Origin of the sequence: Acinetobacter sp. ANC 4805 (genome assembly GCF_022549495.1) — a bacterium.
GTDB lineage: Bacteria > Pseudomonadota > Gammaproteobacteria > Pseudomonadales > Moraxellaceae > Acinetobacter.
In genome coordinates this window covers 173014-230684 of sequence record NZ_JAKZGD010000005.1, presented here as the reverse complement: position 1 = coordinate 230684, position 57671 = coordinate 173014, and the positions used below count along the sequence as shown (strand labels likewise).

Genomic DNA, 57671 nt, shown 5'->3' with positions numbered 1-57671 from the left:
GAATCAATGACCATAGACTCAACCAAATAACCAATACTGCACAAAATTCAATCCATATCATGTTAATTGTACTCTTAGGATTATTTGAGATTTCTTAATAAAGTTATAGCGTTATCAATTTTCTATCTAATACAAACAAGTTATTCCACTCAATAAAATTATCGTTTTATTTACGTAAAGCTTGCAGTTGTGGTCGCTTTTGATACACTCTAACCCCTTTAAAGTTTTTTACATACCGAGGCAAAATGACATGAAAGTAGGTCTGGTCGGTTGGCGTGGGATGGTTGGTTCTGTCCTGATGCAACGTATGGTTGAAGAGAATGATTTTGCTCATATTGAGCCATTCTATTTTTCTACCAGTAATGCAGGTGGCGAAGCGCCTTCATTTGGTGGTAAGACTGCCCCAGCACTTATGGATGCATCAGACATTAATAGTCTGAAGCAAATGGATGTCATTTTAACCTGTCAAGGTGGTGATTATACCTCTGAAGTTTTCCCTAAGCTGAAAGCTGAAGGTTGGGATGGTTACTGGATTGATGCTGCGTCTACACTACGTATGGCTGATGATGCAATCATCGTACTTGATCCAGTTAACTTAAATGTTATCAAAGATGGTTTAGTCAATGGTACTAAAACATTTGTAGGTGGTAACTGCACAGTTTCTTTAATGTTGATGGGCTTGGGTTCTCTATTCCAAAATAATTTAGTGGAATGGGCAACCTCAATGACTTATCAAGCCGCTTCTGGTGCTGGCGCGCAAAACATGCGTGAACTGATCACTGGCATGGGCTATTTGTACAACAATACCAAAACCTTATTAGATGATCCAAAATCTGCAATTCTTGACATTGACCGTCAAATTGCTGAATTACAACGTGGCGAAAGTTTTCCGAAATCTAACTTTGGTGTGCCATTAGCAGGTTCATTGATCCCTTATATCGACAAACAACTCGAAAGCGGTCAATCGAAAGAAGAATGGAAAGGTCAAGTTGAAACCAACAAGATTTTAGGTAATCAACAAATCGTCCCTATTGATGGACACTGCGTTCGTATCGGTGCAATGCGTTGTCACTCTCAAGCCATCACTTTGAAATTGAAAAAAGATGTTGCGCTTGATGAAATCGAAGACATGATTCGTCAATCAAGCCAATGGGCGAAAGTTGTTCCGAATACACGTGAAGCCTCAATGACTGATCTTACCCCTGTTGCGGTGACTGGTACTTTAACTGTTCCGGTCGGTCGTTTACGCAAACTCAATATGGGTAAAGAGTATCTAGGCGCATTCACAGTAGGCGATCAGCTACTTTGGGGCGCTGCTGAGCCGTTACGTCGTATGCTTCGCATTTTAGTTGAATACAAGAACGCTTAAGCAAAAACATTTAAAAAACAAAAGCCGATCACATTTGATCGGCTTTTGTTTTTTATGAAAGATGAATATTTTACAATTCATTTACATCACAGTAATGTATACTTTTGAATTGACTAAAACATCACTTTTTCATGGATCGAGATGACTGTTTATAACAAATTAAAAGTTGCCATTTTAGCCATCATTTCTTCGCAACACCTTTATGCGATTACACTCGATCCATTGCAAATTCAGTCTGCGCCTGGTGAATTACTCTATGCTGAAATGAGCTTTCATCAAGCTAACCCAAATGCCAAGTTAGAGGTAAGCTTAGCGACGCCAGAAGATCTACTCATGATTGGTGCAGCACATCAACCTCCTAGCGGTCTCAATTTTTATACGCGTCGTAATGCACAAGGCGAAGGCGTGATTGTAATGACCTCTACACGACCAATGACCGATGCCGAACTGAATATTATTTTAAAAATTCAAGAGAGTGGTGCAACGCATTTAAAACACATTAAGCAATCTATGGGGAGAAGTACAAAAACACTATCAACCAAAACGGCTGCTAATGAAAAATCACTTTCACCTAAATATATTGTCAGTGAAAAAGATATCGCGCTAAACTTACCTGAAAGTACTCGATTCAGTTCACCGACAACTACAAAGATAACAGATACAAAAGAACCTAATTTAAAACAAGAAAATTTATTAAATATATCATCGGCTATTCCACCGGCATTGAACAACTCGCAACAAAAACCATCGGTTACAACAGCTATATCTGTTACGACAACACCAATCCCAACTCAAGCAACAGTGACAGCCCAAACAAGCAGCAAAATTGAGCTAAACAGCAATACCATTACCCCAGCCCCAATAAAAGTTGAACCCAAACCAACCACAATTATTAACAAACAACCGCCAATTCAAGCAATGGCTACAGCGACAGATACCCCTGATACTTCACCAGTGAAGAAAGAGTTAAAAGCACTTGATCCAAAGCCTGTGGAGCAACCAGAAAAAAGTAAAAAGCAACAACAGCCCCCAAATACAGCACAACAAGCTAAGAAAAAGACACCAGTCTCAAGCAATAATTCAACGGCTCCAGTGAATAATCAAGCCCAACAACATGTTGTGCAACGTAATGAATCGTTGTGGAGTATCGCTCAGCAAATCGCAGCACAAACTCAGCAGCCTGTTGCTAAAGTTATGACTCAAATCAAAGCACAAAATGAACATGCCTTTATCGGCGGTAATGCAAATCGCTTGAGACAAGGATCTCGTTTAAATTTCAATCTCAATACAAATCTAACTCGTCGAAATACAACAACAAATCAAACTGTTGCACAAACAACCCATCCAACATCAAACAAGGCCAAATATCGCTTACAACAAGCTGAAATGTCACTTGTCGCTGAAAGCAATCAAGATTCAAGTACTGTAAGTGCGAAAAAAGACACACTACAGCAGAAAACCAGTGCAGATTTATCATTAAAAGTTATGACAGCACGAGAAAAAACCGTTACATTACAAAGAAACGTAACACAGTTAGAATTGGCATTACGTACCAAGGAACAACGTATTCAGCTCTTAAATACTCGGCTTGCTGAGTTACAAAATCAGCTGAAAGCACAGCAGGAAACTAAAAAGCCAACACGCTAAGTTACGAGAAGATTCTCATAAATTTGCACCAAAGCGGCTCTATCTTTAAGGGGTATAGATCATGTCAACTATAATAATTGTACTGCTAATCGTTGCATTAGTTGTTGCAATCGTTTTAAAAAAACGCAGTGGCAACCAAAATACTGCAACACCTAAAAAAGGTGCTACAGGAAAATCAACGAAAAAAGCAGCTACAACTAAGACTTCACGTACAACATTAGCACGTGAAGAGCAGGAATCTGCCCCGCCAACCACCACTGCGATTTCAGATGCTTTACGCCAAAAAATCGAACAACAAATTCAAAATGGTCAATACCAAAGTGTTGAGGCTCAGATCAATCAGATCTTAAAGCAAGATAATTCTCAGCATGAATTATATTTGTTCTTACTTGACATTCATTTGGCACAGAAAGATGATTTTGCGATTGATCAATTGATCAAACATATTCATGCCTTAAAGCTAGAAGATATTGCTTATGCGGCTGAAGCAAAACAACGTGAATATGAAAAGAATAAACAACCCGATTCGATTGAATTTAGTTCTTCTTCAAATCATTTTCACCAACCAAGTGCGCCTGACACCCCTGTTGCGCCACAAAATACCGCAGACTTTGATGCATTAACGCCTTCTGCAGCATCGCAATCTTTTGATGATTTACAATCTGAATATGTTGCTCCAGCAGAAGAAGTGAAAGCAGCTGAACCTGTGACAGAAGTTCAGCCATTAGACTTTAATTTCTCATTTGAGAAAAAAGAATCTGTTGAAGCTGCACCTACGACAATTGAACCACAAGAAAGCAAAGAACCTGCTCCTTTAGAATTTTCATTTAATTTAGAGTCTGCGCCTACTGTTGAAGAAGCAAAACCTGAATTAGATTTTAATTTATCAAATCTAGAGCTTACAGAACAAAAAACTGAAGCAGCACCTACTTTAGATTTCAATTTTGAACCAAAAGCAGATAAGCAAGTTGAAGTTACTGAAACTGCTGTTCAAGTCGAGCCTATCGAAGCAAGCGCTGAAAGCGCGTCAGTTGCCGTTCATGATCCTTTAGTACAATCATTTCCTGACCTACAGCAACTAGATGAAGCAGAACTTAATTTAGACCTCGCTGAACAATATATCGAGCTAGGTGCCTATGAGTCTGCACGCGAATTATTAAAAAGCAGCCAAACGCTTTTAAATGCGGAGCAACAACAACGCTCACAAATGTTACTGAATCAAATAGCTTCCTGAATTTGATCAGTCTAATATAAGCAGTCTCTCAGACTGCTTTTTTTATGATGAAAAAAATTGCTTTAATTTATATGGGTGGGACATTTGGTTGTATTGGTGAACCACTCATGCCAATGCCTCAACAGGAATTTTTACCTTTATTAACCAAGGTAATTCCCTCTCATTTATCAGTCGAATGTTTTGCTGCACCAAGTATTAAAGACAGTAGTGCTTGCACTGCAACAGACTGGTTAAAATTAGTACAACAGATCCAGCAATTACAACTCAGTGGTTTCCAACACTTTGTCATTATTCATGGGACAGATACGCTGAGCTATGCTGCGGCAACACTTGCCCGTTTCTTGGGGCACTCCTGTCATACCATTATTACAGGCAGCCAATATCCTTTACTCAATATTGAAGGTAACAATACCCGCGAATTCACCGATGCGATTGGAAATCTATATTTCGCTCTCGAACAGGTGCTTAATTTACCTAGCGGTGTTTATCTTGCCTTCCACCAACAAATTTTTCATGCACAAACCACATTAAAAGCACATACTACAGAGCTCGATGCTTTTGTTGGTATCAAAGCAGAACAATTTTGTAAAACCACATCTGATCATTTTATTGTAAAAGATGAACAAATTGAGCAAGCAGATCAACTCAGCCTGCTCAATTTGATGTTGCAGCCAATTGCAAAAGAGCAATTGATTTTACAGTTAAAAAATATACTGATTGCCCCACCTCACTTCCTAGTTTTGCAAGGTTTTGGTACAGGCAATATAGCCATCAATGATGAAATTCTTAGCTTATTTGAACAATTGTATCAACGACAATGCCTGCCGATTGTGAGCACCCAAGTCACCTTTGGGCAACTAGATCAACGTTATGCGGTAAGCTCATGGATTCAAACTGCCAAAGTTTTGCTCAATGATTGTCATAGCCATGCCGATTTATATGCAAAAACACTGCAAATGTATTTAAAATACCCAACCCACGAACAATGGTTCGAACATTGGCATCAACACTAATATTGAGGTTAGAACATGCAACGTTATGCAATTGGTATTGAATTTTGCGGTACTCAATACCGTGGTTGGCAAACCCAACAGGCTGGCGTTATCACTATTCAAGAAAGCATAGAAAAAGTTCTAAGTAACATTGCCAATGAACCGATTGTATTGCATGGTGCTGGCCGTACGGATGCCGGTGTGCATGCAACCAACATGGTGGCGCATTTCGACACTGAAGCAATCCGTCCTGAACTCGGCTGGATTCGTGGGGCTAACAGTCAACTTCCCAAAGATATTTCAATCCAGTGGATTAAATGCATGGATGAAAACTTCCATGCTCGTTTTAAAGCCGTGGCACGACGTTATCGTTATGTGGTGTATAACGCACCCACTCGCCCAGCCTTATTGTATAAGCAAGTGACTCATCTCTATCAAACATTAGACATACAGAAGATGATTGCCGCTGCAACAAAATTCGAAGGAACTCATAATTTTGAGACGTTTCGCGCAGCAGCATGCCAGTCCAATCAACCTATACGCCATATCAAACATTGTCGTTTATTTGAACATGGTCGCTATCTGGTCTTAGATATTCAAGCCGATGGCTTCTTGCACCACATGGTGCGGAATATCATGGGATGTTTGTTGGAAATCGGACAAGGTCTATATGAGATTGATCATATTGATACCATGTTCGCCGCAGAAGACCGTACCGCTGCGGGTATTACCGCTCCTTCCGATGGTCTGTACTTTATCCAAGCCTATTATCCAGATGAGTTTAATCTGCCGCAGTTGCCTTTAGGGCCACAATGGCTGAATTTACCTGAATAAAAAAAGCCTTATCGTCAGATAAGGCTTTTTCTTTTATAACAATCAACGCTGTTTACGCTTACGATATTCGACAGGCGTTTCATTCGTCCAACGCTTAAATGCTCGATAGAAGGTACTTGGTTCAGAAAAACCAGTGAGGTACACAATCCGTTCTACACTTTCATTGGTATTCGCCAATAGTTTCTTCGCTAAACGACAACGATAATCTGAAAGAATCTGCTGGAAGCTGGTATTCGCCTCACTAAGTTGTGTTCTTAAGCGACGTGGTGTGATGCTCAATTGAGCTGCAACCGTTTCTAAGGTTGTTTCACCACTTTCTAAAGTTGAACCAATGGCACGGCGAACCTCACCAACTAAATCATAACGTGCTAATTCTTGTAACTTCTCAATTGCGAGTTGTTCATGCAGTTGCAGTAATTCTGGTTCAGCTTGCCACAATGGATAATCAAGTACAGCCGCATCAAAATATAAGCGTGTTGCTTTTTGTCCTAAACTCACAGGACAACCATATACTCTGAAATATTCATCATCATTTGCGCCATCATTAAAATTGAAATCAATATAAATCGGCTGAAATTGACCTTCAGTAATAAATTTAAAGAAACGCAAAATACCTGACATCGCACATTCAGAAAAATGGCGATTGACCAAACTATCTGACCAAAATTGTTCGCCATTGGTTAAGTAACAACGACCATCTTCTACAATTAACTTTGCATCAAAAGCATCACTAATGAGGCGTTGATAAGCTAAAGCGCGCTTTAGCCCCTCACCAAAAGTTTCGCTACTGATAAATAAATGTTCAATCACTTGACCACGATAGAGTGGTAAATGTTCGCCTAAATGCAAACCAATATCTGGATCATGACTCACTTCCTGTGCAGCAATCCAAAATGCATTTTGTGCACTCAATGGTGTTCTTGCATTGGTATCAATTTGATTAAGTGCCACTCCTGCTTTTGTTAGAATCTCTTCAGTTGGCAATCCTGCTTTACGAATTGCCTGATAACCAAAGCGCAATACAACTGATGCATCTGTTAACTGACCCACGCAGTGCCCTTCCCTGTAGATACGTTCTTGTGACAATAACAATAATTTTTAGATTAACGTTGATTGACCAAACTGACAACAATATTCTGCTTCTTTTGTTAAAAAAAATTGTCGATTGTCTGACAGTTTTTACTAATAAACATCTAAAAGGTTTGCTGTGACTTAACCTTGTAAAATTCAAATAAATTGACTATAATTTGCCCCTTTCCAATTTGATCATCAGGTAGGCTATGGCCAATAAAGAGGAACTCATTGAGTTCGAAGGCGTTGTCACCGAAACGCTTCCTAATACGATGTTCCGTGTACGTTTAGAAAACGGTCACGAAGTTATTGCTCACATTTCTGGTAAAATGCGTAAACACTATATCCGTATTTTGACGGGCGACAGTGTAAAAGTTGAAATGACACCTTATGACTTAACAAAGGGTCGTATCACTTACCGCGCGCGCTAAGAGATTCGTGAATGCAAAAAAGCCACATTTCGTGGCTTTTTTTCTATGCTTAATTTTTGTTATTTATTCACTTAAACGAGTTGTCTTACATCCAATTGTTTGACATTCACGCAACCGCTCTACTAACCAATGATTACGTTCTTGTGTCGTACTCAATCGGCATTGCACATTTACACTATTTTGCTGATCATCGGTACACTGAGCATCTCGATGACGAATCCATGCGAGCTGTGACTTTTTAAGAATTTTTTGTTGTGTCTCATTAAGTTGATGTCTTAATTGCTGATAATTTTTATTTAAATCTGCATCAGCACTGGCATAAATTTTATTGGTACAATAAATATCATCATAGGTATTACGAGCCTTATCACAATTATCCGCATAGCTTAATGGCGCTAAAGCTCCACATATAAGTCCAAGTATTATCTTGCGCATCAAGTTTTCCCAATCGCCTCATTATGCAACATATCTAAGCATATTTTATTTGAATTGAATATTGCCAAAAAATAGACAAGTTTGTATATTTTTGTCTTTATTTGATTTAAGCAATAGAATACATAAAATTTCAATATTTCATATCAATATAAGGAAATTATCAGGATGAATTCTAAATATTTTATATTTGCTTTTTTTCTCATTCTACAAGGTTGTACAACACCCGGATGGCAATCTGTTAAACTCCAAGACTACTTACAACCTTATATTGGTCAATCAGCCGATAATATTCAACAAAATCTTAATCTGAGAAGCCTAGGCTATCAAACATTAAAACAACCTCAAAAGACCAATCAAAATTTAGTTTTTACAGTACTTCGACCTATGAATATCCCTATACCTATGAATATGGGAATTTCAGATGGCTCTCATCTTTCCACGAGCACAACTTATAGTCAATCTTATGACATCAATTTTTACTGTCATATTATCTTTGAACTCGATCAACAACAAATCGCTCGCTCGATTCGTTATGAAGGCAAAGCTTGCTAGCTTTCTAGAACTAGAGTAAAAAAAACGCAGCTTGAGCTGCGTTTCTTATTTACTTAAATACTTAGTTCAGTGCTGAAACGACAGCTTCACCCATCGCATCTGTACCAACTTTGGTCATGCCTTCAGACATAATGTCAGCTGTACGCAAACCTTGATCCAAAACTTGACCTACTGCATCTTCAATCGCTTTCGCAGCGGCTTCTTCACGGAAAGTGTAACGTAGCATCATTGCGACAGAAAGAATCGTTGCAAGTGGATTAGCAACATTTTGACCTGCGATATCGGGTGCAGAACCATGACATGGCTCATACATACCTTTACCATTCTCATCTAAAGATGCAGAAGGCAACATGCCGATAGAACCTGTTAACATTGCAGCTTCATCCGATAAAATATCGCCAAATAAGTTACCAGTCACAATCACATCAAATTGTTTTGGCGCACGTACTAACTGCATTGCTGCGTTATCAACATACATATGTGACAATTGGATATTTGAATACTGAGCTTGCTGCAAATCAGTGACCGTTTGCTTCCATAACTCGGTGACTTCTAATACGTTAGCTTTATCGACAGAGCAAACTTTACCACCACGTAAACCAGCAAGTTCAAAAGCAACTTTAGCAATACGTTTGATTTCACTTTCAGAATAAACGTCGGTGTTATAGCCCTGCTTCTCACCATTTTCTAATTCACGAATACCACGTGGTTGACCAAAATAGATCCCACCCGTCAGCTCACGAACAATCAAAATATCTAAACCTGCAACAATTTCAGGTTTCAAACTTGAAGCATCTGCCAATTGCGGATAAAGAATCGCAGGACGTAAATTAGCGAACAAATTCAATTCACTACGAATTTTCAATAGACCACGTTCTGGACGAATCGAACGTTCAATCGTATCCCACTTCGGACCACCGACTGCACCCAATAAAATAGCATCTGCATTTTTTGCTTGTTCGCTCGTCACAGCAGGATACGGTTCACCATGTGCATCAATCGCTGCACCACCCAGTAAACCTTGTTCCCATGTCAAACCTAAATTAAATTTTTGATTGACTGTTGTTAGCACTTTTTCAGCAGCACCAACAATCTCAGGACCAATACCATCACCCGCTAAAATTAAAATATGTTTAGACATTTATTTTCCAATTTCCTATGTACAGCAGTTACGACTGCAAACCAATTAAATCTTTTTCTCAATAAACTCGCCTAAACCGGTACTCACATCAAATGGGCGACAGAATCGACGAATCGTATGTTGCTCTTGCTGTAAATCAACACATAATGGCTCAGGTACAGAAACATTGAGTAAACTACCTGAACGATATGCGCGGTCTCGGTACATTTTAAAGGTATAGCTTTGGTGGGGCTTGAACGCATGAATGACATGGAAGGTTTCAGCTCGATCAGGCGAAATCGGATAGAATCGAATAACGACCTCATATTGCTTGGCAGGTACATTTAAGTAGACTTGTTGTTTTCTACTAAAAACTGAACCTTGTAATCTGACGATTCCTCGCTCCATTGCCTGTTGGCTAATACGGTGCGACTTTGCATCAATTACAGCAAGATCACCTATTCTTTCAAACTCGCAATTTTCGACACCTGAACAATATAAAGTTACATTATCCACTTTATTTTCTAATGTCGTTTGTGCGATACGAACTTGATCGACCACATTCGGAGTATTCTGACATGCGGTTAACAACGTACCAACACTTAAACACAGTAAAATACTGCGAGCGAGTCTTGTTTTCATTATTCAGGCCCAGTCCTCATATCATGTAACATGCAAGCAAATAGATTTACTCGCATGTTAACAAGAGTTCAATGTCTGTGCTATGACTATGTTTAAAATGCTCCAAGACATTAAGCCATGTTTATATTGATAAAATATAAATAAAACCTAAGCTTGTATATCTTGAAATACCCAAGGGCGTACTTGTTTGGCTTTTTCTTCAAAAGCACGAATATCATCCGCAACTTGTAAAGTTAAACCAATATCATCCAAACCATTCAATAAACAATGTTTGCGGAATGGATCAATCTCAAATTTAAATGCATCACCTTTTGGTGTACGTACTTCTTGTGCTTCTAAATCAATCGTAAGCTGATAGCCTTCTTCAGCACATTCTTTGAATAACTGATCCACGATCTCTTCAGAGAGGATCACAGGCAACATGCCATTTTTAAAGCAGTTATTAAAGAAAATATCAGCAAAACTTGGCGCAATCACGGTACGGAAACCATACTCATTTAAAGCCCAAGGTGCATGTTCACGGCTTGAACCACAACCAAAATTAGTCCGTGCCAACAAAATGGTTGCACCTTGATAACGTGGCTGATTCAATACAAATTCAGGATTAATTGGGCGCTTACTAATGTCTTGACCCAAATAACCTTCATCTAAATAGCGCAATTCATCAAATAAGTTATCACCAAAACCTGTGCGCTTGATCGACTTCAAAAACTGCTTCGGAATAATCAAATCGGTATCGACATTGGCACGGTCTAATGGTGCAACGACACCTTGTTCTACAGTGTATTTTTTCATTTTAAAACTTCCAATTAACTGATTAATCCCCCTAAGTCCTCCTTTATGAAAGGGGGACTTTTCTCCTCTTTGGACAAGAGGGGTTAGAGGAGACTTTTAAAATGTTCGAACGTCAACAAAATGACCTGCGATTGCTGCTGCTGCTGCCATTGCTGGACTCACCAAATGGGTACGACCACCGTTCCCTTGACGACCTTCAAAGTTACGATTTGAAGTCGAAGCACAATGCTCACCCGGTTGTAACTTATCAGCATTCATGGCTAAGCACATTGAACAACCTGGTTCACGCCATTCAAAACCAGCTTCCAAGAAAATTTGATCCAAGCCCTCTTGTTCAGCTTGCTGCTTCACTAAACCAGAACCAGGCACAATCATCGCCTGTTTAATACTCGAAGCAACTTTACGCCCTTTAACCACATCTGCTGCGGCACGAATATCTTCGATACGAGAATTGGTACATGAACCAATGAACACGCGATCTAACTGAATATCAGACAATGCCTGACCTGCTATTAAGCCCATATATTGATAAGCGCGTGTCCAGTCATTACGTTGCACATCATCTTTGGCTTGTTCTAAAGTTGGTACAGCTTGTGAAACTGGAATCACCATTTCTGGAGAAGTTCCCCAAGACACTTGTGGTTCAATCTCTGCACCATTTAAGACGACAACCGCATCAAATACAGCATCTTCATCCGAATGCAAGGTATCCCAATAAGCGATTGCTTGATCCCACTGTTCGCCTTTCGGTGCATAGTTACGATCTTTTACATAAGCAATGGTTTTATCGTCTACAGCAACCATACCCACGCGCGCGCCAGCCTCGATTGCCATATTACATACGGTCATACGACCTTCAATCGACATATCACGGAACACTTGACCACCAAACTCGATGGCATAACCTGTACCACCAGCTGTTCCAATCTTGCCAATGATCGCCAACACTACATCTTTCGATGTCACGCCATTGCCTAATACGCCATCAACACGAACCAACATGTTTTTTGATTTTTTCTGTACTAAACACTGAGTTGCCAACACATGCTCAACTTCAGAAGTTCCAATACCATGCGCTAAACAACCAAAAGCGCCATGTGTCGCAGTGTGTGAATCGCCACATACCACCGTCATACCCGGCAAAGTTAAACCTTGCTCTGGGCCAACCACATGTGCAATCCCTTGACGAATATCATTAATACCAAATTCAGTGATATTAAAGGTCTTACAGTTATCATCTAAAGTTTGAACTTGGATACGAGAAGTATCATCTTCGATCCCCGCAATGCCTTGTTCACGCTCTTTTTTAGAGGTTGGAACGTTATGGTCAGGTGTTGCGACATTGGCACTTAAACGCCAAGGCTGACGATTAGCAAGTTGTAAGCCTTCAAATGCTTGAGGACTAGTCACTTCATGTAATAAATGACGATCAATATAAATCAAGCTTGAACCATCATCACGTTGCTTAACTAAATGGTCATCCCATAATTTGTCATATAATGTCTTGCCTGCCATGTCGTCGCTCTCCAACGTGCTTGTCATAGGACTGGGTAACTAAATCTTAAATTCATTATAGCAATGGTTTCACATAAATCTAATTTATCATTTTTATTGGTTATCAAACTTTTTGGAATAATAAGTTTGAGTTTTAAGATGATCCGAGAACGTTCTCATCAAGAGGCATAAATTCAGCTTATTCACTCTCCCACTTCAAATGAAAGATCTAATCTTTCACCATAAGTATTTAGTAATTCATTCATTATTTATAAATCCAATCATCATCAATCAAAATTTCCTTTTTACTTTTCAAATGATAATGATTATTATTTATATAAATAAAATTTATTTGGTGAGCATCATGTCAAACATCCAGCAATTTGTACTCAACAATCAACGAACGTTAAAGAAAACCTTGAGTTACTATATTCTCCATATTAGTGTTGCCATGTTGGTTGCCTATGCCATTACAGGAAACTTGCTCATGTCTGCAACCTTGAGCTTACTTGAACCGACCGTACAAGCATTTGCTTTTTTCTTCCATGAAAAGATTTGGAATCGTTTTTAGTTGAATCTCACTCAATAACGACTTACCTTAAATTTTAGAATGCTCTTGGATAAATCAATATGAATCTCGCTGCTTTTGAAGCATTTGTCAAAGTCATGGAAACCAGTTCAATTTCTTTAGCAGCTGAACAACTTTTTATTACTCAACCTGCGGTAACCAAACGAATCCACAGCCTTGAAGATTATTTTGGGGTAAAACTGTTTGAATCCGCAGGACGAGGTATCCAACCTACCCATGCTGCACACTCTTTATTACCCAAGGTGAGAACATGGCTCAATGAACTGGGCGAAATTCACCATACACTCAGCCATGAGCAAACTCAGGTTCAAGGTCGTTTAAAAATTGGCACCAGTCACCATATTGGACTACATCATTTGGCAGAACCATTGAAGAACTTTGTGCAATGTTTTCCACAAGTCAGGTTAGATGTGCATTTCGTTGATTCAGAGCAAGCCCATGAACAAGTTTTAGCAGGTGAACTCGAATTGGCATTTTTAACTTTGCCGCCAGTTGGAGATGATCGCCTCAACTATTTGACAATGTGGAATGACCCTTTGGTTTTTGTCGCATCACCCTTTCATCCATTGGCTCAACAAACACAACTCACATTAGAAGATTTAATCGCTTATCCAAGCCTATTACCTGCTGCACATACCTATACCAGTCAGATCACATTGGCTGAATTTGAAAAGAAAGGCTTAAAACCTAAAATCAGCATGAGCAACAATCCTTTAGAATCAATCAGGATGTTAGTTTCTATTGGCTTAGGTTGGTCAGTGTTACCTAAAACGTTGGTGAATCAAGATTTAAAACAACTTGATCTCAATCTCGATATGCAACGTCAACTGGGTATGGTGTGGCATCCTGCACGGATTCAGTCTAAAGCGGCGGAAGAATTAATTAATATGATGCAACTTGGCTAGGCTAGCTAAAACTAAGTTAGTCACCGCCTCCGCCACAACTGCTACAGCTACTGCCACAACTGGATGAAGATGATTGAGATTGCATATATTTTGCAAAATCTTTAGTCATTTGCGCCAGTTCAAACGATTGCCCATATTCCCAACCCAACACCTGATCAACCGCAAATAATCGTGGCAATTGCATCGTATTGCTTGGATTATATCCATGTAACATACAGCTATATTTCCAAGCTTCAAATAATTGCTTTGCTTGTTCTTCTGGTCTCGTTGTTCCGTCATAAGGGCTATGATTCAACGTTCGACCTATGGTTTGCTCACATAATTGCTGATATTGGATCGGATATTGCAACATCACATGCCATAAAGCATCGACTGCATGTGATGGCATGGCATAGGCTTGTTTTTGCATCACATGTAATGCTAAGTAATCTTTAAATCCAAGTTCAATCAGTCGACGTTGTTTTAAGCTCAGTTCGGGATATTGTTGTTTTAATTTATTCCAAAACATCGGATCAATTTTGAGTTGCTCAATCCTCTCTAATTTGTCTCGTCTCGTTCGAGCAATCAGCGCTTGATTCACAACAATCACTGTCCAAATGAATGGAAGTAACACCCAAGCCGTAAAAAATTGCTGTTGCCAGCTATACATGACCAATAAGACTAAGATGGGTAACATGATCCAGCGTGTTTTGATCGTAGGTTGCTGGCGTTTTAATTTGAGTAATGCATCAAGCATATTGGAAGTCTGTTCTTCCTGATTTGTTTTTATTTTCATACTGTCATCTTAAGAAAAAAAGATGACAGTTATATGACAGAAAACCTCCCAATATGGGAGGCATTGATGATATAGATTATCCTATTTTTAACAAACGGCGAATTTGTTGCGTCACTTGATCCACATCTAATTGCTGATTTGGAAGTGTCATCGTCAATAGCTGATCTGAACGCAAGGTTCGATCCACTTCTAACATCACATGCGTTTGATGTGCTTCTGCAACAAATGACACTTCAACCTCATTAAAGCCACTGAACAGATGTGAAGAAACAAACTCTAATTCTTGGTAGCAACCAATGGTTGATCGAAAATTACGTGCCGTGAGTTGTCCTTTTTCTACATCGACACTCGATAAGACAAAACCACATTGTTGCATTGCTTGTAAAAACACTTGCATGGTTGGTGTTGGTAACACGCTTAAATAATCACGATCAGTTGCATCTAGTCCCCAATCAACATCCATATGTGTATTGATCCAAACGCGAGTCCCATTACGGCGACAAGATACCTCTGTTATCGGCGTCTCCTCAGGTAACTGCATCGTAAATGGAATATGATGGGATTGATGTGCAGCTAATAAAAAACTTGAACTGATTAACCACTGATCCAAGATCAAAGGCTGATTAAATTCATGATCCCCTGACTCAACTTCGGCGATGGTCATCAATTGTAAATACAAACTATTGATTTCTTTATCAGATGAGCCGCCTTTAAAACTAATTTCCCCTTCTAATGTTCCACCCGCTTGTAAAGTTGGATTATGCAAACGTGTTTCCACAGTCACACCTTGCACACCCAAACCTGACATAATTTTATTAAACATCTTTCTTAAACCTTTTGAATTATTTCATTAAATCTGTAGTAACGTACTTATTGATTAAAGTGCTTCATCTCCAGCAATTTGGATCTTAGCATCTGCCACCGCATCCATAAATTGCTGATAGTCCTTTAAATTACGCTCTGCATATTGTGTTGCATACTGTTGTAAGACTTCTACAATGGTGCTTCCCTCACCGAGATAACCCATCAAAACATCGGCGTTTCCTGCTTTTGCATGTGCATGCGCTAAAGCTAAGCCACAGCTTTCGGCATATTCATAAAAATAATTATCATCCATATCCGCTAAATCAACTGAGATTTTCATATCACGGAGCTGACGCACATGGAAATGTTTTTCTAAGGTAGAAAAACCGAGGAAAATGTCGCTTGCCGCTTGCATCAACTGCTGACCATGTATGACACGCTCACCTTCATGTTTCACTTTTTCAAGGAATAAAGGACTCAAAATTGAAGGATTAGCTTCTTTCATTTGCAAGATCAAAGGTTCACGATCTGCATCCTGAAATAAAGCAATCGCCGATCGTGTTCCAACACTCCCCACCCCAACCACTTTTAAAGCAACATCGCTACGTTGATAGCGGTCAAATAAAACTTGGCGATCGTATTTCAATGAATCACGATATTGCTGAAAGAAAGTCTCAACACTTTGGCTAAAAGGTTCATCTGTATTGGGATGCCAAAGCAATGGTGCATCATCAACGAAATAGCGAAATCCTGTTTCTTGATCTTGTTGTGTGAGTTTTGGTAAAACAGAATGTGCATTTCTTTTTTGTGCTGAATCAAGATGCTTCTCTCGCTTCTTTCTCAGTTTTCGACATTCCGTATTTTCTAACAACGTACTAGCATCAACTTTGTCATACCAAACTTGTAGCGGTGATAATTCAGTATTTTGCAGTAGATGTTGGCGATAACTATTCAGCATGGTTTTAATGGCTTTTAAACCGACTTTATCAGCAAGATCAATATCACGTGCTGCAATCACAAAACTGGTCGCTAAACGTTTTAAATCCCACTCAAATGGCGCAACTAAAGTTTCGTCAAAATCATTGATTCCAAATAACAGATTACGTTCAGGACTAGCAAAACCACCAAAATTGCTTAAATGACAATCCCCACAGATCTGTTGAAATAATCCTGAGTTATGTTGTTCCCAAGCTTGATCAAACAACATTAATGACGGCATACCACGATAGAACGTAAAGGGTGAAACACTCATACGCTTGGCACGAATTGGTTTAAGTTGCTCTAAACGACCTTGATTGCTCCAATCATAAATCGTTAAAGCCGTTGTATCTTTTGGTCGTTCTGACAATTGTGATAATTGCTCACGCGGAATTTTTTTGCGTTGTGTTTTGCCTAATTTAAAACCTTCACTTTTGGTGAGTAGCTTACCTTGATAGCTGTGTCTGGTAAGATCAATGCTCTCTTCTGTCCATAGTTGTTTTGGCAGTTTAAGTTGTTGTTTTTTCATAACACCCCCGACATAAATTCAGTAGTGTTATAACAATAAATTGAATGGATCAGATAAATAATTTTTATATTTCATTCAACTCATGATGTTGATCATTCATTTTTATTTTTTCACAAATTTCCTAACAACATAATAAAGCAGCATCACAAAAGGTAAAACCAAAAATAATGCGCCAAATCCAAACGTTATGCAGGCAAAAATAATGCCGCCTATTGCACTCCCAAATAACAGGATAATCAAATAGAATAACAATTCACTAATCAAGACATCAAAACTTTGATTAGTGAATTGTTCACCCCAATCTGAGCGGCGATATCGTCTACGTTCTGAATTCTTATTATTCACAATATTTCCTATTCACATAACACCTATTCTTCTAACATAATGAGTGCTATGTGAGCAAAACAAAGATTATACGGATATGATCGACCAGTCTTGAATATCCCAACTCTGTTCTTGCGCTAATTTTTCTAAACGATCGTCTGGATTTACCGCAATCGCATGGGTTGCATACTCAAGCAAGAAACGATCATTGATTGAATCTGAATACGCCCAAGACTCATCGACTTCTCGTCCTTGTAACCACTGATCCAAACGAGCCAGCTTTCCTTTCTGATAACAAGGTAAACCTGTCACCTTACCCGTATACTTTCCATCCAGCACTTCAGCATTCGTAGCAATAATTTCGGTAATACCAAATTCACGAAAAATCGGAGCAGTAATAAAATCACTGGTTGCAGTAATCCCAACAATCGCATGTCCCATATCCTGATGCTTCTTGATTGCATCAAATCCTTTTGGACGCATTTGTGGGCGAATCACTTTTTGCATAAACAACTGATGTAGTTCAGTTAAATAAGTATTGTCATGCTTGGTCAAAAATTCAAAGACAAATTCATTATAGGCAATCGGGTCTAGCTGCCCTGCCTTATAGTCCTCATAGAATTTGTCATTCATTTGACGATGATGAACTGGATCAACCAAACCTTCATTCACTAAAAACTCACCCCATGAGTGGTCAGAATCGGTATTTAACAGGGTGTGATCTAAATCAAACAAAGCCAATTTCATATAAATGCTCATTTAAATGCAAATTAAAGAAAAAAAACGTAAATCTATTTCCGTAAGTGACTAAAAATTCGTTAAGATCATAGCAATTTTAAACATTTTACTTTGACCTTTTTCGAGTTGGACGTGAAGAGTGACTGTCCCCGAGATCAAAGTCAACGATATAGAGAAAATTTAGGTAGCCAAATGATCGACTCAGAAGGTTTCCGACCCAACGTCGGGATCATTTTGGCAAACGATGACGGACAAGTTTTATGGGCAAAACGCATTGGTCACAATGCTTGGCAATTTCCACAAGGAGGGATCCAGTTTGGAGAAACCCCTGAACAGGCACTTTATCGTGAACTGAGAGAAGAAGTCGGTTTATTGCCCGAACACGTCCAAATAGTAGCGCAGACTAAAAGTTGGCTGCGTTATCGTTTGCCACATCGATACATTCGGTCAGATTCTGATCCCGTATGTATTGGACAAAAGCAAAAATGGTTTTTACTGAAGTTAACGGCATCGCCCCATCATATTCAGTTAAATCTATCAGATCCACCCGAGTTTGATGAATGGCAATGGGTGAGTTACTGGTATCCGTTAGGTCAAGTGGTCAACTTCAAACGAGATGTTTACCGCAAAGCCATGATGGAATTATGTTTACAATTACCGCAGCGTTAATCATCAACAAATCATCACTTTAAGCAATGATTTTTGATAAAAGAGCTGTTATAACTAGACCGATAACGATTTATAAATTGGAGTAAACATCCATGTCAAACATGCAACTCGACACGCTTAGACGCATTGTGCAAGAAATTAATGCGTCCGTCAGTTTGCATGACTCTTTGGACATTATGGTCAATCATGTGGCTGAAGCGATGCATGTGGATGTGTGCTCAATTTATTTATTAGACGAACGAAATAAACGCTATGTGCTGATGGCTTCAAAAGGTTTGAAACCTGAAGCCGTCGGGCATGTTTCTTTAAATGTCGGTGAAGGTCTTGTCGGTTTAGTCGGTAAACGCGAAGAAATCGTCAACCTTGACAACGCACCAAAACACGAACGCTTTGCTTATTTACCTGAAACAGGTGAAGAACTGTTTAATTCATTTCTCGGCGTACCCGTCATGTACCGCCGTAAAGTGATGGGGGTTTTGGTCGTTCAAAACCAAGAACCTCAAGACTTTAGTGAAGCGGCTGAATCATTTCTTGTCACCTTATGTGCACAACTCTCTGGGGTTATCGCACATGCGCATGCCGTCGGAAATATTGATGTTTTCCGCAAGCCCACCAGTGGCTCATCTTACAAAACGTTCCAAGGTGTTTCGGGTGCTGGAGGTATCGCCTTAGGTCGTGCCATCGTACTCTATCCACCAGCCGATCTGGCTGCAATTCCCGATCGTGAAGCCGAAGATATTAGTGATGAACTTGAATTATTAGATCAAGCGATTGCTGCGGTACGTCTGGAGATTCAATCTTTAGATGAAAAAATGAAAGATTCATTGATGTCAGAAGAACGCGCATTATTTAGCGTGTTCTTACGGATGTTAGATGAAAATGCCTTGCCAAGTGAAATCAAAGATCATATTCGTACAGGAAGTTGGGCGCAAGGTGCTGTTCGTAAAGTCATTGATAAGCATGTGGCGCTTTTTGCACAAATGGAAGATGATTACTTACGTGAACGTGTCTCTGATCTCAAAGACCTCGGTCGCCGTATTTTAGCCTGCTTACAAGAAAATGATTCGAGTCACCGTGAACTTAGCCCAGACAGTATTTTAATTGGTGAAGAAATCAGTACGGCTGCCTTGGTGGAACTGCCCGTAGATAAGATTGCTGCGATTGTAACCTCTGAGGGTGCAGCCAATTCACATATGGTGATTGTGGCACGTGCTTTAGGTATTCCAACTGTAGTGGGTGTGACTGAATTACCGATTACCACCCTCGATGACATTGAAATGATTGTCGACGCTTATCAAGGGCGTATCTTTGTTAATCCACCACGTCGTTTGCGTCAACGTTATAAAGAAGTTCAAAAAGAAGAAGAACAAATCGCAAAAGATTTGAAGCAATACGAAACCAAGGATGCAATTACCCCTGATGGTGTCTCTATTCCGTTATTCGTCAATACAGGTTTGATGATTGATGTGGTTCGTGGGGTGCAACGAGGTGCGAAAGGCGTTGGTTTATATCGTAGTGAAATTCCATTTATGCTACGTGAACGCTTCCCTGGTGAAGAAGAACAACGTGCTATTTATCGTCAGCAATTAAGCCATTTTGCCAACAAGCCTGTGATTATGCGTACCCTCGATATTGGTGCGGATAAAGATCTGCCTTATTTCAGCATTGAAGAAGAAAATTCGGCATTGGGCTGGCGTGGTCTACGCTTTACCCTCGATCATCCTGAGATTTTCTCAGCACAAATTCGTGCGATGCTGAAAGCTAGTATTGGTTTAAATAATTTACATATCTTATTACCCATGGTCACCAGCGTCAGTGAAGTTGAGGAAGTTCTTTATTTATTAGAACGTGACTGGCTCGCGGTTCAAGAAGAAGAGCAAGTTAAAATCACCAAACCAAAACTCGGCATTATGGTCGAAGTACCGAGCGTACTGTTTCAAATTGGTGAGTTTGCTGAATTAGTTGACTTCTTTTCTGTTGGTTCGAATGACCTCACCCAATATTTACTGGCCGTTGACCGTAATAACCCACATGTCGCCAACGTCTATTCTCACTTTCATCCATCGATCTTACGTGCCTTAAAACGCTTAGTCGAAGACTGTCATGAGCATCAAAAACCAGTCAGTATTTGCGGTGAAATGGCAGGCGACCCGTTATCAGCAGTTTTATTGATGGCTATGGGCTTCAATACCCTTTCAATGAGTTCGAGTAATATTCTGCGCGTAAGAAAAGCGATTTGCCATGTGCCGATGACAGACGCGCAAAAACTACTGGATGATGTTCTACACATGAATAACCCATTAGTAATCAAAAGTTGGTTAGAACATTATTTTAAAACGCACGGTTTAGCCGATATGGTCAAATCAAATCGTTTGGTCAGCGCTTAAAAAAATCAATCAAGGCATCTTAACAAGATGCCTTTTTTACATAACTCCAACATCAGACCGCTCATATTTGGATGGAAATCGCTTTTATGATATTTCATTTAAGCATTCTTAAATTTTCTTTACCCGTAAATAATCACACCTCATAAATATTTATTTTTCATTGTTTTTTTATATTTTTTTTACAATTTACATCTGCAAAAAAATACGATTCATGTTTAAGATTTAAACAGCTTCAATCGAATAAAACATTTATGACATCAACTTTAATCCATTGGAAAAAAAGCATTCATCAATCTAGAGTAAAAATATAAATGATGTAAACACATTCATTGCAAAACCAAGTTTAGGCATCTGTGATCACGATACCCAACACACAAATGAATTGTAAATACATCTCTTTCGAAGACGGTCAAACAACTGAGATGACTAAGCTCACAAGTCATCTGAATGGAGATAAAACATGAGCCAAGACGACAAAAAATGTCCTTATAGCCACTTAACGACTGACTTTGGTGCCCCTGTAGTCGACAACCAAAATAGTATGACAGCAGGCGCACGAGGACCATTATTAGCCCAAGATTTATGGCTGAATGAAAAACTTGCTAACTTTGTCCGTGAGGTGATCCCTGAGCGCCGTATGCATGCCAAAGGTTCAGGTGCATTTGGTACATTCACTGTCACCCATGACATTACCCAATATACTCGCGCTAAAATTTTTAGCGAAATTGGTAAAAAAACAGAAATGTTTGCACGCTTTACCACGGTTGCAGGTGAACGTGGTGCCGCAGATGCTGAACGAGACATTCGTGGTTTTGCATTAAAATTCTATACCGAGGAAGGTAACTGGGATATGGTGGGAAATAACACCCCTGTCTTCTTTTTACGTGACCCACGTAAGTTTCCTGATTTAAACAAAGCTGTTAAACGTGATCCAAAAACCAACCTTCGTAGTGCCACCAACAACTGGGATTTTTGGACCTTACTTCCAGAAGCCTTACATCAAGTCACCATTGTTATGTCAGATCGCGGCATTCCTGCAAGCTACCGCCATATGCACGGTTTTAGTAGTCATACCTACAGCTTGATTAATGCAGCTAATGAACGTTTCTGGGTGAAGTTCCATTTCAGAACACAACAAGGGATTAAAAACCTAACCGATGCCGAAGCGGGCGAATTAGTTGGTCAAGATCGAGAAAGCCACCAACGTGATTTATTCGATGCGATCGAACGTCAAGACTATCCAAAATGGACGCTTTTTGTTCAGGTTATGCCAGAACAAGATGCAGAGAAAGTGCCATATCATCCATTCGATTTAACCAAAGTTTGGCCTCATGGCGACTATCCACTGATTGAAGTGGGTGAGTTTGAACTCAATCGCAACTCTGAAAACTTCTTCCTAGATGTTGAACAATCTGCTTTTGCACCAAGTAACTTAGTGCCTGGTATTAGCGTTTCACCTGACCGTATGTTGCAAGCACGTTTATTTAACTATGCAGATGCACAACGCTACCGTTTAGGTGTGAACTATCAACAAATTCCAGTCAATGCAGCACGCTGCCCTGTTCATAGTAATCACCGTGATGGTCAAGGTCGTACTGATGCCAATTATGGTGGCTTACCGCACTATGAACCAAACAGCTTTGGTCAATGGCAAGAGCAAGCGCAGTACAAAGAACCCCCATTAAAAATCAATGGTGATGCAGATTTCTGGGATTATCGTGAAGATGATCATGACTATTTCAGTCAGCCTCGTGCCTTGTTTGAATTGATGACACCTGAACAGCAGCAAGCATTATTTGACAATACTGCACGTGCGATGGGTGATGCATTAGACTTCATCAAATACCGTCATATTCGAAACTGTCATGCGTGCCACCCTGCTTATGGTGAAGGCATTGCGAAAGCATTAGGCATGACTATATCTGATGCTCTAGCAGCACGTGAAACTGATCCGGCTCGTCACTTACCAAGTTTCCTATAAGCCCTATAATCGACACAAAAGCATCTCTAGGATTGATGCTGATGAGTTAAGCATCATTTCATTATTACTGATTGATAAATCTCCCCTAGCCCCTCTTTGAAAAAGAGGGGAACACCATTGAGGATTAAATTTTGAAATATCCTCTCCTTTGAAAAAGGTGAGAAGCATCGCTTCGCAAGGGGAAGATTAAAAATGCTTAACTGACTGGCGTTATCTCTAGAGATGCTTTGTTATGATCACACATACATTTTAGATTTGCTGAGCAACCGCTCGGCTTCTTTCTAGGCTCTTTCCAAATAATAAACCCAACTCAAATAACAACCACATCGGAATCGCCAACATTGCCATGCTTAATGCATCAGGCGGTGTGATAAACATCGAGACCGTAAAACATCCAACAATAATATAACGCCGCTTCTCCGTGAGATATTGCGTACTTAATATTCCTGTGAGGATTAATAATAACGTTACGATGGGAATCTCAAAGGTTAGCCCAAAGACTAGAAATAATTTTAAGCAGAAAACCAAATAACTATTAATATCTGTCATCGGAATAACGCTATCGGGCGTAGCGTGCAGAAAAAAGGTTAAAATGGCGGGTAGCGTAATAAAGTAAGCAAAAGCGATGCCTAAATAAAACAACACAAAGCTGCTGAATAATAATGGAATCGCAATATGTTTCTCGCGTTGATATAAAGCAGGCGCAATAAATTGCCAAATCTGATACAGAATATAGGGCATCGCCAACATAATCGCGACAAAGAAATCGAGTCTAAAAGGTGCCATAAAAGTCGCTGTGACATCTGTTGCAATCATGCTGGCATTTACAGGTAATTGCGCGCGCAAAGGTTTGGACAAGATTTCATACAACCATTTCGCAAAGGGTAACATTGCAACGAAAAGCACAATAACAATCACCAAAACCTTGATGAGCCGCCGTCTTAATTCAAACAAATGTGAACTTACGGGCATTTGATTGAGCTGATCGGGTTGTTTCGGTATATCAGCTAAGGTCATCTGACTTTCCCTTCCCCTGTTGTAATCCAGCTATCGTTGCTGATGCAACGATCTCATCTAGCCCATTATTTACAGAGCGAATATCCTGTTGTTGCGCCACGATTGGATTTTGCTGTGAGTCAATCGTTTGCTGTTTACTGTTATGAATCTCAGCATTCATTTTGTCGAGCTCTTCACGCATACGCAGTTCCGTTTGCTTAATACGTTGCAACTCTTGTTGCATCTGTTCTCGTAATTCAGCGATCTTTAATTCTTGATCAAAAGTATCTTGGACATGGGTCAGGGTATGTTTAAATTTCGCATAATATCGTCCAAGTGTACGCATAGCGACAGGGAGCTTTTCTGGGCCAAGCACGATCAGTGCGACAAAACCCAATAAAATGAGCTCACTAAAACCAATATCAAACATAGGTCAATCAGCAAAAGTTACACATGATCAGACGTCTTATTTGCAACGGTATGATTCACATCAATAATCCGTTGCTTTTCCAAATTTTGTTTTTCGTCTTCATCTCGCACAGAATCTTTGAAATCTTTAACTGCACCACCCAGATCTTTCCCCAAAGATTTTAGTTTTGATGTTCCAAAGACCAAAATAATCACAACCAAGAGCAATAAAATATGCCAAACGGATAACCCCATCATAATGAAATTCCTTAATTTATTATTTTTTTAAATTATCAAAAAATAATGAACTCAAATCATGAATCTGGTTAAATCAATCAAGCTCTCTGTAATATTTTATTGTAAGCCTCTCTTTTTCCTCCACAATTCTAGAAAAAACCACAGAAAAACGTGAAAAGTAAAATTTATTCATTTATTTTATTATTCAAATACAGAAAGATACCGTTTTACTTAGATGTATTAACATTTAATCCAAGCATTACACATAATTACAACTTCTCACATTTTTTTCCATTCTCTATCAATATCTTAGACTCAAATCACAACAACAAAAACTGACGTGATTTTTTGATTTATAGCCATACCAAACTGAGTACAGCAAATTATTTTTGGGAGATCGTTAATGGAAGAACACCGCGTCAAAGATTCAATGGGTTTAGCACAAGATATTCAGAATATGTTAGCAAGACCGCTCAACCGCCGTGATGCATTAATTTTAGGAGCAGGTAGTTTAGCCACCTTGTTGGTCGGTTGTGGTGGCAGCACTGATGCAGCCAATAATAGCTATGCAACAACCAGTTCATCTAGTTCAAACAACTCAAGTTCGTCTAGCAACAATAATAACAATAGCTCAAGTTCATCTACATGCCCAAATCCAGTTCCGACAGAAACGGAAGGACCTTATCCTGCTGATGGTCATAACTCTCGAGTGAATGCCCTCACACGTTCAGGTATTGTCCGTAGAAATATTAAACCCAGCTTATTTACAGGAAATGTCGCTCAAGGTGTTCCTTTAACGTTGGCAATTAAATTGGTCAATACCAATGCCAATTGTGCAGTTTTATCTGGATATGCCTTATACCTTTGGCACTGTGACCGAGACGGTAATTATTCATTATATTCTTCTGGCGTGACCAATGAAGACTATTTACGTGGCGTCCAAGAGACAGACAGTAATGGTATGTTATATTTTGACACCATTTTCCCTGCGTGTTATTCAGGTCGTTGGCCGCACATCCACTTTGAAGTCTATCCAAATGTCAGTGTCGCAACGACTTATGTCAATCAGGTTAAAACCTCTCAATTTGCACTCCCTGCTGACATCTGCTCAACCGTCTATAATCAAGCGAGTGGCTACAGCAACAGTGTACGAAACTTGGCGCAAGTGAATTTATCATCAGATAATATTTTTAATGATGGTTACAGTACCCAAATGATGACGGTTACAGGCAGTGTATCTGAAGGCTATACAGCTACAATCGTCGTTGGCATTGCCGTTTAACACGCCAGATAAGCGAGAAATAGAGAAGAAATTGTACTGATTAAAGATCATCAGCACGTTTCAATATAGAAAATGATTGCGACATTAATACTGATAAGTTAAGCGAAATTCTTGGCTTATCAGTGCCTCAGAAATATTCAATTCAAATACTTGAATCTTGATTTTCCTAAATAATTCTTTATTCACCAATATTCAAATAGATTTTTTGATTCAACTCAGCGACAATTTATCCAAACAATGATTAGAAAAATCGCCATGAAAGATCAATTAGAACAACTCATTCAAACCTACAACATCATCCTATTCGATGCAGAATGTGTGCTGTGTTCGGCTTGGGCAGACTTTATGATCAAGCATGACCACGACTATCAATTCAAACTCGCATCTGTCCAGTCAAATTTAGGGCAAGCCTTGCTAAGGAAATATCAACTCCCAACTGATCATTTTGAAACGATGGTATTGCTTGAAAAAGGTCAGCTTTATACAGAATCAGATGCTTTTCTACGAATTATGCAACGCTTAGACTCCCCTTATTCAATACTCAGCTTTGGAAAGATGATTCCCAAAGTAATTCGCAATTTTGCTTATCGTCGTATTGCTTTAAATCGTTATCGTCTTTTTGGTAAAACAGAACAGTGCTATTTCATTACACCTGAAACTCAGCAACACTTTCTATTGGATGATGTCTTCGTATGAACAGCGCAAACCAAACCATTCAACAGATTTTAAAATTCTGTCAGTTCGTGATCGCAAGTCTTTGGATTTATCAAGGTTTAATACCCAAACTGGTTTTTCAGGTTGCAGATGAGCAGTATGTTTGGCAACAGTTACATATCCCAAGTATTTATATTCTATATTTAGTTTCACTCTCAGGCATTGCCGAGATGATTTTTGGCAGTCTATTTTTATTTGTGACACACAAATACTTGCATTGGCTCAGCATCATGAGTCTGGTTGGGTTATTTATTTTTGTTTTGTTTATCTACCCAAATCAAGTTTATCAGGCATTTAATCCCGTCGTCATGAATATCGCTATGGCAAGCCTCTCCATAATTGCTTTGTGGTGTATAGATTCAATACAACAGACTAAGCGCGAATAAAATGTCCTTCACGAATACAATAAAAGGGATTTACCAGTTTAGAAGATGATTTCACTGCTTGCTGCAATTCATGTTCTGGTGCATCACGATCTTCATCTGTGAGCTGAAAAGTTCGGAAATGAATTGCCAATGAACGATGGGCATGTAAATCTAAATGAGCATGAAAAGCATCTTGAGGGTTCATATGAACATAACGCATCAATAGGCGTGGTTCATAAGCACCGATTGGTAACAATGCCACACGTGCATCACCATAACGTTCATGGATCTGCTTAAAGTGACTTCCATAGCCTGTATCCCCTGCAAAAAAACAGTGTCCAGTCTTTGCCAAAAGAGAAAACCCCCCCCATAAAGCCCGATTTTGATCACGTGTCCCGCGCCCAGAAGCATGCTGAGCAGGTGTATAAGCAATTTTTAGTTCATCATGAAAAGGGATTTCTTGCCACCAATCCATTTCAATCAGATGTAAATGTTTCGGTAGATAATAACCATTGCCTAAACCTGTATAAATAGGCATTTTAAATTTTTGATGTAACCAATCTAAAGTTGCCAAGTCCATATGATCATAATGATTATGGCTTAACAAAACGGCATGAATGGTTGGGAGCTGTTCTAAAGCAATTCCTGCTGGACAAACCCGTCGAGGACCTTGCCCATGCTTTGGACTCACGTATTCACACCAAACAGGATCGGTCAGGAAATTATAAGGGCCAATCTGAATCAAAACCGTTGCGTGTCCCACAAACCAAATCTGCCAATTATTTAAATCTGCATGGGGTCGATTTTGTGGCAACTCCAACATCTGATTACGGCTATTTAACTCATGCGCTCGATCAACATTCCAAGTATAAGATTTACGCGTTGCCAACCATTTCAATAAACCCTTACGATCAAAAGGCGTGAGTGGTTTTTCCAAGTTATAAAAACGATCAACACCACAATGGTCAGAAGACTCATGCGGAAATGGAGGTTTCCCCCAAGTATGGCTCAAGCAAGATTTGGTCGGCAATTGATAGGTTAATGTCGGCTTATCTTTCATGTACTTCTTCTTTGGTGGACTTAAATCACACGAGGCTCTGTCTGTTTGGGATGTTAAACACCCCTTTCACTCTAACGTTTTCAAATCAATCTAATTGTATAATTTTTTAGAAAGTTTAATCCTGACTAAACAATCGAATTTGATCCTAACATAAGCTTGTTAGTTATGCTGATTTTCTCTAGCTGAGTCAATACAATTTTAAGCTAGCGCCGTAGTTTTATCACTGACTGATCTCATTTAATCTTTTAATACATTTTTTATATTTTAAGAGAAAGTATATTGTTTATAAAAACAGCTACTATATAATGCGCAACTAGAATTACTTTCTAACACTCATATTTAAAAATAATAGTAAGACATACTTGGATCAGTCTAATGGAATTACGCCATTTACGTTACTTTATTACGGTTGCTGAAGAACTTAGTTTCAGCAAAGCTGCATTGAAACTGCATACTGCACAGCCTTCTTTAAGTCAACAAATCAAAGACCTAGAAGATGACATTGGCGTTCAGCTATTTTATCGCACCAAACGAAAAGTTGAACTCACCGAAGAAGGTCTCGTCTTTTTAGAGCAAGCACGATTAACCCTAACCCAAGCTGACAAGGCAGTTACCATGGCCCGTCAAGTTGCTGCGGCTAAAGTACAATGCCTCCGAATCGGGTTCGTACCTTCTGCTGAAATTCGAATTTTTCCCTATATTTTCCCACGCTTACGTATAAAAACGCCAAAATTACAAATTAACACCTTTAATTTAAAAGAAAGTGACCAAATTGCTGAATTAAAAAAAGGTGATTTAGACATTATTTTTATTAATCAAGATTTTCAAAATGAACATTTTGCGAGTCAATTGGTCTTAACAGAATCTTTGATTTTTATGCTACCAAAGCAGCACCCTCTTGCAAAATTTGCCGAAATTACGGTCGAACAGTTAAGTGAGTTAGAGCTTTCGTTACTCTCTCACAAGCTTTCTCAGCCACTTTCACAAACCATCCTAAAATATATCGATCAACACCAAATACAATTTAAAGCGATTCACGAAACCAATAGCATTGCAGAAAGTATTGAAGCGGTACATGCAGGATCAAGCTGCGCTATTTTACCTTCATATATGCAGGCATTGGCAACTGACCAAATTGTCGTTCGTTCATTAAGCCATATGCTTCCATGCCTTGATGTGTTTATGTGTTTCCATAGAACAACACCAAGTCAGGCAACAGAACAGTTTCTAGAAGAAATTAGATTCGTTTTTGAACTTGATCAACTTGCTTTATACGCAAGTTAAACCATGCTACTTGTAAGTTAAGAATGGTGAAAATATAAATACAACAAGACAAATCATCAATGTCAAATGCTGAAGCGTTAGATATTTCGCTTCAGCATGTATATCACATCAACTTTGTCTAAAAAGTTTTAAGCCTTACTAAAAAATGCTGCAAACTTTTGATAGCTTGCACGTTGTTTTACATTTTCTAAGTATTGCTCAATCACTGGATGTGTCTGTATTTGACCCATTTTTAACTGCCAAAACAACATCGCTGCAACCACTACATCTGCGGTTGTAAACTGTTGACCACACAAATATGGATCAGCTTCACTCAAGCCCTGAATAAAAGCCTGATAAGCTTCTTGATAATCGCCATAACCAACAAACATTTTCTGATCAGGTTTTATATCAATCCCCAACATTTTATTGGTCGATGCAGCCTCCCAAGGTCCTGAAATAAACATAAGCCAACGATAGTACAAGCCTCTCTTAGGATCGTTTAATGCAGGAGCTAAACCTTTATCCGCAAATTTATCCGTCAAATAAGCACACACTGCCCCAAGCTCATAAATTGCCACGTCCCCATCAACAAGAGCAGGAACTTTGCCAAAAGGATGGATTTTTAAATATTCGGGTGCTTTCATTTCAGTTTTGTATGCAACTTCTATCCGTTCACAGGTCACCCCTAACTCAATCAGCAACCAATCAACAACCGCACCTCGAGACTGAGTATTTGTATAAAATTTAAGTGTCATTTTTCATATTTCCTTGTTTGTTGGTGTTATTAAAATTTAATGGTTTGAATTGTCAATTTTTGTCAGTAGTCGAACGACAAACCTCTTGTGCCCACCATTGTTGAAAAAGTTGTTGTTTGAATTGTGGGTATAATTCCTGACTCAAACTTAAACTTTGCATCCGATCAAGCCGAAAGTTTCGAAAATCACTGCGTAACTCACACCAAGCAGCGAGCACAATCTTGTCATTAAAATAACCTAAAGCAAATGGCCAGACTGTTCTCGCACTTACTCGCTGTTGTTCATCCACATAATCAAAAAAGATTTTAACTTGAGTTCGAATCGACACTCGAACCTGTTCTACCAATGCTTGATTGACAGGCAACCATACATTAAATGCTCTGAGTGTCGTTTGCTGCAATAAATTTTGTCGATGCTCAGGCAATACCGTATTTAACTTTGCCAATACTGAAATTGATGCTTCATTCAAAGCCTGATCAGGAACACTTTTCAGCCAATATAGGGCTAAAAACATGGCTTCAATTTCATTTTCATTCAATGTCATTGGAGGAAGCAAAAAATCTTCTTTAAGTTGAAACCCCAATCCTGCCGCTGCATCAATATGAACACCCTGCGAACGTAAGGTTTCAATGTCGCGATAGACACTACGCTGACTGATCTGCAAACGCTCTGCCAAAATCTGCGCTGTCACGGGATAACGATATTCGCGAAGGAGTTGTAATAAATTCAGTAATCGAATAGAACGACTCATGCTATCCCTATTGTTATTATTGATGATGAGAAAATCAGCTTTCTCACCATCTTACTTTGCAAATAATGTGAATCGCTTAACTTTCAGTAATCGCTGCGCGTTCCAATATACTTTGCAAATAAGCATGTAAATCCTGCACATTATGAGCAATCGTTAAAGGCTGGTATTGTTGCAAAGTTTCAATACTATGCACCCCATAACTGACGCCAATACGTGGCATATTCAGATTTCGAGCCATCTCTAAATCGTAACTGGTATCCCCCACCATGATGGCACATTCAACCGCTACATCCAACTCAGCAAGAATCTCCTGCAACATCAATGGATCAGGTTTAGACTTGGTTTCACTAGCTGCACGGGTAATGTCAAAAATTTCATGGCTATGGGTTTGAGTCAGCACACGATCCAAACCCTTACGACTTTTACCTGTCGCAACTGCAAGCTTTAAGCCCTGCTGTTTTAAATCAGCCAACAGCTCTGCCACACCACTAAACCACGCATCACCTTTTGAATTGGCAACATAATGATCCGCATAGCATTGCAAAATGTCTTGCTGTAAATCAGGAACTTGAGGAAACAGGATTTGCATCACTTCAGGTAAACCTAAGCCAATGATACTTTTTGCAGCTTCACTCGTTAAAGGCTGCTCAAACTGCTGCGCTGCGTATTGCAAACTCGCCACGATTTGTCCAACCGAATCGAATAAAGTGCCATCCCAATCAAAAATCACCAATTCGATATTTTGACTCATTTCTGCTTTCTCAATTCATTGATCACTTGTTGCATATCTTCTGGCATTGGCGCTTCAATCACTGGATAGTTTGGTATTTCTAAGCGCATTGCATGTAAGCACAAACGTCTTGCTTCTGGGCCTTTATAAGCGGTGTTATGCCCATACTTATCATCACCTACCAGAGGATGCCCAATACTTAAACCATGCACACGAATCTGATGGGTACGTCCAGACAAAGGCGAAGCATGTACCAAAGTTGCTGTCTTAAAGCGCTCTACCACTTTCAAATCAGTTTTACTTGGCTTACCTTCTGAAGTAACACGTACACGACGTTCACCATTGGCAAGCTCATAACGCAGTAAGGGTGCATCGATCATTTGCCGATCTAAGCTGATTTGTCCTTTGACAATTGCAGCATAGGTTTTTTGAATTTTATGTTCACGCAATAAGTCCTGAAGCAGTTTTAAGGTGCTACGTTTCTTACTAATCATGACTAGACCCGAAGTATCTCGGTCAATACGATGAATCAATTCTAAATACTTTTTACCTGTTGCAGCACGTAAGGCTTCGATCAAGCCATATGCCACACCACTGCCACCATGGACTGCTATACCAGATGGTTTATTCACGACCAATAAACCTTCATCTTCGTAGACCACGCGGCTGAGTAAGCTTTGCGCCACGCTATCACTCACAGGTGCAGCAGTTTCATCCTTTTGTTCATAACGAATTGGTGCGACACGAATCTGATCGCCAATGCTCAAACGTGTTTCTGCTTTTATTCTTTTTTTGTTTACACGTACTTGTCCTTCACGAATCAAACGGTAGATTCGACTTTTGGGTACACCTTTTAATCGGGTAAATAAAAAATTATCTATTCGCTGCCCGTCTTGATGCTCATCCACGTCAAACCAAGTGACACTTTGCCATTGTTGTGTAGAATTCATACGCTCGATTAATCCAAGATTTGCTAAATATGATTAAAAATTGATCATTTAGCTAAGTTATTTCACAAGAAACCTAAACTTAGCCCATAGGCAGATGCCGCAAGGTTTGATATATTCAGCGCACGGATACCACCGTAAGTGAGCATCAGATCAAAAATTTTATTTAGATAAAATTTTACATCGACGAGATATTCACCAACAACTCGGATAGGTCCTAAAGAATTATGCCGACGCCGAAGGCTTATTATATCGGCAAAATGGCAAACTGTTGCGTTTAATTGTGCATCTGCACATACAGTTTGTTCATAAAAAATATGTTGCCAGCAAATTTGTTGGCTATTAAACGTAAACTGATCCACATCAGACAATTTGCTCCCTGATGTCGCATTCAGGCTAAAGCGTTGATGCATTGGAACTGCTAAGCAGAGATACGATGATCATTCCGTATCAAGACTTCCAGATGGATCGACTTCAATGCTCAAGACAGTGAAAGTCGCCATCCAATGCACCGCTCACCCGCCAGTGAAGCGTCTAGGAACTTTGATTATGCTGGGTCTAACGATATTTCACAGATGTAAAACATGGATGAAATATCAATAGGCTAAAGATTAAAGCAGTATTGCTGACATCGAAATAACCGTATCAAAGCACAAACTGAATATTTACGTCAGTGGTTTCAGAGCATGATCTACAAAGCTGCTTCTGAGTCTTGATCGCGCCAATTTGATGTTTGCTCAAAAGTATTGGGCTTGTTGTTTGTGTGCATCACTATTAGGTGTCACACCCATGAAACGTATGTTGATTAATGCAACCCACGCCGAAGAAGTTCGCGTTGCACTGATTACTGGTAATCGCCTTTACGATTTCGATTTAGAAAATCGTACTCGTGAACAAAAAAAATCAAATATCTATAAAGGTCATGTCACTCGCGTTGAGCCGTCTTTAGAAGCGGTTTTCGTTGAGTACGGCGCACAGCGTCAAGGCTTTTTATCAATGCGAGAAATTGCAAACTCGTATTTCAAAGCGGATCCTCGTCAAACTTCAAATATTCGTGAACTTATTACCGAAGGCACGGAGTTACTGGTTCAAGTTGAAAAAGAAGAACGTGGCAATAAAGGTGCTGCGCTTTCGACTTTCATCTCACTTGCTGGTCGTTATTTAGTTTTAATGCCAAATAACCCGAAAGGTGGCGGTATTAGCCGTCAAATTTCAGGTTCGGTACGTGAAGAGCTGAAAGAAATTTTAGCCTCTTTAAACATACCACGTGGCATGAGCGTAATCGTTCGTACAGCGGGCATTGGTCGTACACAAGAAGAGTTACAACTCGACTTGCAACACTTACTTGATCTTTGGGCACAAATCCAAGGTTCAGCAAGTTCTGGGCCATCACCAATGTTGGTTCATCAAGAAGCAGGTGTCGTAACACGTGCGATCCGTGATTATTTACGTGATGACGTGGCTGAAATCCTGATTGATAGTGAACAAGCCTACAACGAAGCGTATAACTTCGTAAAAGCAGTGATGCCACGTCAGTTAGACAAATTAAAAACTTATACCTTGAATGAGCCATTATTTGCTCATTTTGGGATTGAAAGCCAAATCCAAACCGCTTATGAACGTGAAGTCAAACTTCCATCTGGCGGTTCTATCGTGATTGATCAAACTGAAGCTTTAGTTTCAATCGATATTAACTCTGCGAAATCAACCCGCGGACACGATGTCGAAGAAACGGCTCTAAATACCAATTTAGAAGCAGCAGAAGAAATCGCACGCCAACTTCGTTTACGTGATATCGGTGGTTTAGTGGTCATCGACTTCATTGACATGACCAAAGACCGCAACCAACGTATGGTTGAAGCGAAACTACGTGAAGCGACACAAAGTGATCGCGCACGTATTCAGTTCGGTCAGCTTTCACGTTTTGGTCTCATGGAAATGAGTCGTCAACGTTTACGTCCTTCTTTGGAAGAAGCAACAGGTTATGTCTGCCCACGCTGTCATGGCACAGGTATGGTACGCGACTTACGTTCGCTGTCACTTTCAATCATGCGTAAAGTGGAAGAAATTGCCTTACGTGAACGTCAAGGTGAAGTACAAGTTGAAGTGCCTGTTGAAATTGCAGCATTCTTATTGAATGAAAAGCGTCACAGTCTAGTTTACTTAGAACAAACCTCAAATGTACGTGTCACCGTATTGCCTCACCCACACTTGGAAACACCACATTACCAAATCCAGTTCAATCCAGACGGCTTTGCACCATCAAGCTATGAACGTACCGAAGCAACGCGTTCAAGCGAAAAAGAACTAGGCTATGAGTCTTCTGACTGGCATTTAGAAGAAGCAGAACACACGCATGCTGCACCTGCACAAAACAATGCCGCAGCGCAGCAAAAGAAAGCTGCACAACAGCAAGCAGCTCAACCTAAACAAACACAACAAGCAGTTGCACAAAAGTCAGCTAGTCCTTGTGCTTGGTTAGAAAATTTATTTGTTCAAAAGCAAGCGCAAACCACTGATCAATCACGTTCAGCACAAAATGCAGCAGCATCAATTGAACAAATGATTAATAACGGTGCGGTAAGCCGTGGTCAATTTGGTCAGGTCAATGTACCTGTTACAACGACTGAAGCAGTCGCACCCGTTGCAAATAATGCTTATATTTCACAATCACCAGTGAAACAAGAAGCACGTGAATCATTTGAGAAGGATGAGAAATCTCATCGTCCAAATCAATCACAAAACCAAAAGAAACGTAAGCATAAAGAGCAACGTGAACAGCATTCACATGTGCATGAACAACAACCGAATCAAGTGCATGAAGAAATCGTTCAAGTCCCTTCTCGTCAAGAACAACCATCACGCCAAGAGCAACGTGAGTTAAAGCGTCAGCAAAAACGCCAACAACCACAAGAGCATCAAAACCAACAGCAACATCATGATGCTGTACATGGAAATAATGATAGCACTCCATTACCACGTCGTGATCGTAATAACCAACAACGACCAAACCGACCAAATCGCCATCGTGACCAGAGTGTTCTAAACGAAATGCCTATTGCAACAGAACCTGCTGTTAATCCTCAGCAAGTTAAAGTTGATGTAATTAATGCACCTCGTACCGAACCCATGAACACAGCACTGATCGTCAACATTGATCAAGGTCAAAGTGAAATTGTTGCACTCAACGCACAACAAACTTCAGCCCCTGCTGCAAAAGTAGAAGCTGCACCTGTTGTTGTAGAGAAACCTGAAACAATTGAACCTGTTCAAACAGAACAAGCTGTTGTTGAAGTTGCAGAAGAAGTCGCTGTGGCGGAAACAGCTCAAGCACCTGTCAAACGCGCGAGCAATGATCCACGTTCACGCAATCGTCAACGTAATGCTCAAACTGCGCAAAAAACAGCTGTACCTAAAATTGCACCATCGCAAATTCCAACGCTGGGTCAATACACATTAGGTAGCTTGATTCGTCATGTCTATGGCGAAGATTGCACGATCTTAATTGAGCAATTTGGCTTAGTAACAACGTTTAATCGTGCATTACAAAAGTTTGCTGAACAATATGCAACTACATTAGTGGTTGGAACAACTGTTGAAAAAAAGCGCCCAGTAACACGTGATGCTGAACTTCCAACTCAAAAGCCAACTGAAGAAGCCGAACCTGCACCAATGCTGGCATTAACGCCACCAGAAGCAGCGGCAATTCGTGTTGCCAATGATCCACGTGAACGTCGTCGTTTGGCTAAACTTGCTGCGGAACAAGCAAAAGAAGCACATATTGCTGCAAATACAACTGTTGCGCCTGTTGAAACTACTGAATCGAAAGAAGAAGTGCAAGAAACAGTCACGACTCCTGTTGCAGAAGAAATAGCGGCTGTTACTCCAGAGCAACAACCACTAGAACTTGACAATACAGATGCTGCTCCAGCAGAAGTCATCTCTGCTGAAACTGCTGAACAACCCGTAATCATCGAGGCTGAACCTGTTGTAGAGGTTGTTGCTGAAACAACTCAAACTGTTGAAAACAATGAACCATCAACAAGTCCAACAGATGCCGAGGCAGAAGACGAAGCAGCAAAGGCGGAAAAAGAAAAGTCTAACCGCCCACCACGTCGCCCACGTGGACGCCCACCTAAAAAGAGTACGACTGGCAATGAGTAATTTGCTAAATTGCACTCAATAAGACAAAGCCTAGTCATTTCGATGACTAGGCTTTTTTGTTATTTTGTCAGATTAGGTTGATTGCTCTAGGGACTTACCAGTAAAAACAGCATCAACAACAATGATGTTAATGGTTGTGTTCTAACAGATAGCCATTTTGGACTAATCGAAAAATAAACAGGATTGATATGAGCCAAACTACGCAGACCGATATTATTACTCTTAGTGATGTAGCAACTAGACTTCCAAACTTCATCACCAAAGTACCTCATATCCTCAATGGACTTAAACAAGCGTACATTCGAACGCCAACCTCACCTGCTGGTCTAGGCATTGCCTTTGAAAAAGCAGTCAAGCGCAACCCTAAAGGCATCGCGCTGTTATTTGAAGAGCAAAGTTACAGTTACCAAGCACTCAATGAATGGGCAAACCAAATTGCGCATTATTATTTATCTCTTGGTGCTAAAAAAGGTGATGTGATTGCAGTGATGGTTGAAAACCGTCCTGAATTAATCGTATCAATTGTCGCTTTAGCAAAAATTGGGGTCACCATTGCACTGGTCAATACTTCACAAGTTGGTAAAGTCCTTGCTCACAGTATCAACTTGGTCAATCCAATTGCGGTGATTGCTGGTGAAGAAGTCCGTGCTGCAATTGATGAAGCTCGTCAAGATTTAAAAGTTCCACAAGACCGTTTCCATTGGTTTGCTGATCAAGAAACACGAAAAAATGCAGGCACAGCACCAAAAGGTTATGTCAATCTTGCACAACAAATTGATCAATTTCCTAAATTCAATCCATCTACTACGCGTACAGTAACGGGTAAAGATGGCCTGTTTTATATCTATACTTCAGGTACAACGGGCTTACCAAAAGCGGTTATTTTTACACATAGCCGTTGGACACTGGCTTATGGTACTTATGGGCATATTCTCAATCTTGGTAAAGATGATGTGATGTATGTGACCCTTCCACTCTATCATGCGACAGGTGTGGTGGTGTGCTGGTGTGGTGTGATTGCAGGTAGTGCAACACTTGCAGTCCGTCGTAAATACTCGACCAGTGCATTTTGGAAAGATGTTCAAAAGTTCAATGCTTCGGCAATTGGCTATGTTGGTGAACTCTGCCGTTACTTAATTGATGCTCCTGTCACTGAACAAGATCGCGCTCACCGTGTCACCAAAATGATTGGTAACGGGATGCGTCCAAATATTTGGGGTAAGTTCAAAGAACGTTTTGGCGTTCAAGAAGTGCTTGAACTTTATGCATCAAGTGAAGGTAATGTTGGTTTTAGTAATATCTTCAACTTTGATAACACTGTTGGCTTCTCTCCAACACCTTATGCAATCGTTGAGTTTGATAAGGAAAAGAATGAACTCGTTCGTGATAAGAAAGGCTACTGTAAGAAAGTAAAAACAGGCGAAGTTGGCTTACTCGTTGGTAAAATCACCAGTCGCTCACCATTTGATGGCTATACCGACCCAGAAAAAAACAAATCTGTCATTTTAAAAGATGTGTTTACTAAGGGTGATTCATACTTCAACACAGGTGACTTGGTTCGTGACATCGGCTTCCGTCATGCACAATTTGTCGACCGTTTAGGTGATACCTTCCGTTGGAAAGGTGAAAATGTTTCTACAACAGAAGTTGAGAACATGGTCTGCGAATATGACAAAATTGTAGAAGCAGTGGTGTACGGTGTTGAAATTCCAAATACCAATGGTCGTGCAGGTATGGCAGCAATCACGTTGGTCGATGGCGCAGAACTCAATGATGCTGATTTGGGCAATATGGTGAATGTGTTTAAGAAATGCTTGCCATCATATGCAATTCCAGTATTTTTACGCATTCAAGCGAAAGTTGAAACCACTGGCACATTTAAATACCAAAAGAATAAACTTAAAGAAGATAACTTTAATCCAAGTAAAACGTCTGAACGCTTACTGGTTTTATTACCAGGTGCGACGAGTTATTGTGATGTAAATGCTGAAATCTTTAATAATATTCAAAGTTATCAATACCGTTTCTAGTATAATTTTTAACTAAACAAGAGGAAATTGTGCTTTTTATAAACAAACATGCAGATGTTTTTAAATTTCCTCTTGTGTTAGCTGAATAACTTGCTAGAATACGCAACATCAAAACGAGATGGGTCGTTAGCTCAGCTGGTAGAGCAGCGGACTTTTAATCCGTTGGTCCCGCGTTCGAATCGCGGACGACCCACCATCTAATGTTTTGAACCCTTATCGGGTCGTTAGCTCAGCTGGTAGAGCAGCGGACTTTTAATCCGTTGGTCCCGCGTTCGAATCGCGGACGACCCACCAAATTCTAAAAAGCCCCATCATAAATGATGGGGCTTTTTATTTGATGTGAATATATCCCCTATCTAATCATAAGGTAAGCTGACACATTCAAAACCTATTTTAATGAACTCAATTAATTACAGTCTTCCCATAAAAAGAATAGTTGTATATGAAATTAAAAAACGTCAGCAGATTTGTATAACTAAGCTCAGCAAAAACATGCTATTCAAAGGCTGTAAACCACCTGACTTAATTACACACCAACCAATTAAAGCCCAATAGAAACAACTCGATATAATGTCTAGGAAAAACTGAGCTTGTTATTTAACTCAAATTTGAATCAGCTTCTACCAATTTACTTCAAAGTAAATGTAAATCAACTCGCTTCTACTTCAGCTTGTTTCGCATAACGGTCAACCACAACACTAATCATCATATCGCCTTGCACATTGACCACAGTACGTACCGTGTCCAGTACACGGTCAATTGGTAGCAAAATCGCAATTGCTTCTGCTGGCAACCCAACCGACTGCAAAACCATAATCATGGTCACCATACCTGCACTTGGGATTCCTGGTGCGCCTAATGAAGCAATCATGGCCGTTAAACACACAATGATTTGCTGCGTTAAACTCAAATCTAAACCCATCAAATTTGCAATGAATAAAGCGGCGGCTGCCTCATAAAGCGCAGTACCATCCATATTCAATTGTGTACCCAAAGGGATGACGAAACCTGCCGTTTGTGGTCGCACACCTAAATTTTCCTGCGCACACTTCATACTGAGTGGCATCGTCGCTGAACTTGAACTGGTCGCAAATGCGGTGACTAAAGCTGTGCGTGCACCTTTAAAGAAAGTGATTGGATTCATTTTACCAAAGATCCAAAGTAACGCAGGCAAAACAACCGCACCATGAAAAATCGTTGTTCCTGTCACAACGACTGCAAATTCAAGCAGTCGACTCAACACCGAAAGATCTTCGGTCGCGATCAACTTAGCGAGTAATGCAAAAATACCGATAGGTGCAAGCTTCATTACCCAACCGACAAGCATCATCATCATGACAAAGAATTGTTGGCAAGTATTGCGAACCAAGCTAAAGCTTTCACCCCCTTTGACCAATGCCACCCCAAGCAACAAAGCAAACACTACAACAGCAAGGACATTGCCTTCACTAAACGCTTTAAAAGGGTTAATTAAGGTGTTTTGGATAAAACTGGTGAGGAAACTAGATGGTGTGAGCGTATCAGGCGTCTGATGATTTTGCATGGCATCTTGGAAGATTTGAATATCAACTCCTTTACCTACATCAAACAGATGCGCACAACTAATACCTAAAATCAAGGCTAAGGTTGTTGTCGTTAAACAACTCAGTGCTGTAATTTTCCAGACTCGCCCAAATTGTCCACCGGCCTGTAAATTTGAAACCCCCACCACAATTGAACTAAAAATCAGTGGGATGAGCAGCATTTTGAGTAAACCAATAAAAATACTACTTAAAATACTAAGCCCATATAAACTCTGCTCAGTAAAACTGGCATGGGGATAAAGGGTTAACAGAAAACCACATATGACGCCAAGTATGGCTGCAATGAGAATTTGTGTATTTAAATTCATTCTGATTAATAAAATATTTTAGCTTGTGGCTACTATGGCACGCTCATATTGAAGAATCGAGCAATTTTTTGTCACAACCTTATGACAAAAAAGCCATCTAAACGATGGCTTTAATTTGAATTTTTCAAATCTAATTCTACTGGGTTTCAATTTCTCTGAGCCGAATCAAGCCTTCTTGAACCGTACTACAGACCAATTGACCATTCTGCCACATACGTCCAAAGTTGAGACCTCGTGAACTCGCACTAATAGTAGCTTCCATATCATAGAGCATCCAATCATCAGCACGTAACGGACGGTGAAAATAGATGGTATGGTCAATACTTGCACATTGTAAATTTGGAGAAATCCAAGATAACCCATGTGGACGCAATGCTGTGGTCATCAAAGTAAAGTCTGAATAGAACGCAACAATGGCTTGATGTAATGAAATCTCATCCAAATTTTGTGGAATACGATCATGGGTGCGAATGTAATGCGCATAAAATGGCGCTTCAGGTTGAGGCTGAAATGGATTGACAGGTCGTGTCGGTCTAATTTCCACATGGCGCTCACGCATAAAGCTCGTACGTGCATTTTCTGGTACGAAGTTGAGCATACTTTCTTTTAATTCTTTCTCAGATTTCAGCTCTTCTGGCGCAGGATATTCTGGCTCTTTGTGCTGATAATTCAAACCCTCTTCTGGGTTGGCAAAAGATACCATCGCAGAAAAAATTGTTCGTCCATGTTGAATCGCACGCACTTGTCGACTGGCGAAACTTTTACCATCTCTGAGTGGATCAACCTCATAAATAATCGGGGCATCGACATCGCCGCCATATAAAAAATAAGCGTGCAAAGAATGTGCTGGACGATTTGTTGTATAAGAGGCAGCTCTTAATGCTTGTCCAAGAACTTGTCCACCAAATACTCGTTTGCCGACCAAATTACGGCTCTTGCCTCGGAAAATATGCTCTTCCAACTTTTCCAAAGTCAAAAGTTCAACCAGTTCTTGAGTTAACGCATTCATGTAATTGCCTTCCAACATCAATGAGGAGAGATCAATCCATCCTTTAAGGATCGATCATTTTGATTGTGCCACAAATTCCAATAAATATGCTCAGGATAAAATGATTCATCCGTCACATTAATATCTACTTATAACCGCTAAAAATACGATTTTTAACGATAAAATCTACCAAATACGCTATATTTTGTCAGAAAATAACATATCGTTTCATGGCAGAATATCGCAAAATGTCATGTTGACGTTTGTGTTCATCGAGCTTCGCCTTGCGCTGCACTTTAAGCTGCGCTTTCTTATGGCACTATAACAACACCTCATGCTCAGGGTTATCATTTAGGAGTTTGTAATGTCCAAGACTGGATTTGGTCAAATGTATCGCCAACTTTCGAGTAAGTTACTTGACCTCGTGGTCACCCCACATGTTCTTGGTGAAGTTCCTACAGAGTCCACCGTAACTGAGCAAAGCACAACAGATTCAAATACCGTAATTTGCTATGTTTTACAAAATTATTCACGTAGTAATGCCTTAGTCGTCGATGGAGAGACTCGCCGTCTGCATCTAAAACCAGCTTTAGATGCAATGAGTTTTGGTAGTTATCAAGAAAAAAACTCAGTTCTATTTTTACATCAAAATGAAAATAACCTTTTTAACACACAAACCTACCCACCACGTCTTCTACAGCTCATCGAAGCATTAGAACAAACTGCTGAAGTAGAAGTTCAACTGGTACCCGTCACTGTACTGTGGGGACGTTCGCCAGACAAAGAAGATTCTTGGTTTAAATTATTATTTTCTGATACTTGGGCAACACCAGGTACAGTGAAACAACTCATGAATATTGGCTTACATGGGCGCGATTCATATTTAGAGTTTCATGAGCCTCAATCTTTACGAGAATTGGTAGATTATGCCAAGAAGCATCACCCAAATATTTCGCCTGCAACTTATATTGCAAGTTCGTTAGACACTTACCTCGATCAGCAACGTGAAGTGGTACTAGGCCCTGACTTATCTGACCGCCGTAATGTGATGCAATCAGTGGTGAAGGCACGCGATGTACAAGATGCCATTCGCCGTGAAAGTATTCAACATAAGATCAGCATGCTCGAAGCAGAACGTCGTGCAATTGGCTACGTAAATGAAATCGTTTCTGATTATTCAGCTTCTGCCGTTCGTTTTGCCGATATGGCTTTAACCCGCTTATGGACACAACTCTATGACGGCGTTGAAGTACACAACTTCAGTACTGTGCGTGAACTCGCAAAAGACTACGAAATTATTTACACACCTTGTCACCGTAGCCATATCGACTATTTACTCTTGTCATATGTAATCTATAAACGTGGCTTAATGATTCCATATATCGCTGCGGGTGATAACTTAAACTTACCGTTTGTTGGTCAGTTATTACGTGGTGGTGGTGCGTTCTTTATTCGCCGTTCATTCCGTGGAAATGCACTATATACCTCTGTATTTAAGGAATATTTATATAGCATTCTGTCACGTAACACCCCAATCGAATACTTCATTGAAGGTGGTCGTTCACGTACTGGACGCTTACTTCCACCGAAAACAGGTATGCTCGCAATGACCGTACATGGTCATTTACGTGGACGTGCGAAACCGATCGTCTTCTTACCAACGTATATTGGTTATGAGCGCTTGATGGAAGGCTCAACTTACGTAGGTGAAATGCAAGGTAAGCCAAAAGAAGCTGAATCAATTTTTGGTATCGTCAAAACCTTACGAAAAATTGAAAGAATCTTTGGCAAAGTACACGTCAACTTTGGTGAACCTGTTTTCCTTGATGATATTTTAAAGCAGCATAATGCAGATAAAATTCAGATTGAAAAGAATGATGCACCGATTCCTGCTGAAGTGTCTCGTGTTGTTTCTAGCTCAGCCAATCTGATTTTAGAAAATATTAACCGAGCAGCGGTGATCAATCCTGTTTCTTTACTGTCTTTGATTTTATTGGCAACACCAAAACACACACTAGATGAAGAAATCTGTATTAAACAGCTTGATATCTACCGTGATTTGGCGACACAGCAACCTTATGATGAACGCACTCAAGTAACATCATTATCAGGTAAAGAAATCATTGCCTACGGTTTAAAACTCAAGCTCATTAAACGCGTGCAGCATGTTTTAGGCGATATTATTGCAATTGAAGATAATCAAGCCGTCTTGCTAACTTACTTCCGCAACAACATTTTACATGCCTTTGTATTACCATCATTGGTTGCATCATTGGTTGAGCATAACGGTAAAATTAATAAAACAGATTTAAGCAATGTGATTCGGACTTTATATCCTTTCTTAAAAGCTGAACTGTTTATGAAATGGCAAGCGGCTGAATTACAACAGCACATTGATACATATATTGATGCGCTCGTTCAAATTGGTCTCATTTTCCAAGATCATGATGGTAACTTATTTAGCCCAACACCAAACAGTGAAGAACATCAGAAGCTTTTAACATTAGGCATGCCTGTTAAACAAAGCTTAGAGCGTTATTACATGACGCTTGCACTGATTACGCAACGTGGTTCTGGCAATATTTCAACCAAGCAAGTTGAAGAACTCAGTCATTTATTAGGTCAACGTTTATCTGTCCTATATGAGTTTAATTCACCTGAGTTCTTCGATAAGTCTTTATTCCAAAGCTTTATTAAAGTCCTTACACAGCAAAATTATATTCGTAATAATGAACAAGGTTTCATTGAGTATGATGATAATTTCAGTGAAATGGCTGCAGGTGCTCAACTGGTACTGGATGAAACGACATTGCAAATGTTGCAACACATCACAACGTTTAGTGATGAAGAACTTGCAACCGCTTTAGAAGCAATGGCATCACAGCAAGCAAAACGCCGTTTAAAACGCAAGAAAGCTTAACGCTATCAACATTCATTTCTTCTGTGTTAGTTAAAGCATGAATCGCTTTGGCTAACACAACCTATCGACGACACTCTAAATATTTAGGGTCATCTAAACATTTTAGTCGTTTGATTAGCTCGACAAAATACGCATCATAATAACCAGAATTGACATAACGATTGCGAATCTTCGCCACTAGAGCTTCATAACCTTGTTTTTCATATCCCGAAATATCAGCCCAATAATAGGCAGGTAAATGATTTTCCCATTGCATTGCCTGAGCAGCCAAAACATTACTATTTTTCACAAACCAAGTTCGGATTTGATGCCCAAAACCATTTGGATAAGCTTGAGGTCGAATCACAATATTGATTGCAAAATACGCGACTGGAAAATTTACAACTTGGGTCGATTCACCAAATTCCTTTTTCAAGTTATAAGGTAATACGCCATATGCTGGCGCAGCCAAGATATCGATCTTCTTTTGTTTAAACGAATCAACTGCGGTCGCAAAATCCACATAAACAGGTTTTGCCGATACACTTTGTACTAATGCCAATTGAGGCGGATTATTTTCCAGAATACCAATGGTCTTATTCTTTAATTGTGAAACTTTACTGATCTGCTGAGTATTCATGATCATATATGCTGTACCAATTGGAATCATGCCTAGCACTTCATAATTTTGATCTAGCATACGTTTTTCGACATTTGGATTGGTTAATAACTGCAACAACATACGTGCAACACGATTGTTTGAAATCAAACCAATTCCACTGGTACTTCCCATAAAATGGTTGTAACGATAGGTATGAAAATTAGATGCCACTAAACCTGAACATTTATTTTGATCAAATGCCTGAATCGCATCTTTTTCATCCTTAAAAGTATCAAACTTTAACTGAGTTTTATATTGAAGTGCATAGAGACGAATATCTTGTAAACGACGACTAATATCGCCCTGAGTACCAAGTGGGTCAAATACACACCATGTTTGCGTACCTGCCCAACTGGTTGTAGTCACGAATCCCAGCATGAGCATACAAATTATTTTTTTCATACTCCCCCCTTAATGCCTCACCACAAACCATGTGTACAACTCAGGCAGTTCCTTTACGGAATCTGTTGGTATTTTAACATCAAAATTCATACCAAACTTTCAAACTGTCTTGCAGTTTAATCTAATTATTTTCCATTACTATGTGCCGTTAACAGTTCGGCATAGTCATTAAAGCAAATCAAATGGTCAAATTTAAACCCTGTTTCCACCAACCGAGTTGCATAAATTTGCTTACCTGTCACTTGCTCAGATGCAAGCTCCACTTCAGGTAAACTCAAGAATTGCTGAAACCAACGTAAAATTTCATGCATAGCTAAAGGGGTGTTATTGGTCACGATATAGCTCGATTGCACTTGGTCTAAGGTCGCCAACAATGCTAAAAACTTTGCCAAATCATCAATATGGATCCGATTACTAAAATGTAAGGTTGGATAGCTAAGAGTCTGCTCAGCAAGTTTTTTTAATCGGGCAATCGATGTGCCATAAATGCCTGTTGGGCGCACAATAATGCTCTGCTGCGGATAGTAAGCCTGCCACAACAACTCCATCTTCCGAAGTAAATGCCCTTGCTCATCGATTGGCTGAATCATTGACTCATCATCAATTCGCTCCCCTGCATTTTCGCCATACACACGGGTGGAAGAAACGATGATGATACGTTGAACAGGATGCCCTTTTAAAGCTTCAACAATAGGCTCAATACTATCAACATAGGTTTGCTGATATGCCGCTATGCCACTTTGTGAAGGTGCAAGAATCACATAGACCACATCAACTGGACGAAGTTGCGCTAAATCGAGCTGCTGAATATCTTGAAGATAATGTGTTGCGTAACAATCTGTTTTTTGACTACGGCTAATTGTGCTAATGTGGTGAGCTTGCTCAAATAAGTATTTAGCAACACGCTGAGATGTTTTACCATAACCAATAAATAAAATATGCATACATACCCTTGACCAGAGATGACTTCAATCCAGAAATTACAAGGCGTTGGTGCTGCCGCAGCAACCCTATTAGAAAAGCTTCATATTTTTAGCACGGATGATTTGCTGTTTCATCTTCCGCGTGACTATGAAGATCGTAGCACTATTATTCCAATGAATCAGCTGGTTGTTGGGCGAAGTTATCTGCTTGAAGGCGAAGTCCGATCAGTGGATTTCCCCCCTGGTAAAAAGAAATCTCTTGCCGCTTTATTACAAGATGATTTTGGCAAGGTCACTTTACGTTTTTATCATATTTACAAAGGTTTAACTGATCGGATCAAAATGGGGCAACAGCTCCGAATTTTTGGTGAGGTTCGTGTCGGTGCACGTGGCTTAGAAATGTATCATCCAGAGATACAAGTCATCCAACAGCATACGCCGTTACCTAAAACCCAACTCACGGCAATTTATCCAAGCACTGAAGGACTGACTCAACCCAAGCTACGTGAATATGTACGCCAAGCCCTACAGCACCATAGCGATGACTTGGCTGAGTTATTACCGAATAAATACAGCAATGGCTATGAACTTAAACAAGCATTAGAATATATTCATGAACCCCCTGTTGATGCCAACATGCAACAACTCAATCAAGGTTCACATCCTGCCCAACAGCGTTTAATTTTTGAAGAACTGGTTGCCCATCAAATTAGTCTGTTAACACGCCGTGCCTATATTCGCCAAATTGCTGCACCTCGTTTTGATAGCAGTAAAGTCTTGGCTAAGGCATTATTAGACGGGCTTCCTTTTCAAATGACCAATGCACAAAAACGAGTTTCTAAGGAAATCTTGCAAGATCTCAAGCAAGATCAACCGATGCTCCGTTTAGTCCAAGGTGATGTGGGAGCAGGTAAAACCTTAGTCGCAGCAGTTGCAGCCTGTCATGCACTAGAAGCGGATTGGCAAGTTGCATTGATGGCACCAACTGAGATATTAGCTGAGCAACATTATTTAAATTTTAAACGTTGGTTTGAGCCGTTAGGCATCCAAGTAGCATGGCTTTCAGGCAAGCAAAAGGGCAAAGCGCGCACTCTAGCCGAACAACAAATTAAAGAAGGACATGCGCAGCTCATTGTAGGAACACATGCCTTATTCCAAGATACTGTGGGGTTCTCCAAACTTGGTTTAGTCATTATTGATGAACAACATCGCTTTGGGGTTGATCAACGTCTTGCCTTAAGAAATAAAGGGGCTGACCAATTCACCCCACATCAATTGGTCATGACAGCAACACCAATTCCCCGCACCCTCGCGATGAGTGCCTATGGTGATTTAGATACCTCAATTATTGACGAATTACCGCCTGGACGTACGCCTATTCAAACAGTCACCATTCCGTTGGATCGTCGTGAACAAGTCCTGCAACGGATTGCCAGCAATTGTCGTGAAGGTAAACAAGCCTATTGGGTCTGCACCTTAGTTGAACAGTCTGAAACCTTGGATGCACAAGCGGCTGAGGCGACCTACCAAGAAATTAAAGAACGCTTTCCAGATATCAATATTGGTCTAGTACATGGCAAAATGAAGGCCGATGAAAAACAAGCAGTCATGCAAGCATTTAAAGACAATCAATTACAACTGTTAATTGCCACTACCGTGATTGAGGTTGGAGTCGATGTCCCGAATGCATCTATTATGATTATTGAGAATGCAGAACGTTTGGGGCTTTCCCAATTACACCAATTGCGTGGTCGGGTTGGGCGTGGTGCTACCGCTAGTTTTTGCGCTCTACTCTACAAAGTACCTTTGTCTCAAAATGGTCAGGAACGCCTTTCAATCTTACGTGAAAGTAATGATGGTTTTGTGATTGCTGAAAAAGATTTGGAAATCCGTGGCCCCGGTGAACTCTTAGGAACCAAACAAACTGGAGATATGGGCTTTCGTGTGGCACGTTTAGAACGTGATGATCATTTACTCACACAAGCACATTATGTCGCTGAACAAATTTTAAGAGATTACCCACAACATGCTGATGGACTATTAAAACGCTGGCTGCCCGAAGCCCCAAGATATGCTTATGTTTAAATTCATTGGCAGATCAACACAACAGCTTTTTGATTATCTAACCCCATGCAGCCTGTGTGATATTGGGATTAAGAAACAATACGGAGTATGTCAAAGTTGTTGGGAACAATTACCCTGGTTAAAACAATCCATCGAGCGTAACCAACAACAGATTTTTGTTGCCTGTCATTATCAATATCCGATTGATCGCATCATTCAACAGTTTAAATATGAGCAAAAATTTCATCATCAACGTATATTAGAAGGGCTATTACAACAAATAAAACTTCCTAAAGTTCACGCAATCGTTCCAATGCCGATTTCAGCAGATCGCTTGGTCGAACGAGGTTTCAATCAAACATTGCTACTCGCTCAAGCACTGAGTAAAAGCTTAAATGTAGCCATCTGGCAACCCGTGCAACGCTTGGCGCAACATTCGCAAAAAGGTTTGTCACGCATAGAAAGACTAGAAAATATTGAACAGCAATTCGTGGCTGCACCACCCAATCATCTTCGTTATCGAAAAGTCTTAATCATCGATGATGTTGTGACTACAGGGAGTTCGATCACTGCTTTATCACACGTCTTACAACAACTTGGCTGCCAACAAATTTATAGTATCTGTTTAGCAGCTGCAGTAAATCATCAAGCTAGTACACTAGATTTTGCTGACACCATGGAATCACCACATGTTGAGTAAGAGGTGCAAGTAAAGTCGATTGATCATGCAAATCAATCCATTTCATCTCTGCAATTTCAGCTGCAATATGCGGTGCTTGTTTCAATTCCACCTCATAAACATAACTCATCAACAAATGATCAGGCTCATTTGCCGCAGCTGTTTCAAAGCGCCCGACAAACTGTTTGATCTCAGATTCGCAACCGATTTCCTCTAAAATCTCACGTTGTATCGTAACTTCAGGAGGCTCATTGCTTTCTAGTTTGCCACCCACTTGCATAAAGGCCTGTGTGTTCTGTTTACGTACCAAGAGCAATTGGTTGTGTTCATTCAGTATAATCGCCGCAGCAACCGTTATTGTTTTCACGTACTCTCCTCAGCCCTGAATATCTGTCGCAGACATCCATTTGGGTGTCGCAGGTTGATATGCTAAAAATGCGGTTAAAATATCATGGATATTATCTGCGACAATCAAATTTTCCACAAAACGAGCCTGACTAAAACCACGATCCACCGAATCTTGGATGGTTTGAATCAATCCATCATAGAAACCATCAATATTTAAAAATGCACATGGTTTTCGATGAATACCCAACTGATTCCATGTCCATTGTTCAAAGATTTCTTCCATCGTGCCTGCACCACCAGGCAATGCGACAAAAGCATCGGCTAACTCTGCCATTTTAGTTTTCCGTTCATGCATATCATTGACCACATACAGTTCAGTTAAACCCGTATGTGCTAATTCTCGATCAACCAAAGCTTTTGGAATGATGCCGATTACCCGTCCACCTGCTTGTAGTGCACTATCGGCAACCACTCCCATTAAACCAGAGCGACTACCGCCATAAACAAGGATTTGACCTTGCTGCGCAATTGCCTGCCCTGTCGCTTGTGCAATTTGTTGATAAATAGGATCATTACCGAGAGAAGAACCGCAAAAAACACATATAGAATTCATACAATTAAAACCATTTTATATAACTGTCATGCTGATAAAGTAGGCTATGTAACAAGATTTTTTTAGAAATTAACGTTTAGGCAAGTGTTTTTCGTTTCATCCTTGTCTAAAATACACGCTGGTTGTCAGCACAATGCTGAAAATCTTACATTGGCTGCGCGAGGAAAAAAGACATGCTTGAAGCCTTTTATGCCACAGAGCGCGGTAGTCTAGAAGATGCAACAATCAATGGGAGTTTTGATCTCCACCCCGAGCTGGTTTGGATTGATCTGATTGCTCCATCTCAAGAAGAACAACAATGGGTATTGGATGCCTATGAGCGAAACTTACCTACATTAAAGTCACTTGAAGACATTTCCTCATCTGCACGATTTTACCGTGATGATGATGGTATTTTGCATATCAGTACATATTTTTTAACAAAGAATAAAAACTATCAGGTCGATGGCGATACAGATGAGTCATTGCATATGCTCGCAATGGTACAAACTGTTGCCTTTATTTTACATAAAGATCGTTTATTTACGATGCGTGGTGAAAAGCTTGTTGCTTTTCGTGCTTTCCGCGCACGCGCACGTCGCAATGACTATGACATGGACTATAAAGACCCGACTTGGATCTTATTAGGATTATTAGAAGCTAAATTGGATGAGCTTGCGGATATCTTAGAAGATATCCACAAGGACTTGGAAAGATACTCTACAGAAGTTCTGAATAATCATCACCGAGAGAAAGTTTTAGACTTGGATGACATGATTACTCGGCTAGCACAACAAGAAGATATGCTTGGAAAGGCACAACTTTGCTTAATTGACTTGCGCCGAGTACTGACCTTCCTCTCTCGCCCACGTGCTTTGGGCAGTCATATTTACGATGCTGATATTCGAGAACTCAGTGAAGATGTACGCTCACTGGTCGAACATGATGCCTTCTTATTCCAAAAAGTGCGATTCTTACTGGATACTACGTCTGGATTTATTAACACCGAGCAAAATGATACGATTCGTCGATTCTCAATTTTACCTAGTATGCTTGCACCACCAATGTTGATCGCAAGTATTTATGGGATGAATACGGATGAATTACCTTTCGCACATGGTAATTTAAGCTTCATGGTGGTTGCAGGTATTTTGATGGCATTCTTAATATTGCCAATGATTTACTTCCGCTGGAAGAAATGGATTTAATGTTTTTATATCCAGAATATTTTGGCTAAGGTCAAAATATTCTAATCAATTTATGACAAATTAAATGAGACAAGATCTTTTTCGTTTTCAATAAAATAATCCATCAAAGCATCATGCCCTTTGGTTTGCCATTCTACATACTCATTTGTACTTAAAAAAACAACCAAGATAAAATTATAATTTATTTCTTTAATTTCAATTTGATAAGGTAAAAAATTTAAAATATTTGATGTGTTAATTGGTAATAGAATTATCCCTTTTACATCATTCGCGATAAGACGAATATCATTAAATAACTGAACGAAACCAATGCCTACTTGTTCATGTTCTTCACTATCTTCTAGCATCGCAAATAGCTGTCTGATTAAATGAGTATCACCATCAGAAACCATAATATAAATATTATTTGTATTTGTAGGTATTGAAAAAATAACTTGTAGATTTACATCACTTTGTAATGTGATTACAGCTTGATATCTTTTTACCCCATCCTCTCTTTCAAAATAATAAAGATTGCAGTCATCATTAAATAGATCATTACCGATCACCGCATTAAGGATAACCGAACCTTTTCTTTGTATATCAGACATGCTCTTAGTCTTCATTTTAAAACAAAAAAACAGAGTTAATATTAACTCTGTTTTTCAATCTACAAGATTTCATCAAATCAATTTTAAATCATCTTGTAAATGACAAGCTTGGATGACTTTTAGCATTTTCTCAGACACATTTTTAAAATGCAGACCTTTATTATTTGGTGTTTGACGCAACCATTGCACCAAAACAGCTAAAGACAAAGTATTACCCTGTTCAAGCTGAGCAAGATCAACAACCAAAGGAAATTCCTTATGCTGTTGAATATGCTTCAAACCTGTCAAATAAACCTGTTCCGCATTTGCAAAATCAATTGTTTTTGAAACAATCAACTGTTGATCAATATACTGAATCACCCTTCACCTACTTATTTTTTGCTAACAGCAGCATCAGCATCTGGTTTAAACGTTGCAATCGCTTTATTTATATCACCACCATTACGCTGAACGGTTGCTGCGAATTGGTTACGGAACTGCAAGCCCAAGTCAATACCAGAGACATTGATATTACGAACTTTCCATTGATCGCCCTTATCAATTAACTGGAATGATACAGGAATCTTTTCACCATTATGAGAGAAGTCCAAAGTCACGACTGGGTTCTTAGTATTAGTCGATTTAAACGGACGCATGGTGTAACTTTGGTTCGTATACTTTGCAAAAGCACCACCGTAGTTTTCGATAATGACCGCACGGAAATTTTGTTCAAATTGAGCACGTTGTGCAGCAGTGGTATATTGATTATTTGCATATGTACCCAAGACGATACGTGTAAATGATTGCGAATCAACATACGGGTCAAGATTTTGACGAATAATCGTTTTCACTAAAGCAGGGTTATTCTGTAATTTAGCATGGTCTGCTTTTAAACGTGTAATTAGACCATCAGCAACACGTTTAACAAAATCAGGTGGGGTCTCTGTCGGTGCTGCAAATGCGGCACTTGCAAGCATCGTTGATAAAATGCTTGCTGTTAGCGTCTGTTTCAATAATGTATTCACTTCAATCTCCTAACCTGAATTACTCAGCAAATGATGGCTCTGCGTCAGCTGCTGCTAGCTGTGATGCTGAACCTTCTGTTGTTGCCGAGCCTGTTGTGGCTTTACTCGAACCACCAGTAATAAATTTACTAATTAAATCTTCTAAATCCATTGTGCCTTGGGTATTTGAAACCGCATCACCACGTTTTAAGTAATTCACACCACCACCTGGTACAACTTTCAAATATTTCTCACCCAACAAGCCATTGGTTGCAACCATAATATAAGCATCCTCATCCAGACTGGTGATGGAGGTCATGTTACTGATAAGTTGCTGTTCCATTGCTTTTTGTTTCGCTGCATCAGCTTGTTGATAATCAGAACTATAGTGCAATTCGTCTAATGCATTTTTTTGCACTTGTTTTAATTGTTCAGCATTAAAACTGGTTAATTTACCATCCAAATCAAACTTAACTGTTGCTAAACGTGTTACAGGGTCAAGCGTAATCGATTCCACACGACCAATGGTCACACCACTCATGGTGACCTTTGCACGTGATTTCAAACCATTTACGTTATCAAACTGCGCTGTCATGCTATAGCTATCACGTAGATTTGTACCTACTAAACCACTCACTTTCATCGCAAGAAAAAATAGAGCGATACCGAAGATAATCACAAAAATACCTACGGCCAGCTCACTAGTACGTGATTTCATTAAATCCCTCCGAACATGACCGCAGTCAACACAAAATCAAAACCTAATACACAAAGTGAAGAATATACGACCGTTCTGGTCATCGAAGTCGCGATACCCTCTGGTGTTGGATCACAAGCATAACCTTGATAGACCGCAACCCATGTACAAATCACCGCAAAAACAATACTTTTAATAATAGTGCCATTAAAAATATCATGCCCAAACTGAACTGTACTTTGCATACCACCCCAGAAAGAACCTTCATCAGCACCTAAAAAATCTACGCCAACCAACTTGCCGCCAATGATACCGATCGTTGCAAAAATCACAGTCAACATCGGCAAACTCACAATACCTGCCCACAAACGCGGAGCCACAATTTGACGAAGTGGATCAACACCAATCATTTCCATACTGGCCAATTGTTCACTCTGTTTCATTGAACCAATTTCGGCAGTGAGAGCCGAGCCTGCGCGCCCTGCAAATAGTAATGCAGCAACAACCGCAGCAAGTTCACGTAACAAAGTCAGTGAAATTGCTGTACCCAGCATCGCCTCACTACCAAAAGTGACCAAAATGCTATACATCTGTAAGCCAAGGACAGCGCCAATAAACAAACCTGACACAGCAATAATCAGCAGAGACATGACCCCAACACGATGCATTTGATAGACAAAGCGTTGAAAGCCACCCTTTGAAGGCGCTGAAAATAAAATCTGGATGAGCATAAGTGATGCTGCACCTATCCCCTTTATTCGCTCAATAACGAGTCTACCTAACCAGGCAATCGTATTCATACACGAACCTCGTTATCTAAATATGCTTGATGAGTAAATTGATATTCAACAGGACCCTCAGCTGAGCCTGTTAAAAATTGACGTACAAATGGGGAAGCATGTGCCTGTAGCTGCTCAGGTGAACCTTCACCCTGAATTTTGCCTTCAGCAACCACATAAATATAATCAGCAATCGATAATGTCTCTGCGACATCATGCGAGACAATAATTGTTGTTAAGTCTAAAGCTTCACGCAAAGAACGAATCAATCGTGTTAGAACACCTTTAACAATTGGATCTTGGCCAGCGAATGGCTCATCATACATAATCAATTCTGGATCAAGTGCAATCGCACGCGCTAAGGCAACACGACGATTCATACCTCCTGAAAGTTCAGATGGCATTAAGGGTTCAGCACCACGTAGCCCAACCGACTCCAACTTTAAAGCGACTAACTCAGCAATCAAATGTTCTGGTAATTGTGTATGCGCACGAATAGGAAATGCAACATTTTCATAAACTGACATATCAGTAAATAACGCACCACTCTGGAATAACATCCCCATACGTGCGCGTGCAGCAAACAAGTCTGGACGAGACATGGCTGCAATATTCTTACCATCGAGCAATACTTCACCATGATCAGGGATTAACTGCCCACCAATCAAACGGAGCAAAGTGGTCTTACCTGTTCCTGAAGGCCCCATAATTGCAGTAATTTGACCACGTCGAATTTTAAGACTAACATCATCATAAATGACGCGTTCCCCTCGGTTAAAGCTCAAGTTTTTAACTTCAATTAGGGCTTCAGCATCGAGAGGAGATTTGTTATTCATACTGGCATTCATTCCTGCACTTTTTATGCACGCATACTATACACTGAAAGATTAAGCGCTTGTTTTTATTTTGATATGCTACGTATGAAGATTATTAATTTATGTAATTGTTCTTTTTATCAACTTCTGTGCTCAACTCATGTTGTGAGCTTGCATTCAAAGAATCGGTATTATTGCGTGCAATAAGTGCATATGCAAAAAATAACCCATTACAAAGCATTAAAATAACAAATAGACATGGCAACCCTTCACCACAAATGAATGACCATATTTGACTTAAAAGACTTTTATTTTGTTTAAGTTTATTCATTTCTTCTATAAAATTTGAATTAGTAGACATTTTTATAATTTTACATGACTAATCCTAAATAAAAAAGCCAGTTTTTCAACTGGCTTCTTCATTTTATCGGTTTTTAACGATTAGAAATCGTTTTTACGACGACGGTCACCACCGAAAGTTTCTTCACGTACGCCACGGCGTGGACGATCTTCGCCACCGAAACTACGTTTTGGACGATCTTCGCCACCGAAACTACGCTTTGGACGGTCTTCACCACCAAAACTACGCTTTGGACGATCGCCAAAACCACCTTCGCGCTGTGCAGGACGATCACCAAAATCACGTTTTGGACGATCACCGAAGCTACCTTCACGACGTGGTTTATAATCTACACGGTTACCACGATTGTCATCATTTGAGTCAAAACGCGGTTTATCATTGAAACCACCTTCGCGACGCGGGCGATCTGAATTGAACTCACGGCGTGGACGATCTTCACCACCAAATGCTGGACGTTCGCCACGTGGTTTGTCATCAAAGTTACGACGTGGACGGTCTTCGAAACCACCTTCACGACGTGGGCGATCTGAATTAAACTCACGGCGTGGACGATCTTCACCACCAAATGCTGGGCGTTCACCACGTGGTTTGTCATCAAAGTTACGACGTGGACGGTCTTCAAAACCACCTTCACGACGTGGGCGATCTGAATTAAACTCGCGACGTGGACGATCTTCACCACCAAATGCTGGGCGTTCACCACGTGGTTTGTCATCGAAGCTACGACGTGGACGATCTTCACCGCCTTCACGACGTTTGAAATTGCTTTCGCCTTCAAAACGACGACCGCCGCCAAAACCACCACGACCACCATCACGGCCGCCACGACCACGACCACCGCCATCACGACCGCGACCACCACCATCACGACCTGAACGAGCAGGAGGTGGAGATGGCTCTAAACCTTCGATTTCAGATACATTTAAACGTGCATCTAAGTAATCTTCTAAAGCACGGATTTTGCCACGCTCACGGTAAGTCGCTAAAGTAACAGCTTGACCCGTACGACCTGCACGACCTGTACGACCAATACGGTGTACATAGTCTTCATTTTTCATCGGTAAACCGAAGTTGATTACGTGTGAAATTGTTGGTACGTCTAAACCACGCGCTGCAACGTCAGTTGCAACCAAGATTTTTGCACGACCTTCACGAATGCTACGTAAACGACGGTTACGAACGGTTTGTGGCATTGCACCGTGTAATGCAACAACAGAGTGACCCGCTTCAGCTAATTCTTCAGCAAGCATGTCTGTATCTTCTTGCGTGCTTGCGAATACAACAGCTTGATCTACTGATTCGTCAGATAACCAATGCGTAAGTAATTTTTTCTTGTGTTCGAAACCATCAGTCCAATGTAATGTTTGAGTTACATCAGTGTTGGTACTATGACCAGTTTCAATTGCAATACGTTGTGGATCATTCATCATGCGTTCAGCAAGACGGATAATACGATCAGCAAAAGTAGCAGAGAACATTAATGTTTGTTTACGATTTGCAGCTAATTCACCAATCGCTTCTAAGTCTTCAGAGAAACCTAGATCAAGCATACGGTCAGCTTCATCAACAATTAATGATTCAACTTTATCAAGTTTAATTTGACGACGGTTTACAAGGTCAAGTAAACGACCTGGGGTCGCAACAACAACTTGCGCACCTTTAAGCTGTTGGATTTGTTTACCAAAAGGCATGCCACCCATAATTGCAGCAATACGAACACCTTTCATGTGACGTACAAATGCAATCGCATCTTGGCTAACTTGTTGAGCCAATTCACGTGTAGGAGAAATA

At 40.0% G+C, this 57671-nt stretch carries 56 protein-coding genes and 2 tRNA genes (2 of these 58 only partly in view); 24 read left to right on the top strand and 34 right to left on the bottom strand.

Going from position 1 to position 57671, the window contains the following annotated elements:
- Positions 1 to 61 carry the 5' end (the start) of an endonuclease/exonuclease/phosphatase family protein gene (locus MMP60_RS08955; protein ID WP_241335938.1) on the bottom strand. 1049 nt of this gene lie to the left of the window's left edge, so 61 of the gene's 1110 nt are visible here — the first part of the coding sequence; its start codon is at positions 59 to 61; its stop codon lies beyond the left edge, outside the window.
- A gap of 189 nt (positions 62 to 250) precedes the next feature.
- On the opposite strand from MMP60_RS08955, the gene asd reads away from it, so the two are divergent.
- The 5 genes from asd to truA all read left to right on the top strand — a co-directional run bounded on the left by asd (position 251) and on the right by truA (position 6076).
- A complete protein-coding gene (gene asd / locus MMP60_RS08950) occupies positions 251 to 1369 on the top strand; it encodes an aspartate-semialdehyde dehydrogenase (protein WP_241335937.1) in 1119 nt (372 codons plus the stop codon).
- A 141-nt stretch (positions 1370 to 1510) separates the two neighbouring features.
- Positions 1511 to 3016, top strand: coding sequence for a FimV domain-containing protein (locus tag MMP60_RS08945; RefSeq protein ID WP_241335936.1), 1506 nt, complete (start codon positions 1511 to 1513; stop codon positions 3014 to 3016).
- A 61-nt stretch (positions 3017 to 3077) separates the two neighbouring features.
- On the top strand, positions 3078 to 4250 hold the full coding sequence (locus MMP60_RS08940) for a FimV domain-containing protein (RefSeq protein ID WP_241335935.1): 1173 nt from the start codon (positions 3078 to 3080) through the stop codon (positions 4248 to 4250).
- Between the two features lie 44 nt (positions 4251 to 4294).
- Positions 4295 to 5263: an asparaginase domain-containing protein gene (locus tag MMP60_RS08935; RefSeq protein WP_241335934.1), complete on the top strand. Its 969-nt coding sequence runs from the start codon at positions 4295 to 4297 to the stop codon at positions 5261 to 5263.
- Between the two features lie 15 nt (positions 5264 to 5278).
- Positions 5279 to 6076, top strand: a complete 798-nt coding sequence (gene truA, locus MMP60_RS08930; RefSeq protein ID WP_241335933.1) for a tRNA pseudouridine(38-40) synthase TruA — start codon at positions 5279 to 5281, stop codon at positions 6074 to 6076.
- A gap of 42 nt (positions 6077 to 6118) precedes the next feature.
- Here the strand turns inward: truA and MMP60_RS08925 are convergent, their stop codons facing one another.
- Positions 6119 to 7126, bottom strand: coding sequence for an AraC family transcriptional regulator (locus MMP60_RS08925; RefSeq protein WP_241335932.1), 1008 nt, complete (start codon positions 7124 to 7126; stop codon positions 6119 to 6121).
- Positions 7127 to 7356: 230 nt separating this feature from the next.
- On the opposite strand from MMP60_RS08925, the gene infA reads away from it, so the two are divergent.
- A complete protein-coding gene (infA, locus tag MMP60_RS08920; protein WP_001284370.1) occupies positions 7357 to 7578 on the top strand; it encodes a translation initiation factor IF-1 in 222 nt (73 codons plus the stop codon).
- A 63-nt stretch (positions 7579 to 7641) separates the two neighbouring features.
- Here infA and MMP60_RS08915 read toward each other — a convergent pair whose 3' ends face one another.
- Complete coding sequence (locus MMP60_RS08915; protein WP_241335931.1) at positions 7642 to 8013, bottom strand: lysozyme inhibitor LprI family protein; 372 nt, start codon at positions 8011 to 8013, stop codon at positions 7642 to 7644.
- 165 nt (positions 8014 to 8178) lie between these two features.
- On the opposite strand from MMP60_RS08915, the gene MMP60_RS08910 reads away from it, so the two are divergent.
- On the top strand, positions 8179 to 8565 hold the full coding sequence (locus tag MMP60_RS08910; protein ID WP_241335930.1) for a hypothetical protein: 387 nt from the start codon (positions 8179 to 8181) through the stop codon (positions 8563 to 8565).
- Positions 8566 to 8626: 61 nt separating this feature from the next.
- Here the strand turns inward: MMP60_RS08910 and leuB are convergent, their stop codons facing one another.
- From leuB to leuC, 4 genes are all read right to left on the bottom strand, one after another.
- Complete coding sequence (gene leuB / locus MMP60_RS08905; RefSeq protein WP_241335929.1) at positions 8627 to 9706, bottom strand: 3-isopropylmalate dehydrogenase; 1080 nt, start codon at positions 9704 to 9706, stop codon at positions 8627 to 8629.
- A gap of 45 nt (positions 9707 to 9751) precedes the next feature.
- Positions 9752 to 10327 (bottom strand): hypothetical protein, encoded by a 576-nt coding sequence (locus MMP60_RS08900; RefSeq protein WP_241335928.1) that lies wholly within the window; start codon positions 10325 to 10327, stop codon positions 9752 to 9754.
- 147 nt (positions 10328 to 10474) lie between these two features.
- Positions 10475 to 11122 (bottom strand): 3-isopropylmalate dehydratase small subunit, encoded by a 648-nt coding sequence (gene leuD / locus MMP60_RS08895; protein ID WP_241335927.1) that lies wholly within the window; start codon positions 11120 to 11122, stop codon positions 10475 to 10477.
- A gap of 96 nt (positions 11123 to 11218) precedes the next feature.
- Complete coding sequence (gene leuC / locus MMP60_RS08890; RefSeq protein WP_241335926.1) at positions 11219 to 12637, bottom strand: 3-isopropylmalate dehydratase large subunit; 1419 nt, start codon at positions 12635 to 12637, stop codon at positions 11219 to 11221.
- A 343-nt stretch (positions 12638 to 12980) separates the two neighbouring features.
- Here leuC and MMP60_RS08885 point away from each other — a divergent pair, with 343 nt between their 5' ends.
- A complete protein-coding gene (locus MMP60_RS08885; protein WP_018677362.1) occupies positions 12981 to 13187 on the top strand; it encodes a DUF2061 domain-containing protein in 207 nt (68 codons plus the stop codon).
- Between the two features lie 59 nt (positions 13188 to 13246).
- Positions 13247 to 14110: a LysR family transcriptional regulator gene (locus MMP60_RS08880; RefSeq protein WP_241335925.1), complete on the top strand. Its 864-nt coding sequence runs from the start codon at positions 13247 to 13249 to the stop codon at positions 14108 to 14110.
- Positions 14111 to 14126: 16 nt separating this feature from the next.
- Here the strand turns inward: MMP60_RS08880 and MMP60_RS08875 are convergent, their stop codons facing one another.
- The 5 genes from MMP60_RS08875 to MMP60_RS08855 all read right to left on the bottom strand — a co-directional run bounded on the left by MMP60_RS08875 (position 14127) and on the right by MMP60_RS08855 (position 18267).
- A complete protein-coding gene (locus MMP60_RS08875) occupies positions 14127 to 14885 on the bottom strand; it encodes a hypothetical protein (protein WP_241335924.1) in 759 nt (252 codons plus the stop codon).
- Positions 14886 to 14961: 76 nt separating this feature from the next.
- On the bottom strand, positions 14962 to 15708 hold the full coding sequence (locus MMP60_RS08870; protein WP_241335923.1) for a sporulation protein: 747 nt from the start codon (positions 15706 to 15708) through the stop codon (positions 14962 to 14964).
- Between the two features lie 54 nt (positions 15709 to 15762).
- Complete coding sequence (locus MMP60_RS08865) at positions 15763 to 17196, bottom strand: DUF2252 domain-containing protein (protein WP_241335922.1); 1434 nt, start codon at positions 17194 to 17196, stop codon at positions 15763 to 15765.
- Positions 17197 to 17298: 102 nt separating this feature from the next.
- The gene (locus tag MMP60_RS08860; RefSeq protein WP_241335921.1) at positions 17299 to 17541 is read right to left on the bottom strand and encodes a hypothetical protein; all 243 of its coding nucleotides are present in this window, start codon (positions 17539 to 17541) and stop codon (positions 17299 to 17301) included.
- Positions 17542 to 17607: 66 nt separating this feature from the next.
- Complete coding sequence (locus MMP60_RS08855) at positions 17608 to 18267, bottom strand: HAD family hydrolase (RefSeq protein WP_241335920.1); 660 nt, start codon at positions 18265 to 18267, stop codon at positions 17608 to 17610.
- A 183-nt stretch (positions 18268 to 18450) separates the two neighbouring features.
- Here MMP60_RS08855 and MMP60_RS08850 point away from each other — a divergent pair, with 183 nt between their 5' ends.
- The 3 genes from MMP60_RS08850 to MMP60_RS08840 all read left to right on the top strand — a co-directional run bounded on the left by MMP60_RS08850 (position 18451) and on the right by MMP60_RS08840 (position 23295).
- On the top strand, positions 18451 to 18927 hold the full coding sequence (locus MMP60_RS08850) for an RNA pyrophosphohydrolase (protein WP_018677368.1): 477 nt from the start codon (positions 18451 to 18453) through the stop codon (positions 18925 to 18927).
- Between the two features lie 92 nt (positions 18928 to 19019).
- A complete protein-coding gene (ptsP, locus tag MMP60_RS08845) occupies positions 19020 to 21314 on the top strand; it encodes a phosphoenolpyruvate--protein phosphotransferase (protein ID WP_241335919.1) in 2295 nt (764 codons plus the stop codon).
- A gap of 460 nt (positions 21315 to 21774) precedes the next feature.
- A complete protein-coding gene (locus MMP60_RS08840; protein WP_241335918.1) occupies positions 21775 to 23295 on the top strand; it encodes a catalase in 1521 nt (506 codons plus the stop codon).
- 249 nt (positions 23296 to 23544) lie between these two features.
- Here MMP60_RS08840 and tatC read toward each other — a convergent pair whose 3' ends face one another.
- From tatC to tatA, 3 genes are read right to left on the bottom strand one after another with little or no spacing between them, the layout of a single operon-like run.
- Positions 23545 to 24312 (bottom strand): twin-arginine translocase subunit TatC, encoded by a 768-nt coding sequence (gene tatC, locus MMP60_RS08835; protein ID WP_241335917.1) that lies wholly within the window; start codon positions 24310 to 24312, stop codon positions 23545 to 23547.
- A complete protein-coding gene (gene tatB / locus MMP60_RS08830) occupies positions 24299 to 24721 on the bottom strand; it encodes a Sec-independent protein translocase protein TatB (RefSeq protein WP_241335916.1) in 423 nt (140 codons plus the stop codon). The genes tatC and tatB overlap by 14 nt, the downstream gene beginning before the upstream one ends.
- 17 nt (positions 24722 to 24738) lie before the next feature.
- Complete coding sequence (tatA, locus tag MMP60_RS08825; RefSeq protein WP_241335915.1) at positions 24739 to 24957, bottom strand: Sec-independent protein translocase subunit TatA; 219 nt, start codon at positions 24955 to 24957, stop codon at positions 24739 to 24741.
- Between the two features lie 382 nt (positions 24958 to 25339).
- Here tatA and MMP60_RS08820 point away from each other — a divergent pair, with 382 nt between their 5' ends.
- From MMP60_RS08820 to MMP60_RS08810, 3 genes are all read left to right on the top strand, one after another.
- Entirely contained in the window at positions 25340 to 26218 is an 879-nt protein-coding gene (locus MMP60_RS08820) for an intradiol ring-cleavage dioxygenase (RefSeq protein WP_241335914.1), read from the top strand.
- Positions 26219 to 26473: 255 nt separating this feature from the next.
- Positions 26474 to 26914 carry a thiol-disulfide oxidoreductase DCC family protein gene (locus tag MMP60_RS08815; RefSeq protein WP_241335913.1) on the top strand — a complete coding sequence of 147 codons (441 nt, stop codon included), beginning with the start codon at positions 26474 to 26476 and terminating at the stop codon, positions 26912 to 26914.
- Positions 26911 to 27318 (top strand): DoxX-like family protein, encoded by a 408-nt coding sequence (locus tag MMP60_RS08810; protein WP_241335912.1) that lies wholly within the window; start codon positions 26911 to 26913, stop codon positions 27316 to 27318. The genes MMP60_RS08815 and MMP60_RS08810 overlap by 4 nt, the downstream gene beginning before the upstream one ends.
- On the opposite strand, the gene MMP60_RS08805 is transcribed toward MMP60_RS08810, so the two are convergent.
- Positions 27305 to 28357, bottom strand: a complete 1053-nt coding sequence (locus tag MMP60_RS08805) for an MBL fold metallo-hydrolase (RefSeq protein WP_241335911.1) — start codon at positions 28355 to 28357, stop codon at positions 27305 to 27307. The two genes, MMP60_RS08810 and MMP60_RS08805, sit on opposite strands and share 14 nt — an antisense overlap.
- Positions 28358 to 28732: 375 nt before the next feature.
- On the opposite strand from MMP60_RS08805, the gene MMP60_RS08800 reads away from it, so the two are divergent.
- Entirely contained in the window at positions 28733 to 29641 is a 909-nt protein-coding gene (locus MMP60_RS08800; protein WP_241335910.1) for a LysR substrate-binding domain-containing protein, read from the top strand.
- A 128-nt stretch (positions 29642 to 29769) separates the two neighbouring features.
- Here the strand turns inward: MMP60_RS08800 and MMP60_RS08795 are convergent, their stop codons facing one another.
- The 5 genes from MMP60_RS08795 to MMP60_RS08775 form a co-directional block, all read right to left on the bottom strand.
- Positions 29770 to 30378: a glutathione S-transferase family protein gene (locus MMP60_RS08795; RefSeq protein ID WP_241335909.1), complete on the bottom strand. Its 609-nt coding sequence runs from the start codon at positions 30376 to 30378 to the stop codon at positions 29770 to 29772.
- 52 nt (positions 30379 to 30430) lie between these two features.
- Complete coding sequence (locus MMP60_RS08790) at positions 30431 to 31129, bottom strand: YafY family protein (RefSeq protein WP_241335908.1); 699 nt, start codon at positions 31127 to 31129, stop codon at positions 30431 to 30433.
- A 76-nt stretch (positions 31130 to 31205) separates the two neighbouring features.
- Complete coding sequence (locus tag MMP60_RS08785) at positions 31206 to 31880, bottom strand: HAD-IA family hydrolase (protein ID WP_241335907.1); 675 nt, start codon at positions 31878 to 31880, stop codon at positions 31206 to 31208.
- Positions 31877 to 32809, bottom strand: coding sequence for an RluA family pseudouridine synthase (locus tag MMP60_RS08780; RefSeq protein WP_241335906.1), 933 nt, complete (start codon positions 32807 to 32809; stop codon positions 31877 to 31879). Before MMP60_RS08780 ends, MMP60_RS08785 begins: the two co-directional genes overlap by 4 nt.
- A 62-nt stretch (positions 32810 to 32871) precedes the next feature.
- Complete coding sequence (locus MMP60_RS08775; RefSeq protein WP_241335905.1) at positions 32872 to 33219, bottom strand: hypothetical protein; 348 nt, start codon at positions 33217 to 33219, stop codon at positions 32872 to 32874.
- A gap of 376 nt (positions 33220 to 33595) precedes the next feature.
- Here MMP60_RS08775 and MMP60_RS08770 point away from each other — a divergent pair, with 376 nt between their 5' ends.
- The 4 genes from MMP60_RS08770 to MMP60_RS08755 all read left to right on the top strand — a co-directional run bounded on the left by MMP60_RS08770 (position 33596) and on the right by MMP60_RS08755 (position 39294).
- Positions 33596 to 36970 carry an Rne/Rng family ribonuclease gene (locus MMP60_RS08770; RefSeq protein WP_241335904.1) on the top strand — a complete coding sequence of 1125 codons (3375 nt, stop codon included), beginning with the start codon at positions 33596 to 33598 and terminating at the stop codon, positions 36968 to 36970.
- A 188-nt stretch (positions 36971 to 37158) separates the two neighbouring features.
- Complete coding sequence (locus MMP60_RS08765; protein WP_241335903.1) at positions 37159 to 39000, top strand: long-chain-acyl-CoA synthetase; 1842 nt, start codon at positions 37159 to 37161, stop codon at positions 38998 to 39000.
- Between the two features lie 120 nt (positions 39001 to 39120).
- Positions 39121 to 39196: transfer RNA gene (locus MMP60_RS08760), tRNA-Lys, on the top strand.
- 22 nt (positions 39197 to 39218) lie between these two features.
- Positions 39219 to 39294: transfer RNA gene (locus MMP60_RS08755), tRNA-Lys, on the top strand.
- Positions 39295 to 39649: 355 nt separating this feature from the next.
- Here the strand turns inward: MMP60_RS08755 and MMP60_RS08750 are convergent.
- Both MMP60_RS08750 and MMP60_RS08745 read right to left on the bottom strand, forming a co-directional pair.
- A complete protein-coding gene (locus MMP60_RS08750; RefSeq protein ID WP_241335902.1) occupies positions 39650 to 40891 on the bottom strand; it encodes a dicarboxylate/amino acid:cation symporter in 1242 nt (413 codons plus the stop codon).
- Positions 40892 to 41027: 136 nt separating this feature from the next.
- A complete protein-coding gene (locus MMP60_RS08745) occupies positions 41028 to 41900 on the bottom strand; it encodes an acyl-CoA thioesterase II (protein ID WP_241335901.1) in 873 nt (290 codons plus the stop codon).
- A 343-nt stretch (positions 41901 to 42243) separates the two neighbouring features.
- Here MMP60_RS08745 and plsB point away from each other — a divergent pair, with 343 nt between their 5' ends.
- Positions 42244 to 44799, top strand: a complete 2556-nt coding sequence (plsB, locus tag MMP60_RS08740) for a glycerol-3-phosphate 1-O-acyltransferase PlsB (RefSeq protein ID WP_241335900.1) — start codon at positions 42244 to 42246, stop codon at positions 44797 to 44799.
- Between the two features lie 61 nt (positions 44800 to 44860).
- Here the strand turns inward: plsB and MMP60_RS08735 are convergent, their stop codons facing one another.
- Positions 44861 to 45841 (bottom strand): putative solute-binding protein, encoded by a 981-nt coding sequence (locus MMP60_RS08735; protein WP_241335899.1) that lies wholly within the window; start codon positions 45839 to 45841, stop codon positions 44861 to 44863.
- Positions 45842 to 45966: 125 nt separating this feature from the next.
- Positions 45967 to 46785, bottom strand: a complete 819-nt coding sequence (locus MMP60_RS08730; RefSeq protein WP_241335898.1) for an NAD-dependent epimerase/dehydratase family protein — start codon at positions 46783 to 46785, stop codon at positions 45967 to 45969.
- Positions 46786 to 46803: 18 nt separating this feature from the next.
- Between MMP60_RS08730 and recG the strand changes: the two genes are divergently transcribed.
- Positions 46804 to 48849, top strand: coding sequence for an ATP-dependent DNA helicase RecG (recG, locus tag MMP60_RS08725; RefSeq protein WP_241335897.1), 2046 nt, complete (start codon positions 46804 to 46806; stop codon positions 48847 to 48849).
- Positions 48842 to 49528 carry a phosphoribosyltransferase family protein gene (locus MMP60_RS08720; RefSeq protein WP_241335896.1) on the top strand — a complete coding sequence of 229 codons (687 nt, stop codon included), beginning with the start codon at positions 48842 to 48844 and terminating at the stop codon, positions 49526 to 49528. The genes recG and MMP60_RS08720 overlap by 8 nt, the downstream gene beginning before the upstream one ends.
- On the opposite strand, the gene MMP60_RS08715 is transcribed toward MMP60_RS08720, so the two are convergent.
- Positions 49479 to 49874, bottom strand: a complete 396-nt coding sequence (locus MMP60_RS08715; protein ID WP_241335895.1) for an NUDIX domain-containing protein — start codon at positions 49872 to 49874, stop codon at positions 49479 to 49481. The two genes, MMP60_RS08720 and MMP60_RS08715, sit on opposite strands and share 50 nt — an antisense overlap.
- Positions 49875 to 49883: 9 nt before the next feature.
- Complete coding sequence (locus MMP60_RS08710; RefSeq protein WP_241335894.1) at positions 49884 to 50468, bottom strand: TIGR00730 family Rossman fold protein; 585 nt, start codon at positions 50466 to 50468, stop codon at positions 49884 to 49886.
- Positions 50469 to 50641: 173 nt separating this feature from the next.
- Between MMP60_RS08710 and MMP60_RS08705 the strand changes: the two genes are divergently transcribed.
- Positions 50642 to 51655, top strand: coding sequence for a CorA family divalent cation transporter (locus tag MMP60_RS08705; protein ID WP_241335893.1), 1014 nt, complete (start codon positions 50642 to 50644; stop codon positions 51653 to 51655).
- Positions 51656 to 51705: 50 nt separating this feature from the next.
- Here the strand turns inward: MMP60_RS08705 and MMP60_RS08700 are convergent, their stop codons facing one another.
- The 7 genes from MMP60_RS08700 to MMP60_RS08670 form a co-directional block, all read right to left on the bottom strand.
- The gene (locus MMP60_RS08700) at positions 51706 to 52245 is read right to left on the bottom strand and encodes a hypothetical protein (RefSeq protein WP_241335892.1); all 540 of its coding nucleotides are present in this window, start codon (positions 52243 to 52245) and stop codon (positions 51706 to 51708) included.
- 72 nt (positions 52246 to 52317) lie between these two features.
- Positions 52318 to 52605, bottom strand: a complete 288-nt coding sequence (locus MMP60_RS08695) for an STAS domain-containing protein (RefSeq protein ID WP_241335891.1) — start codon at positions 52603 to 52605, stop codon at positions 52318 to 52320.
- A gap of 11 nt (positions 52606 to 52616) precedes the next feature.
- On the bottom strand, positions 52617 to 53249 hold the full coding sequence (locus tag MMP60_RS08690; RefSeq protein ID WP_241335890.1) for an ABC transporter substrate-binding protein: 633 nt from the start codon (positions 53247 to 53249) through the stop codon (positions 52617 to 52619).
- A 19-nt stretch (positions 53250 to 53268) separates the two neighbouring features.
- On the bottom strand, positions 53269 to 53946 hold the full coding sequence (locus tag MMP60_RS08685) for an outer membrane lipid asymmetry maintenance protein MlaD (RefSeq protein WP_241335889.1): 678 nt from the start codon (positions 53944 to 53946) through the stop codon (positions 53269 to 53271).
- Positions 53946 to 54725: a lipid asymmetry maintenance ABC transporter permease subunit MlaE gene (mlaE, locus tag MMP60_RS08680; protein WP_241335888.1), complete on the bottom strand. Its 780-nt coding sequence runs from the start codon at positions 54723 to 54725 to the stop codon at positions 53946 to 53948. Before mlaE ends, MMP60_RS08685 begins: the two co-directional genes overlap by 1 nt.
- The gene (locus tag MMP60_RS08675; RefSeq protein ID WP_241335887.1) at positions 54722 to 55540 is read right to left on the bottom strand and encodes an ABC transporter ATP-binding protein; all 819 of its coding nucleotides are present in this window, start codon (positions 55538 to 55540) and stop codon (positions 54722 to 54724) included. Before MMP60_RS08675 ends, mlaE begins: the two co-directional genes overlap by 4 nt.
- A 420-nt stretch (positions 55541 to 55960) precedes the next feature.
- Positions 55961 to 57671, bottom strand: the 3' portion of a protein-coding gene (locus MMP60_RS08670; RefSeq protein WP_241335886.1) for a DEAD/DEAH box helicase. 263 nt of this gene lie beyond the right edge of the window; the window shows 1711 of its 1974 coding nt (coding positions 264-1974); its start codon lies off the right edge, out of view; the stop codon is at positions 55961 to 55963.

What these genes read in the sequence shown, in the direction of transcription:
- leuC (WP_241335926.1), bottom strand. Translation starts at nt 12,637, where the DNA reads ATGGCAGGCAAGACATTATATGACAAATTATGGGATGACCATTTAGTT.
- MMP60_RS08765 (WP_241335903.1), top strand. Translation starts at nt 37,159, where the DNA reads ATGAGCCAAACTACGCAGACCGATATTATTACTCTTAGTGATGTAGCA.
- MMP60_RS08730 (WP_241335898.1), bottom strand. Translation starts at nt 46,785, where the DNA reads ATGCATATTTTATTTATTGGTTATGGTAAAACATCTCAGCGTGTTGCT.
- MMP60_RS08675 (WP_241335887.1), bottom strand. Translation starts at nt 55,540, where the DNA reads ATGAATAACAAATCTCCTCTCGATGCTGAAGCCCTAATTGAAGTTAAA.
- MMP60_RS08935 (WP_241335934.1), top strand. Translation starts at nt 4,295, where the DNA reads ATGATGAAAAAAATTGCTTTAATTTATATGGGTGGGACATTTGGTTGT.
- ptsP (WP_241335919.1), top strand. Translation starts at nt 19,020, where the DNA reads ATGTCAAACATGCAACTCGACACGCTTAGACGCATTGTGCAAGAAATT.
- MMP60_RS08805 (WP_241335911.1), bottom strand. Translation starts at nt 28,357, where the DNA reads ATGAAAGATAAGCCGACATTAACCTATCAATTGCCGACCAAATCTTGC.
- MMP60_RS08785 (WP_241335907.1), bottom strand. Translation starts at nt 31,880, where the DNA reads ATGAGTCAAAATATCGAATTGGTGATTTTTGATTGGGATGGCACTTTA.
- MMP60_RS08940 (WP_241335935.1), top strand. Translation starts at nt 3,078, where the DNA reads ATGTCAACTATAATAATTGTACTGCTAATCGTTGCATTAGTTGTTGCA.
- leuB (WP_241335929.1), bottom strand. Translation starts at nt 9,706, where the DNA reads ATGTCTAAACATATTTTAATTTTAGCGGGTGATGGTATTGGTCCTGAG.
- MMP60_RS08700 (WP_241335892.1), bottom strand. Translation starts at nt 52,245, where the DNA reads ATGTCTGATATACAAAGAAAAGGTTCGGTTATCCTTAATGCGGTGATC.
- MMP60_RS08870 (WP_241335923.1), bottom strand. Translation starts at nt 15,708, where the DNA reads ATGTTTAATAAAATTATGTCAGGTTTGGGTGTGCAAGGTGTGACTGTG.
- MMP60_RS08685 (WP_241335889.1), bottom strand. Translation starts at nt 53,946, where the DNA reads ATGAAATCACGTACTAGTGAGCTGGCCGTAGGTATTTTTGTGATTATC.
- truA (WP_241335933.1), top strand. Translation starts at nt 5,279, where the DNA reads ATGCAACGTTATGCAATTGGTATTGAATTTTGCGGTACTCAATACCGT.
- infA (WP_001284370.1), top strand. Translation starts at nt 7,357, where the DNA reads ATGGCCAATAAAGAGGAACTCATTGAGTTCGAAGGCGTTGTCACCGAA.
- MMP60_RS08790 (WP_241335908.1), bottom strand. Translation starts at nt 31,129, where the DNA reads ATGAGTCGTTCTATTCGATTACTGAATTTATTACAACTCCTTCGCGAA.
- MMP60_RS08800 (WP_241335910.1), top strand. Translation starts at nt 28,733, where the DNA reads ATGGAATTACGCCATTTACGTTACTTTATTACGGTTGCTGAAGAACTT.
- MMP60_RS08775 (WP_241335905.1), bottom strand. Translation starts at nt 33,219, where the DNA reads ATGCATCAACGCTTTAGCCTGAATGCGACATCAGGGAGCAAATTGTCT.
- MMP60_RS08750 (WP_241335902.1), bottom strand. Translation starts at nt 40,891, where the DNA reads ATGAATTTAAATACACAAATTCTCATTGCAGCCATACTTGGCGTCATA.
- MMP60_RS08885 (WP_018677362.1), top strand. Translation starts at nt 12,981, where the DNA reads ATGTCAAACATCCAGCAATTTGTACTCAACAATCAACGAACGTTAAAG.
- MMP60_RS08745 (WP_241335901.1), bottom strand. Translation starts at nt 41,900, where the DNA reads ATGAATGCGTTAACTCAAGAACTGGTTGAACTTTTGACTTTGGAAAAG.
- MMP60_RS08810 (WP_241335912.1), top strand. Translation starts at nt 26,911, where the DNA reads ATGAACAGCGCAAACCAAACCATTCAACAGATTTTAAAATTCTGTCAG.
- MMP60_RS08720 (WP_241335896.1), top strand. Translation starts at nt 48,842, where the DNA reads ATGTTTAAATTCATTGGCAGATCAACACAACAGCTTTTTGATTATCTA.
- MMP60_RS08770 (WP_241335904.1), top strand. Translation starts at nt 33,596, where the DNA reads ATGAAACGTATGTTGATTAATGCAACCCACGCCGAAGAAGTTCGCGTT.
- tatB (WP_241335916.1), bottom strand. Translation starts at nt 24,721, where the DNA reads ATGTTTGATATTGGTTTTAGTGAGCTCATTTTATTGGGTTTTGTCGCA.
- MMP60_RS08865 (WP_241335922.1), bottom strand. Translation starts at nt 17,196, where the DNA reads ATGAAAAAACAACAACTTAAACTGCCAAAACAACTATGGACAGAAGAG.
- MMP60_RS08735 (WP_241335899.1), bottom strand. Translation starts at nt 45,841, where the DNA reads ATGAAAAAAATAATTTGTATGCTCATGCTGGGATTCGTGACTACAACC.
- MMP60_RS08840 (WP_241335918.1), top strand. Translation starts at nt 21,775, where the DNA reads ATGAGCCAAGACGACAAAAAATGTCCTTATAGCCACTTAACGACTGAC.
- MMP60_RS08945 (WP_241335936.1), top strand. Translation starts at nt 1,511, where the DNA reads ATGACTGTTTATAACAAATTAAAAGTTGCCATTTTAGCCATCATTTCT.
- asd (WP_241335937.1), top strand. Translation starts at nt 251, where the DNA reads ATGAAAGTAGGTCTGGTCGGTTGGCGTGGGATGGTTGGTTCTGTCCTG.
- MMP60_RS08710 (WP_241335894.1), bottom strand. Translation starts at nt 50,468, where the DNA reads ATGAATTCTATATGTGTTTTTTGCGGTTCTTCTCTCGGTAATGATCCT.
- MMP60_RS08705 (WP_241335893.1), top strand. Translation starts at nt 50,642, where the DNA reads ATGCTTGAAGCCTTTTATGCCACAGAGCGCGGTAGTCTAGAAGATGCA.
- tatC (WP_241335917.1), bottom strand. Translation starts at nt 24,312, where the DNA reads ATGACCTTAGCTGATATACCGAAACAACCCGATCAGCTCAATCAAATG.
- recG (WP_241335897.1), top strand. Translation starts at nt 46,804, where the DNA reads ATGACTTCAATCCAGAAATTACAAGGCGTTGGTGCTGCCGCAGCAACC.
- MMP60_RS08815 (WP_241335913.1), top strand. Translation starts at nt 26,474, where the DNA reads ATGAAAGATCAATTAGAACAACTCATTCAAACCTACAACATCATCCTA.
- MMP60_RS08855 (WP_241335920.1), bottom strand. Translation starts at nt 18,267, where the DNA reads ATGAAATTGGCTTTGTTTGATTTAGATCACACCCTGTTAAATACCGAT.
- mlaE (WP_241335888.1), bottom strand. Translation starts at nt 54,725, where the DNA reads ATGAATACGATTGCCTGGTTAGGTAGACTCGTTATTGAGCGAATAAAG.
- tatA (WP_241335915.1), bottom strand. Translation starts at nt 24,957, where the DNA reads ATGATGGGGTTATCCGTTTGGCATATTTTATTGCTCTTGGTTGTGATT.
- MMP60_RS08795 (WP_241335909.1), bottom strand. Translation starts at nt 30,378, where the DNA reads ATGACACTTAAATTTTATACAAATACTCAGTCTCGAGGTGCGGTTGTT.
- MMP60_RS08900 (WP_241335928.1), bottom strand. Translation starts at nt 10,327, where the DNA reads ATGAAAACAAGACTCGCTCGCAGTATTTTACTGTGTTTAAGTGTTGGT.
- leuD (WP_241335927.1), bottom strand. Translation starts at nt 11,122, where the DNA reads ATGAAAAAATACACTGTAGAACAAGGTGTCGTTGCACCATTAGACCGT.
- MMP60_RS08915 (WP_241335931.1), bottom strand. Translation starts at nt 8,013, where the DNA reads ATGCGCAAGATAATACTTGGACTTATATGTGGAGCTTTAGCGCCATTA.
- plsB (WP_241335900.1), top strand. Translation starts at nt 42,244, where the DNA reads ATGTCCAAGACTGGATTTGGTCAAATGTATCGCCAACTTTCGAGTAAG.
- MMP60_RS08820 (WP_241335914.1), top strand. Translation starts at nt 25,340, where the DNA reads ATGGAAGAACACCGCGTCAAAGATTCAATGGGTTTAGCACAAGATATT.
- MMP60_RS08880 (WP_241335925.1), top strand. Translation starts at nt 13,247, where the DNA reads ATGAATCTCGCTGCTTTTGAAGCATTTGTCAAAGTCATGGAAACCAGT.
- MMP60_RS08910 (WP_241335930.1), top strand. Translation starts at nt 8,179, where the DNA reads ATGAATTCTAAATATTTTATATTTGCTTTTTTTCTCATTCTACAAGGT.
- MMP60_RS08780 (WP_241335906.1), bottom strand. Translation starts at nt 32,809, where the DNA reads ATGAATTCTACACAACAATGGCAAAGTGTCACTTGGTTTGACGTGGAT.
- MMP60_RS08850 (WP_018677368.1), top strand. Translation starts at nt 18,451, where the DNA reads ATGATCGACTCAGAAGGTTTCCGACCCAACGTCGGGATCATTTTGGCA.
- MMP60_RS08875 (WP_241335924.1), bottom strand. Translation starts at nt 14,885, where the DNA reads ATGAAAATAAAAACAAATCAGGAAGAACAGACTTCCAATATGCTTGAT.